The 57,671-nt window shown below is 44.0% G+C and carries 48 protein-coding genes (2 of these 48 running past the window's edge); 34 read left to right on the plus strand and 14 right to left on the minus strand.

Annotated features, from left to right (window positions below):
• From uca to AC3IT7_RS06825, 7 genes are all read left to right on the plus strand, one after another.
• Positions 1–831, plus strand: the final stretch of a protein-coding gene (uca, locus tag AC3IT7_RS06795; RefSeq protein WP_489249855.1) for an urea carboxylase. 2,790 nt of this gene lie to the left of the window's left edge; the window shows 831 of its 3,621 coding nt (coding positions 2,791–3,621); its start codon lies beyond the left edge, outside the window; its stop codon occupies positions 829–831.
• Between the two features lie 89 nt (positions 832–920).
• On the plus strand, positions 921–2,294 hold the full coding sequence (locus AC3IT7_RS06800) for a PIN-like domain-containing protein (RefSeq protein ID WP_489249856.1): 1,374 nt from the start codon (positions 921–923) through the stop codon (positions 2,292–2,294).
• 136 nt (positions 2,295–2,430) lie between these two features.
• Entirely contained in the window at positions 2,431–2,739 is a 309-nt protein-coding gene (locus AC3IT7_RS06805) for a hypothetical protein (RefSeq protein WP_489249857.1), read from the plus strand.
• Positions 2,740–3,226: 487 nt separating this feature from the next.
• Positions 3,227–3,358 (plus strand): hypothetical protein, encoded by a 132-nt coding sequence (locus AC3IT7_RS06810; protein WP_004647016.1) that lies wholly within the window; start codon positions 3,227–3,229, stop codon positions 3,356–3,358.
• Entirely contained in the window at positions 3,351–3,794 is a 444-nt protein-coding gene (locus tag AC3IT7_RS06815; RefSeq protein WP_489249858.1) for a CopG family ribbon-helix-helix protein, read from the plus strand. The genes AC3IT7_RS06810 and AC3IT7_RS06815 overlap by 8 nt, the downstream gene beginning before the upstream one ends.
• Positions 3,795–3,805: 11 nt before the next feature.
• The gene (locus AC3IT7_RS06820) at positions 3,806–4,021 is read left to right on the plus strand and encodes a hypothetical protein (RefSeq protein ID WP_489250028.1); all 216 of its coding nucleotides are present in this window, start codon (positions 3,806–3,808) and stop codon (positions 4,019–4,021) included.
• 58 nt (positions 4,022–4,079) lie between these two features.
• On the plus strand, positions 4,080–5,102 hold the full coding sequence (locus AC3IT7_RS06825) for an ABC transporter substrate-binding protein (RefSeq protein ID WP_489249859.1): 1,023 nt from the start codon (positions 4,080–4,082) through the stop codon (positions 5,100–5,102).
• 67 nt (positions 5,103–5,169) lie between these two features.
• Here AC3IT7_RS06825 and AC3IT7_RS06830 read toward each other — a convergent pair whose 3' ends face one another.
• From AC3IT7_RS06830 to AC3IT7_RS06860, 7 genes are all read right to left on the minus strand, one after another.
• The gene (locus AC3IT7_RS06830) at positions 5,170–5,499 is read right to left on the minus strand and encodes a DMT family transporter (protein ID WP_004280373.1); all 330 of its coding nucleotides are present in this window, start codon (positions 5,497–5,499) and stop codon (positions 5,170–5,172) included.
• Between the two features lie 8 nt (positions 5,500–5,507).
• Positions 5,508–6,389 carry a hypothetical protein gene (locus AC3IT7_RS06835; protein WP_489249860.1) on the minus strand — a complete coding sequence of 294 codons (882 nt, stop codon included), beginning with the start codon at positions 6,387–6,389 and terminating at the stop codon, positions 5,508–5,510.
• Positions 6,386–7,393 carry an isopenicillin N synthase family dioxygenase gene (locus AC3IT7_RS06840; protein WP_489249861.1) on the minus strand — a complete coding sequence of 336 codons (1,008 nt, stop codon included), beginning with the start codon at positions 7,391–7,393 and terminating at the stop codon, positions 6,386–6,388. Before AC3IT7_RS06840 ends, AC3IT7_RS06835 begins: the two co-directional genes overlap by 4 nt.
• 77 nt (positions 7,394–7,470) lie before the next feature.
• Positions 7,471–8,352 (minus strand): ABC transporter ATP-binding protein, encoded by an 882-nt coding sequence (locus AC3IT7_RS06845; protein WP_489249862.1) that lies wholly within the window; start codon positions 8,350–8,352, stop codon positions 7,471–7,473.
• The gene (locus AC3IT7_RS06850; RefSeq protein WP_489249863.1) at positions 8,352–9,296 is read right to left on the minus strand and encodes an ABC transporter permease; all 945 of its coding nucleotides are present in this window, start codon (positions 9,294–9,296) and stop codon (positions 8,352–8,354) included. Before AC3IT7_RS06850 ends, AC3IT7_RS06845 begins: the two co-directional genes overlap by 1 nt.
• Positions 9,297–9,545: 249 nt before the next feature.
• Positions 9,546–10,562, minus strand: coding sequence for a CmpA/NrtA family ABC transporter substrate-binding protein (locus AC3IT7_RS06855; RefSeq protein WP_489249864.1), 1,017 nt, complete (start codon positions 10,560–10,562; stop codon positions 9,546–9,548).
• A 10-nt stretch (positions 10,563–10,572) separates the two neighbouring features.
• Positions 10,573–11,151 (minus strand): ANTAR domain-containing response regulator, encoded by a 579-nt coding sequence (locus AC3IT7_RS06860; RefSeq protein ID WP_475655357.1) that lies wholly within the window; start codon positions 11,149–11,151, stop codon positions 10,573–10,575.
• Between the two features lie 501 nt (positions 11,152–11,652).
• On the opposite strand from AC3IT7_RS06860, the gene nirB reads away from it, so the two are divergent.
• The 13 genes from nirB (at position 11,653) to AC3IT7_RS06925 (ending at position 27,669) form a co-directional block, all read left to right on the plus strand.
• Positions 11,653–14,199, plus strand: a complete 2,547-nt coding sequence (gene nirB, locus AC3IT7_RS06865; RefSeq protein ID WP_489249865.1) for a nitrite reductase large subunit NirB — start codon at positions 11,653–11,655, stop codon at positions 14,197–14,199.
• Positions 14,200–14,223: 24 nt separating this feature from the next.
• Positions 14,224–15,834 carry a nitrite reductase small subunit NirD gene (gene nirD, locus AC3IT7_RS06870; protein ID WP_489249866.1) on the plus strand — a complete coding sequence of 537 codons (1,611 nt, stop codon included), beginning with the start codon at positions 14,224–14,226 and terminating at the stop codon, positions 15,832–15,834.
• Positions 15,835–16,015: 181 nt separating this feature from the next.
• The gene (locus AC3IT7_RS06875; protein WP_489249867.1) at positions 16,016–18,793 is read left to right on the plus strand and encodes a molybdopterin-dependent oxidoreductase; all 2,778 of its coding nucleotides are present in this window, start codon (positions 16,016–16,018) and stop codon (positions 18,791–18,793) included.
• Complete coding sequence (locus AC3IT7_RS06880) at positions 18,790–19,416, plus strand: NTP transferase domain-containing protein (protein ID WP_489249868.1); 627 nt, start codon at positions 18,790–18,792, stop codon at positions 19,414–19,416. The genes AC3IT7_RS06875 and AC3IT7_RS06880 overlap by 4 nt, the downstream gene beginning before the upstream one ends.
• Before the next feature lie 231 nt (positions 19,417–19,647).
• Positions 19,648–20,679 (plus strand): GTP 3',8-cyclase MoaA, encoded by a 1,032-nt coding sequence (moaA, locus tag AC3IT7_RS06885; RefSeq protein WP_489249869.1) that lies wholly within the window; start codon positions 19,648–19,650, stop codon positions 20,677–20,679.
• Between the two features lie 2 nt (positions 20,680–20,681).
• Positions 20,682–20,948 (plus strand): MoaD/ThiS family protein, encoded by a 267-nt coding sequence (locus tag AC3IT7_RS06890; protein ID WP_489249870.1) that lies wholly within the window; start codon positions 20,682–20,684, stop codon positions 20,946–20,948.
• Position 20,949: 1 nt separating this feature from the next.
• On the plus strand, positions 20,950–21,468 hold the full coding sequence (locus tag AC3IT7_RS06895; protein WP_489249871.1) for a molybdenum cofactor biosynthesis protein MoaE: 519 nt from the start codon (positions 20,950–20,952) through the stop codon (positions 21,466–21,468).
• 83 nt (positions 21,469–21,551) lie between these two features.
• A complete protein-coding gene (gene moaCB, locus AC3IT7_RS06900) occupies positions 21,552–22,475 on the plus strand; it encodes a bifunctional molybdenum cofactor biosynthesis protein MoaC/MoaB (protein WP_489249872.1) in 924 nt (307 codons plus the stop codon).
• Positions 22,472–23,713: a molybdopterin molybdotransferase MoeA gene (locus AC3IT7_RS06905; RefSeq protein ID WP_489249873.1), complete on the plus strand. Its 1,242-nt coding sequence runs from the start codon at positions 22,472–22,474 to the stop codon at positions 23,711–23,713. Before moaCB ends, AC3IT7_RS06905 begins: the two co-directional genes overlap by 4 nt.
• A 38-nt stretch (positions 23,714–23,751) precedes the next feature.
• Positions 23,752–24,531 carry a molybdate ABC transporter substrate-binding protein gene (modA, locus tag AC3IT7_RS06910; protein ID WP_489249874.1) on the plus strand — a complete coding sequence of 260 codons (780 nt, stop codon included), beginning with the start codon at positions 23,752–23,754 and terminating at the stop codon, positions 24,529–24,531.
• Between the two features lie 2 nt (positions 24,532–24,533).
• Positions 24,534–25,217 carry a molybdate ABC transporter permease subunit gene (gene modB / locus AC3IT7_RS06915; RefSeq protein ID WP_489249875.1) on the plus strand — a complete coding sequence of 228 codons (684 nt, stop codon included), beginning with the start codon at positions 24,534–24,536 and terminating at the stop codon, positions 25,215–25,217.
• Between the two features lies 1 nt (position 25,218).
• Complete coding sequence (locus AC3IT7_RS06920) at positions 25,219–25,863, plus strand: ATP-binding cassette domain-containing protein (protein ID WP_489249876.1); 645 nt, start codon at positions 25,219–25,221, stop codon at positions 25,861–25,863.
• Between the two features lie 456 nt (positions 25,864–26,319).
• Entirely contained in the window at positions 26,320–27,669 is a 1,350-nt protein-coding gene (locus tag AC3IT7_RS06925; protein ID WP_489249877.1) for an MFS transporter, read from the plus strand.
• 656 nt (positions 27,670–28,325) lie between these two features.
• Here AC3IT7_RS06925 and cynS read toward each other — a convergent pair.
• Positions 28,326–28,775: a cyanase gene (gene cynS, locus AC3IT7_RS06930; RefSeq protein WP_489249878.1), complete on the minus strand. Its 450-nt coding sequence runs from the start codon at positions 28,773–28,775 to the stop codon at positions 28,326–28,328.
• Positions 28,776–29,061: 286 nt separating this feature from the next.
• Between cynS and AC3IT7_RS06935 the strand changes: the two genes are divergently transcribed.
• From AC3IT7_RS06935 to AC3IT7_RS06945, 3 genes are all read left to right on the plus strand, one after another.
• Positions 29,062–29,871 carry a formate/nitrite transporter family protein gene (locus AC3IT7_RS06935; protein WP_180096629.1) on the plus strand — a complete coding sequence of 270 codons (810 nt, stop codon included), beginning with the start codon at positions 29,062–29,064 and terminating at the stop codon, positions 29,869–29,871.
• 66 nt (positions 29,872–29,937) lie between these two features.
• Positions 29,938–31,668: a bifunctional protein-serine/threonine kinase/phosphatase gene (locus tag AC3IT7_RS06940; protein WP_489249879.1), complete on the plus strand. Its 1,731-nt coding sequence runs from the start codon at positions 29,938–29,940 to the stop codon at positions 31,666–31,668.
• 519 nt (positions 31,669–32,187) lie between these two features.
• On the plus strand, positions 32,188–34,350 hold the full coding sequence (locus AC3IT7_RS06945; protein ID WP_489249880.1) for a TonB-dependent receptor family protein: 2,163 nt from the start codon (positions 32,188–32,190) through the stop codon (positions 34,348–34,350).
• Positions 34,351–34,432: 82 nt separating this feature from the next.
• Here AC3IT7_RS06945 and AC3IT7_RS06950 read toward each other — a convergent pair whose 3' ends face one another.
• Both AC3IT7_RS06950 and AC3IT7_RS06955 read right to left on the minus strand, forming a co-directional pair.
• Positions 34,433–35,041 carry a MarC family protein gene (locus tag AC3IT7_RS06950; protein WP_489249881.1) on the minus strand — a complete coding sequence of 203 codons (609 nt, stop codon included), beginning with the start codon at positions 35,039–35,041 and terminating at the stop codon, positions 34,433–34,435.
• 30 nt (positions 35,042–35,071) lie between these two features.
• The gene (locus tag AC3IT7_RS06955; protein WP_489249882.1) at positions 35,072–37,108 is read right to left on the minus strand and encodes a choline transporter; all 2,037 of its coding nucleotides are present in this window, start codon (positions 37,106–37,108) and stop codon (positions 35,072–35,074) included.
• A 260-nt stretch (positions 37,109–37,368) separates the two neighbouring features.
• On the opposite strand from AC3IT7_RS06955, the gene betI reads away from it, so the two are divergent.
• From betI to AC3IT7_RS06980, 5 genes are all read left to right on the plus strand, one after another.
• Positions 37,369–37,956 carry a transcriptional regulator BetI gene (gene betI, locus AC3IT7_RS06960; protein ID WP_489249883.1) on the plus strand — a complete coding sequence of 196 codons (588 nt, stop codon included), beginning with the start codon at positions 37,369–37,371 and terminating at the stop codon, positions 37,954–37,956.
• Between the two features lie 14 nt (positions 37,957–37,970).
• On the plus strand, positions 37,971–39,446 hold the full coding sequence (betB, locus tag AC3IT7_RS06965) for a betaine-aldehyde dehydrogenase (RefSeq protein WP_489249884.1): 1,476 nt from the start codon (positions 37,971–37,973) through the stop codon (positions 39,444–39,446).
• A gap of 15 nt (positions 39,447–39,461) precedes the next feature.
• A complete protein-coding gene (gene betA / locus AC3IT7_RS06970) occupies positions 39,462–41,129 on the plus strand; it encodes a choline dehydrogenase (RefSeq protein ID WP_489249885.1) in 1,668 nt (555 codons plus the stop codon).
• 148 nt (positions 41,130–41,277) lie between these two features.
• Positions 41,278–42,048 carry a TorF family putative porin gene (locus AC3IT7_RS06975; protein ID WP_489249886.1) on the plus strand — a complete coding sequence of 257 codons (771 nt, stop codon included), beginning with the start codon at positions 41,278–41,280 and terminating at the stop codon, positions 42,046–42,048.
• 365 nt (positions 42,049–42,413) lie between these two features.
• Complete coding sequence (locus AC3IT7_RS06980; protein ID WP_074382772.1) at positions 42,414–44,612, plus strand: OsmC domain/YcaO domain-containing protein; 2,199 nt, start codon at positions 42,414–42,416, stop codon at positions 44,610–44,612.
• 296 nt (positions 44,613–44,908) lie between these two features.
• On the opposite strand, the gene AC3IT7_RS06985 is transcribed toward AC3IT7_RS06980, so the two are convergent.
• On the minus strand, positions 44,909–46,621 hold the full coding sequence (locus tag AC3IT7_RS06985) for an electron transfer flavoprotein-ubiquinone oxidoreductase (protein WP_489249887.1): 1,713 nt from the start codon (positions 46,619–46,621) through the stop codon (positions 44,909–44,911).
• Positions 46,622–46,842: 221 nt separating this feature from the next.
• Positions 46,843–47,679, minus strand: a complete 837-nt coding sequence (locus tag AC3IT7_RS06990; protein WP_005170895.1) for an IclR family transcriptional regulator — start codon at positions 47,677–47,679, stop codon at positions 46,843–46,845.
• Positions 47,680–48,159: 480 nt separating this feature from the next.
• On the opposite strand from AC3IT7_RS06990, the gene AC3IT7_RS06995 reads away from it, so the two are divergent.
• The 6 genes from AC3IT7_RS06995 (at position 48,160) to AC3IT7_RS07020 (ending at position 56,259) form a co-directional block, all read left to right on the plus strand.
• Entirely contained in the window at positions 48,160–49,314 is a 1,155-nt protein-coding gene (locus AC3IT7_RS06995) for an acyl-CoA dehydrogenase family protein (protein ID WP_489249888.1), read from the plus strand.
• A 32-nt stretch (positions 49,315–49,346) separates the two neighbouring features.
• On the plus strand, positions 49,347–50,546 hold the full coding sequence (locus tag AC3IT7_RS07000; RefSeq protein WP_489249889.1) for an acyl-CoA dehydrogenase: 1,200 nt from the start codon (positions 49,347–49,349) through the stop codon (positions 50,544–50,546).
• A gap of 251 nt (positions 50,547–50,797) precedes the next feature.
• Positions 50,798–52,078, plus strand: a complete 1,281-nt coding sequence (locus AC3IT7_RS07005; protein WP_005170902.1) for an MFS transporter — start codon at positions 50,798–50,800, stop codon at positions 52,076–52,078.
• Positions 52,079–52,119: 41 nt separating this feature from the next.
• On the plus strand, positions 52,120–52,791 hold the full coding sequence (locus AC3IT7_RS07010) for a 3-oxoacid CoA-transferase subunit A (RefSeq protein ID WP_489249890.1): 672 nt from the start codon (positions 52,120–52,122) through the stop codon (positions 52,789–52,791).
• Complete coding sequence (locus tag AC3IT7_RS07015; protein ID WP_489249891.1) at positions 52,791–53,444, plus strand: 3-oxoacid CoA-transferase subunit B; 654 nt, start codon at positions 52,791–52,793, stop codon at positions 53,442–53,444. Before AC3IT7_RS07010 ends, AC3IT7_RS07015 begins: the two co-directional genes overlap by 1 nt.
• Positions 53,445–53,673: 229 nt before the next feature.
• Complete coding sequence (locus AC3IT7_RS07020; RefSeq protein ID WP_489249892.1) at positions 53,674–56,259, plus strand: EAL domain-containing protein; 2,586 nt, start codon at positions 53,674–53,676, stop codon at positions 56,257–56,259.
• A gap of 24 nt (positions 56,260–56,283) precedes the next feature.
• Here the strand turns inward: AC3IT7_RS07020 and AC3IT7_RS07025 are convergent, their stop codons facing one another.
• Together AC3IT7_RS07025 and AC3IT7_RS07030 are read right to left on the minus strand one after the other, a co-directional pair.
• On the minus strand, positions 56,284–57,483 hold the full coding sequence (locus AC3IT7_RS07025; RefSeq protein ID WP_489249893.1) for an MFS transporter: 1,200 nt from the start codon (positions 57,481–57,483) through the stop codon (positions 56,284–56,286).
• Positions 57,484–57,500: 17 nt separating this feature from the next.
• Positions 57,501–57,671 carry the end of a DcaP family trimeric outer membrane transporter gene (locus tag AC3IT7_RS07030; RefSeq protein WP_489249894.1) on the minus strand. The gene runs 1,095 nt beyond the window's last position, so 171 of the gene's 1,266 nt are visible here — the last part of the coding sequence; its start codon lies beyond the right edge, outside the window; the stop codon is at positions 57,501–57,503.

Here is a 57,671-nt window from a genome sequence, read left to right on the forward strand (position 1 = left end):
ATTAATGGCTTAAAAGACAAACAGGCCGTGAAAGATGTGGTCTATAACGCCAGTTATTTGGTGATGGGCTTGGGCGATGTGTACTTAGGTGCACCTGTGGCAACACCGCTTGATCCGCGTCAGCGCTTAGTGACCACCAAATATAACCCTGCACGGACATGGACACCTGAAAATGCCGTGGGTATTGGCGGTGCGTATATGTGTGTCTACGGGATGGAGGGTCCAGGGGGGTATCAGTTTGTGGGTCGTACTTCGCAAATGTGGTCACGTTACCGTAAAAATCCTGATTTTGAACAAGGCATGCCGTGGTTACTGCGCTTCTTTGACCAAATTAAGTTTTATGAAGTGTCTGAAGCGGAACTGATGCACATGCGTGAGGACTTTAAAGCAGGTCGTTTAAAACTGCGTATTGAAGAAGGTGTGTTGAACCTGAAAGAATACAATGACTTCTTAACTGAAAACCGAGAATCGATTTCTGCCTTTAAAGCAGTGCAACAAGCCAACTTTGATGAAGAACGCCGTCGCTGGCATGAGGCGGGACTTGCAGAATATGTCTCTGAAAGTCTTGATGCTGTGGATGATGGTGAAGGCGTGGAAATTCCAGACGGTGGTTGCGCGGTGGAATCGCATATGCCGGGTTCAATTTGGAAAATTGAATGTCAGTCTGGTGATATTGTGGAAGAAGGTGCAACGCTCGCGGTGATTGAAGCGATGAAGATTGAGATTCCAATTATTGCGCCTGAGCGTATGAAGGTTGAAGCAATTACCATTGAAAAAGGGCAAACGGTAAAAACGGGGCAGGTGTTGTTTACGTTGGCGCCAGTGGCTTGATGAATTAAAAATAAAAAAGACCGCTTAGGCGGTCTTTTTTTATTCTATTTGATATATAATTTATTGAAATAATTTCAATTATACTTGGTATGAAATCTATATTTTCTTGTTTTTATGAAGAGCATAATGATGCTGAACTAAGCCGAATTTGGAAAGATGAACAAACATTTTTTGTTTTTGATACCAATGTATTGTTAGGTTTATATAGTTTCCAACCTGAAAATAGAAATGATTTTTTTAAAGTACTAGAGTTACTAAATGGAAGAGCATGGATTCCTTATCATGTAGGTCTTGAGTACCAGCGAAACAGACTAAAAATAATAAAAAATAGAAGAAAGTTTTTCACAGAAATGAAGAAAAGATCTGATGAATTGGCACACACAATTAGTTTTGATCAAAAATTATTCACAACTTTCCAAAATGAGTTCTCAATAATAAAAAACTTTCCAACCATTAATACAAAAATTCAAGAAATACAAAATGATATTAAAGATAAAATTGATAATGTTAATTTACAATTAAGACAAAGTATTCAAGAATTAAAAGCTGAAATCTACTCTCAAGATAAAGATGGAATTTTTTTAAATTCTGAAGATATTGTTAGAAATAAAATTGATGAATTTTTTACAATTGAAAAAGTTGGAGAAAATATCTTTGATACACAAGTTAAGTTAGATCAGTTATTTAAAGAAGGTGAAGATCGCTATAAAAAAAGGATACCACCAGGTTTTGAGGATGAAAAAGAAAAAGGAGAAGAAGTCTTTTATTTTTCAGATTTAGAATATAAAAGTAAATTCGGTGATTTAATAATTTTCAAACAGATCATTAATTATGTAAAAGATAAAGCAATCAAAAATGTAATTTTTGTCTCTGAAGATACAAAATCAGATTGGCGCATTAATGAGGATTTTGAGGGTAAAAAAATTCTAGGTGCTAGAGTGGAACTTAAAAATGAAATTTATAATGAGGCAGGGATTGAATATTTCAATATTTTAAAGATAGATGAGTTCTTAACCAAGTCAAAAAATTATCTAAATGTTAATATTGAAGATAGTTCAATTCAGGATATTAAAGATTCACTTAAATTTAAAGATAAAAAAATTATATTTAAATTTGACCTCAAGAAAGAGAATGATAACAATGAATCTGTACAAATAAGTGAAGCCGATAAATTCATAGAGTATTTGAAATACAAAAAATTTAAAGAAGACTTTTTAAAGTCTGGTAATCCTTATTACGATGAATTAGTTATTAAAAATAGAGAGTTTGAGAAGAAATTTGGTGAATTTAACGAGGAAAAGTTTTTAGAGAATTTGTATTTTCTGAATGAAGATCTATCCGAATCTGAAAAAGGAAAAATAAAAAGACAGATTTTAAAGAATATGAATTCTAAAGATATTACACATAAATTCAGAAACGATCATGATGATGAATCATTCAAAAATCAAAAAGACGAGGATTAGACAAGAAATTAAGACCTAAAAACAGATCTTTAAATGGGCTATTGTTTACATATCTAGGTTATCTCCAAGATGAACAATATTATCCACTCACGCTTTGTCGCAAGCTTTTCAGACCTTAAAAAAGAACCCAATAGAAGTGGTCACTAATGGTTTTATCGAAACAATATCATTCTTAAAATTACATCAGGGGAATAATTTTCTTGTTAAAATCAAAACAGGAATTTTCAGGGATAAATGGAATATGGCAAAGAATCTACAAGAACTTTTAGGAAAGCGTAGCCTTGAAAGTCAAAAACGAATTTTAGAAAAGGCAAATGAAATTTTAAATAATCTTGTTCAAGAAGATCGTCAATTATTAAAAATTGCAGAAGAAGCTGAAACTGAAAAAACTGTAAAGATAAGTATTAATGACCTACGAGCTCGAGTTCACAAAAATCGCGCTTAAAGAGTTTAATATGTTTAGCCACACTTTGATGCACTCCTGAACCGCAATGGTGCAAAATGGCCTATTTTTTAGGCATACTTAAAAAATAAATCATTCTTGTTTTTCCTCTTTTTGCGTATGTAATTATTTTCCCACGCATTCTACTTAAATCTATTCTATTTTATATTGTGGCACGCTTAATGCTTTTATTTATATACAACATAAATAGAGGAGAGCAATACACTTGATCACTCATAATCACAAACATCGGTTAACCATTCATGTATAAAAAAAATAGCAAGGGCATGAGCAATCAAAATGGAATAAACCGCTGAAATACAAAACTTACTTTTGCTTTAGAACAAGCCCCATTTCAATATTATGGGGCTTTTTTTTGCCTTTTTATACCATTTCATTTATCACGTCTAAATAAACAAAACTGGCACGCTTTCTGCATTTTCCTAAGTAATACGAAATTCTGGTTTTGTAATATCCACAGGAGATGCACATGAACAATCCGACATCAAATAAAAAAATGCATCCATGGCTTCACTTTCTGGTCGAGCTGCTCAGCGTACGCGCAGGCTTTCACATTAAACAGTCTTCACAATACCAACCGAAGGATCAACATCGTGCCTAAACCAAAATTGGCACGGATCAGTATCACCGTTCCAGAAACCACGCTACATGCGATGGATCAAAAAATTGTCGAGCAACACTATGAAAGCCGCTCGCAGGCCATTGTCGACATGATTAACCGCCACCTGATTGATGATCTGGTGATTCGCGATGAAGTCATGGTCGGCACACTCACCTTGCTCTATGACGTCAGCCTGAAACCGCTGCGCAGTCAGTTGGTCGATCTGCAACAGCAGTATCTGGCACAAGTGATCAATTCACTGCATATCCAGCTGGATGATGAAAAAATCCTGCAAGTCATGCTGATGCAGGGCGCGAGCAGTGACCTGAAAGAAATTAGCGAACAATTTATTGCATTAAAGGGCGTGATTAAAGGGCATCTCGAACTGATGGATGCTGTCATGCCGCCTATTCCACAAAATACTGAACATACTTAAGGAGAGCAGCTGTGTACAACTTATGGACTGTACAGGACTGGCAACACGCCTACCAGAATAACAATATCCAGCTTAGTGACCTGAGTGAGTATGTTGCCGGTATGAATAATGACGATCATGCATGGATTTCGATTGCGACAGCAGCAAAATTACAGGCACAAATTAAGGCTATGCACTTGAAGATGCAACAGATCTCAGTCATCTCGGTGGCTGGCGCGAATTTATGAAATCTAAACAACTTTCAAATACCAAATTTAAATGTGAATGCATAGGGGAAGTCGTAAAATGATCAAAAAAGCACTAATGTCAGTTTCCGTACTGTCTGCAATCCTTTTTAGTGGCTGTGATAATACCGCTAAAGTACCTGAACCAAATGCCAAGGCAGAAGGGAGTATAAATATTCAGCCCATCCTGATTGGTTATAGTGACTGGCCGGGATTTGTGGCCTGGCAGGTAGCGATTGAAAAAGGCTGGCTGGAAGATGCCGGAGTTAATGCCGATTTTAAATGGTTTGACTATTCTGCTTCACTCTCTGCATTTGCAGCGAATCAGCTGGACGCCGTACTGGTCACTAATGGTGATAATCTGGTCACTGGCTCTGGCGGTACCAAGGGTGTCATGATCATGGCGACTGATTATTCAGCTGGAAATGACGTCATTATTGCCAAGAATGGTATTAATTCGATTCAGGATCTGCGCGGTAAAACAGTTGCGACGGAAAAAGGCCTTGTTGATCACTTATTGCTGTCCACTGCACTGGATGATGCCAAGATTGGCATGAATGAGGTCAAACTGGTCAATACCATGACCAATGAATTGCCACAGGTGTTTGCCACTGCCGATATTGATGCGATTGCAGTATGGCAGCCAGTGGCAAATCAGGCTCTATCTGCAGTAGCCGGTTCCAAGATTATTTTCACCTCTAAAGACAAGCCGGGATTAATCTACGATACCTTGACCGTGAATCCCGCCCATCTGGAAGCCAATAAAGAGCAATGGAAAAAGGTGATTCAGGTTTGGGATAAAACCATCAAATATATCAATGACCCGGCGACTCGAGAAGAGGCTGCACAGATCATGTCGAAACGGGTTGGTGTCGATGCGAAAACCTATATGCAGTTCATTGATGGCACGCATTTACTTGATCTGGCCGCCAACAAGAAAGTCTTTACCAAAGGTGATGGCTTCGACTCGATCTATGGCTCCAGCTACCATGTGAACAAGTTCAATGTGGCCAACGGCATTTATACGACTGAAATGAATGTGGATGGTGTGATTGTTCCAACGCTGGTACAAGAGCTGCAATAAAGCTTGATCTCAAGCATAAAAAATCCCCGGTCTGGGGATTTTTTATTGTTAGATGAATATTAAAAAATTAAAGCTGCGTACTTTTAGAAAAGACATTGATAAAGATAATACCAATGATCATAAACGCCAGGCCGATCAGCGCAGGAAGATCCAGTTGCTGTTTAAACACCAAGAGGCCAACCGTTGAAATCAGGATAATGCCGGCACCAGACCAGATTGCATAGGCAATGCCCATCGGAATAGTTTTCATGGTCAGTGACAGGAAAAACAGGGCAACGGCATAACCGGCAATGGTGGCAAGTGAAGGCCAGAGCACGCTAAAACCATTGGAAGCTTTCAATGCAGAAGTTGCAATGACTTCTGCAATAATGGCAATCGACAGATATAAAAAAGACATATTTCTCCCTATAACACCCGTTCTGCATGTTGCATCAGGTGATCCTGCTCTGACTTCAGCCAGCTTTCAGCTTGTGTAGTCGTGGGGGTCGCATATTGAAATTGGTAATCCGGCTGGTATATATCCAGCTCAAAAATCAGGTCAATGTCGCGACCATCTAAAATGACATGCTGAACCAGACGGGTTTCATTAAGAACTTCAAAGTTTTCCAGGTTAAAGGTTTTGCCTGTTTCAATGCTGCGGGTGCTGTAAGTTTTAGCTTGACCATCAGTCCCGATAGAAACTTCAAAACTTTCCACCAAGGCAAACACGGTCGGATCGACAGCTTTTAAGTCCATTTGAGCTACTGCACTTTGCACTTCAGGCAAACGCGTCAGGGCATAGGCAATATGATCACCACAAATAATCAGGCCACCATCCATTTCCAGTGTCTGACCAGATTGAACATCAAGCGCAGACTGAAGACGCAGGCCTAAAAATAAACCATGCTGTACCTGCTGGCGCCAGTCTTCGACATAGACATTACTTGGAGAAAATTCCAGAATGCAGTTGCCAATCGCATGTAACTTGGCCGGTTCCGGCCACTGCACATAATTCTGGTAATTAGCGTAGTCTTTCACTTCCCAGGACAAGAGTTGGCTGGCACTATCCCAAAGTGTATTACCAATCCAGCCTTGGCGTTCCTGAACAGCAGTTCCGGTCTGGCTTTTTAGACGAAGATCAATGGTAAAACTGCGCGACTGAAACCAGTACACAATGGTGTTTTTATCAGTCAGGCCATTATAAAAACTGATACTTTTACGCCGGAAAGCACCGTATAAAAATTCTGGAATAATCTCTGGCTGAGAAGGCACAGGCTTTAAGCTTTTAATCACTTCAAACAGATTCATGATGCTGTCTCCACATGTTCTTCAAGTCCAAAAGACGAAAGTGGTACAGCATTTTTTAAGACCAGTTCACCGCTAGCAACGCACTGTTTTAAATATTGAAAGGTCTGGGCGGTCTGATTAAACAGATGCTCACCTCCGATCAGGGCAGAATATTTGGCATTTTCAGTGTGAATAACCGGTTCAATCACGGTGTCATAATTGCAGGCGCAAAACAGCGGGAATGAATAACGTTCTTCCGAGACCTTTTTCACGCGGTGCTTGGTGGCGAGATATTTACCATTCGACAGAATTTCCATCATGTCACCGATATTCATCACCAGAGTGTTTTCAATCAGTGGAATGTCGATCCATTCACCGGCTTTATTTAAAACCTGTAAGCCGGGTGCGGTTGGTAACAGCAAGGTAAAGCATTCATAATCGGTATGTGCGCCAATGCCTTCGGCATCTTTCACTTCCGGATTATAGGGATAATGAATCAGGCGCAGCTGACTTGGTGCATCAGTAATTTTGCTTTCAAAAAAGTCCTCACGAACGCCCAAGGCCAGTGCAAAGGCAGAAAAAATCTGCTGGCTGATCTCACGCAGATGACTGTAGTATTGGCTGACAATAGACTTGAAGTCAGGATGGTCTGGCCATAAGGTAGGGCCAAGTAAAGGACAGTTTTTTTGTGTACCCTGATAATCATAATTGACATCATAGGCTTCTTTTAAATCATAACTGTTGCCGGCAAACTGTTCTTCGCCAATCGGCACATAGCCACTATGGTTTTTTGATTTGCCAATATAGTGCTGCATTTTGGTGTCCAGATCCTGAGAAAAATAGGACTGGGCCATTTCAATCAGAGCTTTGGCGTAATCAAAATTAAACTGGCTACCTTGCAGATAGAGAAATCCAACTTCTTTACAGGCATGATCCAGAGCATGAGCAACTTCAATACGATCGGCTAAATCCGGACTTTGTAATTTTGAAATATCAACCAGTGGGAGTACATATTGCGCTTGCATGACAATCACCTCTAATGTTGGTCGTCCAACACAGCGATTAAAACCTTCGGGTCGTCCCAAAGGTATTTTGAATAAGATTATTTATTGCTGCTGACCTTGGTCATACGCGGAATGACTGGCAGTTCTGCCAGTGCTGGATCCAGTTCATCTTCTTCAGCATGCACCAGATAATCGACACGTTGTCTTAACTGTTTAAATTCAGGACTAAGCATGACGTCTGGATGGCGTGGACGAGGTAGATCAACTTCGATAATTTCCTTGATTTCACCCGGATTGGTTTTCAGTGCAACAATACGGTCGGCCAGTAAAATCGCTTCATCCATATCGTGGGTCACAAAAATGATGGTGATATCAATGTTTTGCCACAGGTCCATCAGGTGACGCTGCATTTTTTGCCGCGTATGTGGATCAAGTGCCCCAAAAGGTTCATCCATCAACAGGATTTTCGGTTCATTGACCAAAGCCCGGGCAATCGCGACACGCTGTTTCATCCCGCCAGACAGCTCATGCGGATACTGGTTTTCATACTTTTCCAGACCAATGATATTGATCCATTCACGTGCCTGTGCTTCTGCCGCTGCACTACTTTGGCCTTTCATGCACGGACCAAACATGACATTTTCCTTGACAGTTTTCCAGGGAAACAGGGTATAGCCCTGAAACACCATGCCACGCTCCGGACTTGGGCCGGTGATCGGCTGGCCATCCACCAGAATCTCACCACTGCTATAAGGATCCAGGCCGGCGACTACACGGCTAAAGGTTGACTTGCCACAACCAGAAGGGCCAATCACACAGATGAATTCACGCTTATGAATTTTCAAATTGAGTGCATTTAAAACCGTACGTTCGGTTTTGCCATGACTGAATTTTTGCGTCAATTGCTTTGCTTCCAGAATCACCGGACGGCTATAAATCTTGTCAAAATATTCGCGGGTATTAAATTCAGTGTTTTGCATTAGTTAGCTCCCGGTTTCCATTTAAATAAGCGTTGTCCCAGTTTCATTAAAATCACATCGCAAAGCAGACCAATCACCCCGATAATCAGGATAGCGGCAAAGACATTGGGAAAGTTCTGATAGCGGGCTTGCTGGGTAATGAACCAGGTAATTCCGGAGGTACTGCCAATCAGTTCAGCCACAATCAGGTAAGTCCATGCCCAACCCAGCAGCACGCGTAGATTACGGTAAATTTCTGGCATGGCTGCTGGAATGACGACATGCAACAGGCTTTTGAGTTTATTGGTGCCTAGGGTAAAACCGGCTTCAATCAAGCTGCGATCGACCAGACGAGTAGTATTGGCAATCAGCAGAATCATCTGGAACAGGGTTCCAATCACAATAATCGCTATTTTAGGTGCATCATTGATTCCTAATATCGCAACGGCAAGTGCACCAAAAGCCGGAGCAGGCAAGTAACGGAAGAACTCGACAAAAGGCTCTGTTAACAGGGAGATTTTCTTGGAAAAACCACATAAAATTCCGAGTGGAATGCCAATCAGGCATGAAATAAAGAATGCAGTAAAGACCAGCTTGATACTGTGCCACAGGCTTTCATAAAACCAGGGTGCATTGGGTTGAACAGGAGGGGTGGTAAACGCGGTTACCAGTGCAATTGCTACTTGATGCGGTGCTGGCAAATAGATAGGATTGACCAGGATGCCTTGAGGTGGAGCCAGACCCTGATCTACTGCGGACTGGGCAGCAGAAAAAAACAGGTTTTTATCAATACGACTATCCACCTGTAAATAGGCAACACTACCTGAATCAGTAATCTGAACTTGTGGATGCCAAATAAATGGCAAATAGCTGACTGCACACCAAATTAAAATTGGTATTAAAAACGACCCCAAGCCAAACAGTAATTTATTTCTTTGACTGAGTTCACGTGCAACGTAACTCATAGTGTTGCCCCTCAATATTACAATTTTTATAAAACGTAATACTGATTAAGCAAAATGGATGCCATTTCATCCCAAATTATAAAATGACTTTTAAAAGGATTTATTTTTATAGAAAAATGAGTAGACAATTCTTAACAATATTCAATAAGCCGGATCAGAATGCAGAGATTTTAAGTTTTAATCATTTTCTGGAAAATAGATTCAATAAAAAAGACCTGAAAAATCAGGCCTCTTTTTTAGTAGTATTATTTAACCAATAATATCTGCATGCTGGTTTTGCAAGCTATAGATGCATTGCGCTGCAATCTGTTTTTTCTCTGCTTCAGAGAGGTCGATTGCCTCCCATTTTTCCATCTGTTCGAGTAACCAGATAAAATCAGAGAATTGCGGTTCAGTAGTTTCACCCACAACATTAGAAATAATGTTCCGAATTTTATGATAGTCATAGACATGTCGCTGGGCGGAGCATTCAAACTGGATAATCTGATAATCGACCAGCATATTCCATACTTCTGTCAGATCGCTGCGCTGTTTTAAATCACGTTGTGCTTTTTGTATGGCAGTCACCAGCGCTTTTACAGTATGTGGATGTAATTCAGCCCATTCACGGGTCATGGCCAGAACCTTGTCGGCAACTTTGGGAATGACATTCTGGCTTGCAGCGACAATAAAACTATAGCCTTCGAGCTTGGCCTGAATATTCCAGGGCTCTCCCACACAAAAGCCATCAAACACCTGTTCCGAGATCCCTTTGACCATCGAAGGCGGTGGAGAAGTCATAAGTTGAATATGATGGGCAATATCGAAGTCTGTCAGGGCTAGCCATTCTTTTATACAATAATGATGAATGGAATGCTTATAGACATAGGCCAGATTCACTTTTTGCTGTTGCTGTAAGGCTCGTACCAGTTTTCGAGAACTGCTTTTTTCATCGTCTTCTGCATCAATTCCCAATTCATAACATAAATCCTGGCGCAGGCTGATAAAGGCCTGATTGATACTCAATACCAGAGGGGTCTGCAAAGGGACTTGAAGCTGATCTGTACCCAAGGCGGCAGCGGGCAACATGGCGGACAGACAATGTGCAGCATCCAGAAAGCCATAGGCCAGACGGTCACGCAAACTTGACCAGGAGGCTTCCCGGATTAAATGGATGGTTAATCCTTGCTCGGCAAAATAACCCTGTTTTTCGGCCCAGAGAATGGCGACACAATCAAGCAAAGGAATATAGCCAATATTGAGTTCGGTTTTTTCTAATGTGGACATATGCTTTTCCTTATTGGCCCAGTAACAGCTTCTGTGCATCCAGTAAGCGTCTGGCCATTTCACCAATGGTAATCCGGTGACTCATGGCATTTTTACGTAATAAGGCAAAGGCCTGTTCTTCAGATAATGCATGCAACTGGATCAGCAGCGCTTTGGCCTTATCAATATCTTTACGGTCAATCAGTTTGTCCTGGGTTTCTTTTAAATCATTCAGCAGCTTTTTATGCTTACGAAACTGTTCAATTGATATTTCCAGAATACTTTCCAATTTAGTGGGATCAATACCATCGACGATATAAGCCGTGATTCCGGCTTCAATGGCACTTTTAATGGTGTCTTTATTTGAATTCTGGGTAAACAGTACCGTGGGAAGTTCATATTGACTGACACAGCTTTCAATCACATCCCGATGTGGATGATCCATATTCAGCAAAATTACATCGGCATGAATGCCTTTGACATGCACCATATTCAGGTCATTCAGGATTAAACAGGCCACCACCTGGAAATCATGTAACAGCAGCGATTCCTGGATGAATTGAGCGCGCTCCAGATCATCATCAATAAGAGCAATTCGTAATTTAGACATGGAATATTTTCAAGTAAGGCCTAAGGAATATTCAAACATGATTAAAGCAAAAAACATGCCATGCTCTTGGTGCATAACTCCGGCGCTCTATGATCAATTTAGTGCACAACTTTAGGCAGAACCGCCTGGCACTGATCAAAATGAAGCATCTCGCTTCATTATCTACCTGAAATAAGGCGTTTCTGTAGTTAAAAGTTGGCACGCTTTCTGCATTTATCAAAGCGTCAAAGATGACTTCAATACTAACAACGGCCAACGATGTCCGTTCTGATCGTAGTTGCACTTTAAAAGGGTGCAACTGATATTTCGTTCAGCACAGGATAAATGACATGGTCAGTTGTTCAGCAATACAAACCGTACGGGCATTTCAACCCTTGATCCAGCATTTCAAACAGTTGGGGCGCGGTATTTACTACACATTCAATCAGCAGACATATCAATGCCTAGACGTGATATGTGGCTTTTTATCATCTTTAAAAAAACAATAGTTGGAGTGCAGATATGAAAATTCTCATGATTGGGCATGGCATGGTGGGGCATAAATTCATCGAATCTGTACTGGAACAGGCCGGTGATGATGTTGAGTTAACTATTTTGGCAGAAGAGCCACATTTGGCTTATGACCGGGTACATTTGACCGAATACTTTAGCGGCAAGACTGTCAAAGACCTGAGTTTATGTCGCAGTGATTTTGCCGATGCCTATGGCATTGATTTACGTCTGAAGACCCGGGCAGTTGAGCTTGATCAGCTGAATAAAACGGTAACAACGAACCACGGTGAGGTGCTGAGTTTTGACAAGTTGATTCTTGCCACCGGTTCTTATGCTTTTGTCCCGCCAATTCCGGGCAATAACCGTCACAACTGTTTTGTCTATCGTACCATCGAGGATCTGGACGCAATTCGTGCTGCCAGCCTGAATGCAAAAACTGGCGTGGTGATTGGCGGTGGCTTGCTCGGACTGGAAGCAGCCAAGGCCTTGCGAGATCTGAATCTGGAAACGCATGTAGTAGAGTTTGCTCCGCGTCTGATGGCGGTGCAGATTGATGATCTGGGTGGCCGGGTACTGCGTTCCAAAATCGAAGATCTGAGCGTGCAAGTACATACCCAGAAAGCCACATCAAGTATTGAAGATGGTGAAACTGCGCAGCATGTAATGAAGTTTGGAGATGGCTCAGTCCTTGAAACCGACATCATCCTGTTCTCGGCCGGGATTCGTCCGCGTGATGAACTGGCGCGCCAGAGCGGTCTGCTGATTGGTGAGCGTGGCGGCATCATCATCAATGATTATTGCCAGACTTCCAATCCGGACATTTACGCGATTGGTGAATGTGCACTCTGGGACAATAAAATTTATGGTCTGGTGGCTCCGGGCTATGACATGGCGCGGATTGCAGCGAAACATGTACTGGGCCAAGAAAGTCATGCATTCGCTGGTGCAGACATGAGCACCAAACTCAAACTGATGGGGGTGGATGTTGCTTCTATTGGTGATGCACATGCCATGAGTCCCGGTGCTTTAAGCTATTTCTATGCCGATGAAGCTGCACAGATTTATAAAAAAATCGTGGTATCTGCTGATAAAACCCAACTGCTGGGCGCGGTACTGGTCGGTTGTGCCAAAGAGTATAGCGATCTGTTGCAAATGATGCTGAATGGTCTGTCTGTACCAGAACAGCCAGAAAGCCTGATTATGCCAGGCTTTGATCAGGCTACTTCTAAATCAGGTGGTAGTGGCGTTGATTTGTTGCCTGACAGCGCGACCATCTGTTCCTGTAATAACGTGTCTAAAGCCGATATCTGTTCAGCCATTGAAGGTGGTGCGACTTCATTGGGTGCACTGAAAAAATGCACCCAGGCTGCAACGGCGTGCGGTGGCTGTGCGCCACTGGTCACGCAGGTTCTCAAATCTGAATTACAGCGTCAGGGTGTCACGGTGAACAATCACCTGTGCGAGCACTTTGCCTATTCGCGTCAGGAACTGTATCACCTGGTGCGTGTGCATGAAATCAGGACCTTCTCTGACCTGATCCAGCAGCATGGTCATGGCATGGGCTGTGATATCTGTAAACCGACTGTGGCTAACATTCTGGCATCTTGCTGGAATGACTTTGTCCTGAAACCAAGTCATGCCGGCTTGCAGGACAGCAACGATTACTACTTGGGTAATATCCAGAAAGATGGTTCCTATTCAATTGTGCCACGTGTTGCGGGCGGCGAGATTACCCCGGATGGCCTGATTACCATTGGTCAGATCGCTAAAGATTATGGTCTATATACCAAAATCACCGGCGGCCAACGGATTGATATGTTTGGTGCACAGGTACATCAACTGCCTGAAATCTGGGAAAAGCTGATCAATGCCGGTTTCGAGTCGGGTCATGCCTACGGTAAATCCTTACGTACCGTGAAATCTTGTGTCGGCAGTACCTGGTGCCGTTTTGGCGTCGATGACTCTGTCGGCCTGGCGATTTTCCTGGAAAACCGTTACAAGGGCCTGCGTTCACCGCATAAAACCAAAATGGCCGTATCCGGTTGTACCCGTGAATGCGCCGAAGCACAGAGTAAAGATGTCGGTGTGATTGCCACGGAAAAAGGCTGGAATCTGTATGTCTGCGGAAATGGCGGCATGAAACCACGCCATGCCGAACTGCTGGCTTCAGATCTGGATACCGCGACTTTAATCAAATACATCGACCGTTTCTTTATGTTCTATGTTCAGACCGCAGATCGTCTGCAACGTACCAGTGTCTGGCGTGACAACATGGAAGGCGGTCTGGACTATCTGAAAGACGTGATTGTGCACGACTCATTGGGTATTGCTGCTGAACTGGAACGCCGTATGCAACACGTGGTCGGCACTTATCAGGATGAATGGCGTACCGCGATTGAAGATCCTGAAGTACGTAAACGCTTTAAAACCTTTATTAATGCCAAAGCGGCCGAGCAAAGTGATCCACATATCCAGTTTGCTTCGGTACGTGGCCAGATTCGTCCGAAAACTGAAGCTGAACGTGATTTCAATCGTATTCCTGTGGTTGAAGCCTAAATACCACAGTCAAGGAGAATAAAAATGACAATTTTAAAAGACATGAATGAATTGAACTGGTATGAGGTCTGCAAACTGGATGATATTACTCCGAATACCGGCGTTGCAGTCCTGATTGAAGATCAGCAGATTGCAATATTCCGCGTGGGTCATGAACAGCGCGTATATGCGCTGAGTAATCAGGATCCATTTAGTCTGGCCAATGTCATGGCACGTGGCATTCTGGGCGATCTGCAAGGTGAGCGTGTAGTCGCATCCCCCATTTACAAGCAGCATTTCAGTCTGGTGACCGGCCGTTGTCTGGAAGAACAGGATCAGAAATTACTGGTATTTCCAGCACGTATTGAAAATGGCAAGGTTCTGGTGAGTCCCACTCCGCAAAAGACCTATATTTCCAGTAATGGTCAAAACACAGAGCGTTTAAAACTGGTACTGGTCGGCAATGGGTTGGCGGGTATGCGCTGTCTGGAAGACTTGCTGGATATGGCGCCAGATCGTTATGACATTACCGTGATTGGGGAAGAGCCATGGGGCAATTACAACCGGATCATGTTGTCACCAGTACTGTCGGGTGAAAAAAGCTTTGCCGAGATCATGCTGCATTCAGCCGACTGGTATCGTGAGAAAGGCATTCGTTTTATTGCCGGAGATGCTGCGGTTTCTATCGACCGTTCGCGCAAGCAGGTGCATACCGAAACAGGCCAAGTGGTCGCTTATGACCGGCTGATTTTGGCCACCGGTTCCAAACCCTTTGTACCGCCTATTCCGGGTGCTGAACTCGAAGGCGTGATTAGCTTCCGGGATATTCAGGATGTTAACCGCATGCTGGATTACTGTAAAACCAAGCAAAACGCCGTCGTGATTGGAGGTGGTCTGCTCGGACTGGAAGCAGCTTATGGCCTGAAGCAGCAGGACATGAATGTAACGGTACTACATTTGATGGATCGCATTATGGATCGTCAATTAGACAGCAAAGCCAGCCAGATGCTGAAAAAATCAATTGAAGCCAAAGGTATCCGGATTATCACCGAAGCCAATACCGAAGCTTTGCTTGGTGTAGATGGCCATGTCACGCAGCTACGTTTAAAAGACGGAACAATTCTGGATGCAGATCTGGTGGTATTTGCCGTCGGGATTCGTCCGAATAAAACTCTCGCTGAACAGGCTGGCTTGCGCTGCAATCGTGGGGTGCTGGTGAATGACACCATGCAGACCTATGACCCGAGTATTTATGCGGTGGGTGAATGTATTGAGCATCGTGGTCAGACCTTTGGACTGGTCGAACCATTATGGGGACAGGCCTTTATCTGTGCGACACATCTGGCGGAACATGGCCGACTGACCTTTAAGGCACCAACGGTTCCGACCCAGCTTAAGGTCAGTGGTTGTGATGTGTTCTCGGCAGGCAATTTTGAACCGGCCGATGACTTCGAAGATATCGTGCTGAATGATGAAAAACGTCAGATCTATAAACGCATCATTATCCAGCAGGACAAGGTCATTGGTGCGGTGTTGTTTGGCGATACGGAAGATGGCGCTTGGTATGCGGAACTGATTGCAGATCAGACACCAATTAGTAATATTCGCAGCAAACTGCTTTTTGGTCGGGATTTTGCATTAAAAAAGGCAGGCTAATCGGATAAATCTTCCCCAATCCCTTTTTGAAAAAAGAGGGCAACCTCGCTGCTTGGCTAAAGGAGGGGTGGGGAGGATTAAATTTTTTGAGAAGTAAAAAAATAAATCAAATGGGTAAAAAACGAGATAGCAAAGATTTGGCGATATCAGTGAATTTAGATCATGAAGGAGCACAGCAGCAATGAATAGTATTCTGGTTATGGAACTGCATGGCTCCACAGAATTAAAAACGACCAGTACAGCAACCACCTGTCCATATTGTGGTGTCGGTTGTGGTGTCATCGCGCAGGTCAAGCCAACCCCGAGCGGAGAAAAAGTGATGGTTTCCGGTGATGTTCAGCATCCTGCTAATTTAGGCAAACTGTGCATTAAGGGCAGCAATCTGGCGGATACGCTGGGTCTGCAAACCCGATTATTGCAGCCGATGTTGGGACGCAAAGAACAGCGGAAAACAAGCAGTTGGGATACTGCCATTTCAAGTATTGCCCATAAATTTCAGCAATGTATCGATCAGTATGGACGTGACAGTATTGCCTTTTATGTGTCCGGCCAGCTTTTGACTGAAGACTATTATGTGGTCAATAAGTTCGTCAAAGGCTATCTGGGCACTGCCAATATTGATACCAATTCCAGACTGTGTATGTCTTCCGCGGTGGCGGCACATAAACGCGCTTTCGGTGAAGATCTGGTGCCGGCCAGCTATACCGACTTTGAACAGACGGACATGGTGGTTCTGGTCGGTTCCAATACGGCCTGGTGCCATCCGGTACTTTATCAGCGCATCATGCAAGCCAAGGAAGAACGTGATTTGTTTGTGGTGGTGATAGACCCGCGCTTTACTGCAACCTGTGAAACAGCAGATTTACATCTACCGATTTTGCCGGGGCAGGATGTGGCCTTATTTAACGGCCTGCTGCAATATCTATATCAACACGGTCATAGCGATCTGGATTTTGTCTCACAGCACACTCAAGGTCTGGAACAGGCACTTGCCAGCAGCGAGTCCGAAGCATTTATTGAAACTGTAGCGAACCGCACTGGTATTTCATTAGAAAAACTCAGTTTATTTTTTCAGAAATTTGCCCAGACTGAAAAAATTATGACCCTGTTTTCCATGGGCGTAAATCAGTCCTCGCAAGGCGTAGACAAGGCCAACAGTATTATTAACTGTCATTTACTGACAGGGAAAATAGGCAAACCCGGTGCTGCGCCTTTTTCCATGACCGGACAGCCAAATGCCATGGGCGGACGGGAAGTCGGTGGGCTGGCCAATATGCTGGCCAGTCATCTGGATCTGGATAATCCGCAGCATCAGCAACTGGTGCAGGATTTCTGGCAAAGCCCGGTCATCGCGCGGCAGCCCGGACTGAAAGCGGTAGATTTATTTCAGGCGGTGGAAAGCGGGAAAATCAAGGCCATCTGGATTATGGCCACCAATCCGATCGTGAGTTTACCCGATGCAGATCAGGTCAAACGTGCGCTGGAGAAGTGTGAATTTGTGGTGGTCTCAGATATTTGTCGGGATACCGACACCACAGAATATGCCGATGTGCTGTTGCCGGCACTGGGTTGGGGTGAAAAAGACGGCACGGTCACCAATTCGGAACGCCGTATTTCCCGGCAGAAAGCATTTCTAGCAGCTCCGGATGCAGTCAAAGCAGACTGGTGGGCCATTTCTCAAGTAGCGCAAGCCTTGGGTTTTCAGGGTTTTGATTTTCAGAATAGTCATGAGATTTTTCTGGAACATGCCCGTCTATCTGCCTATCAGAATGGAGAACTTTCGCAACGTGAAAGTATGCCACATTTCCGCTATTTCAATCTGCAAGGCTTAACTCAGCTCAGTTTTGAGGAATATCAGAATCTGGCACCGACCCAGTGGCCGGTCTGGGATCATTCGCAGGATCAGGAACTTAGCCAGTTATTTGGTCAGGGCCAGTTTACTCATCTGAATGGCAAAGCCAGATTGGTGCCAACCGTTGCTGCCGATCCTGTACATGCAGTTTCTGCTGAATATCCGTTAATACTAAATACCGGACGGATTCGCGATCAGTGGCATACCATGAGCCGTACCGGATTATCGGCCAATTTATCCCAGCATCGTGCTGAACCTTATGGCGAGATCCATCCACAAGATGCGCTGAAATATGGTCTGAAAGATGCCGAACTGGTCGAGGTGAAATCGGCCTGGGGCAGTTGTGTACTACGGGTGCAATTTTCACAGAATATCCGACGTGGCCAGATTTTTGCACCGATTCACTGGAATGACCAGTTTGCGTCCGATGCGCGGATTGGCAAGGTGGTCAATCCGGTAGTTGACCCGATTTCCGGTGAGCCTGAATTTAAGCATACTCCGGTGATGATCCAGCCATTTTATACCCAGTGGCAGGGCGTGCTCTATGTACGGGAAGGCTTTGAGCCGCAGATTCAGACCATGATTAAAAATACGGTGTGGTGGACCAGAATTCAAAGCACTCAGGCGATCCGTTATGAACTGGCCGACCGGCGCCGTTTTTCTGACATCACCGGACAGATCAAGAGTCTCTTAGACTTTAATGATGCAAGCTTTGAATGGCTGAATCTGGAAGATCAGACAGCGCATATCAGCCATAGCGTGGTACTTCAGGAGGGGCAGTTAATTGCCAGTTTCTATATTGCACCTGCAGCTTTGTTGCCAGATCGTGACTGGGTTGCCAGCCTGTTTAAACGGGAACGTCTCAGCGCCTTGCATCGTAAGGCATTACTGGCAGGTCAGGCCATGTCCATCAGCAACAGTGAAGGGCCACTGGTGTGTAGCTGCTTTAAGGTCGGTAAAAACCGCATTATTGAAACCATTAAAACTAAAAATATCACGTATGAAAAACAGGTCACCGCCTGTTTAAAAGCCGGAGGGAATTGCGGTTCATGTTTACCAGAAATTAGAGGCCTGATTAAAGCCTGTCAAACGGAGTACATAGAATGACAAGAAAAACTGTTAACACCGTTTCATACCCAGAAACCGAGGTGGTGATTCTCGCTGGTGGCCAAGCCCAGCGTATGAATGGCATCAATAAATTACTGCAAAAATTCGATGATGAAATCCAGCTGATTAAAATTCATCAGCAGGTGAAATCACGTGCCGCCAAAGTCTGGGTCAATAGCCATCGCGATCATGGCATTTATAAAATGATGTTGCCTTCAATTGATTTTTATCAGGATGATGAAACCGGCTTTCAAGGACCCTTGATGGGGATGAAAAGTGCATGGACGTATGTGCAATCCGACTATGTGCTCTTCATACCGTGTGATGTAACTTTTATTCCGCAGAAAGTCATCTCACGTTTGCATCAGGCCATGCAGCGCCATCCTTTATGTGAAGTGGCCGTGGTTGAGATCAATGAACGCGCACTATTTCCCTTTTGTCTAATGAAACGCAGCAGTCTGCCGACACTGATTCAGCATCTTGAACAAGATCAGCGCAGTTTAAAGCACTGTTTTGCTGATTTGCATATGCAACTGGCACGTTTTAAAAATCGTGCCCTGTTTTTTCACAGTATTAATTCCTTTGATGAGTTACAGCAGCATCAACAGCTCAATTTTCTCTAACATTGAGCAGCTAAAAACCGAATCAATCACATTCTTATTCACCAAAATATTGCTTGTTGCATCGATTGAGAGAAATTTTGGACTAAAAAAGAACAAATATCGTCCATTAGCGTTAATTAAACATAAATTTGTGCACAGTTGGAACATTTATTGCTCATTCATAGGCAACAAATAGGGCAGTGAATTAAAACTGTTAAATAACCGTGCAGAATCTCATCATGGACCGCAGCAATGAACAGCATGACAGCTTTGGCACCTCGCAGCATCTTTCAGGATCAGTTTGGACGGCAGAAACGTAAATTACGGATTTCTGTGACTGATCGCTGTAATTTTAAGTGCAGCTACTGTATGCCTGAACATCCGGAATGGATGAAAAAAAAAGACCTGCTCAGTTTCGAAGCACTGTATGCATTCTGCGAGTTGCTGGTGCGCCATGGCATTGAACAGATCCGGGTGACCGGTGGTGAACCTCTGATGCGTCAGGGCATTGTGCATTTTATTGCCCGTTTACAAACCCTGAAAGGCTTTGGTCTGAAACGTATTTCTATGACCAGCAATGGCCATTATTTAAAACAGCATGCTCAGGCCTTAAAACAGGCCGGACTGGATGACCTGAATATCAGTCTGGACAGTCTTGATCCGGAACAGTTTCAGCAATTAACCCAAAAACAATTACCACCAGTTCTAGAAGGCATTGCTGCTGCGCAACAGGCAGGTCTATCAGTCAAGATCAATTGTGTGCTGCTCAAGGGTATTAATGACAACCAGATTATTCCTTTAGTGAAATGGGCACAGCAGCAAAGGGTAGAACTGCGCTTTATTGAGTTTATGCCGCTGGATGGCGACCAAAAATGGAATCCGGCCGATGTGGTGAGTGAACAGGATATTTTAAACCAGCTCAAAACTGAATTTGAGGTCGAAGTGTTGCAAGACCAGGGTGCTAATCCGGCTCGTGGCTATCTGGTCAATGGTCAGTCACTGGGGATTATTTCCACCATTAGCCATTCATTTTGTGGCGATTGCGACCGTCTGCGCTTAAACGCACAGGGTAAGTTTTATAACTGTTTATTCGCCAGACAGAGCCTGAATCTGAAAGCAGATATAGAACAATTGGTACGGAATGGATCTACTATACAGACATTTCAGCACAAGCTCCGTACTTATATTTGGCAAAAAGAAGCCGGTTTCCATGCTATCCAGCAACAGCAAGCACAAATACAAAAACCGATTCGAAAAATCAGTATGCACAGTATTGGAGGATAAACATGTCATTCACAGATCAAAACCCGATCCAGATAAAAATTGAAGCCTTTGGTGCGATTGAACGGCAGCTTCCAGCCGATTTGAGGTTGCAATGTGCAGCAGATATTCAGGTTTCTGAAGTCCTGAACCAATTGCTGTCACTCTATCCAGATGTGCATTCAACACTAGAGCGCTGTGCCTGTGCAATCGGTGAGGACATTATTTCCAGACACAAAGTATTAACTCAGGACAGTACGCTGGTGCTGTTATCGCCGGTAGCAGGAGGCTGAGATGCAACTCAAGTCACTAAGACAATTTGCCCGGATCCAGCAGACTGCTTTTCGGCTGGAAGATTTTGATGGCATAACGCATTTTCCAGAATGTGGCGGCATTGGTATTTTCATCGGTACAGTCCGTAACCACCATCAAGGCAAAGCGGTTCGCGCCCTGAAATATACCGCTTATGCGCCTGTGGCTGAAAAAATGATCCGCGAAATTGAACAGCAGATTCAGGCCAAATATCAGGTGTCTTATGTGCGTGTGGTACATCGTGTTGGGGCACTGGAGATAGGAGACACAGCGATTATTGCCCTGGCGTATGCAGCCCATCGTCGTGAAGCATTCGCTGCCTGTGAGGAAGCCGTTGAACGGGTAAAACATGAAGTCCCGGTCTGGAAAGAAGAGTTTTATATGGACGGCAGCAGCCAGTATGTTGAAGGCTGTTGTATCCGAAAAGATCACGAGCATATTCGTTCTCCAGCTACGCAGCATTCAGGGACTCAGCACTGTCAGCATCATGCAGCACATTAGCATCCGTTGAAGTCCGCTTTTTAGAAAATTTATTGCATGAATCATTGATCAGAAAATTTATATAAATAATCCAGGAACAGCACATGAAAAATGTAGGGATGAAAGCAGAAAGTTATCGTACCGCAATTGCGACAGGCATCTTGCATGCACCACCACATTGCATCGAGCTGTTACGTCAGGGCAATACCGAAAAAGGTGATGCGCTGAAAACTGCCCGTATTGCCGGCATTTTAGGTGCTAAACGTACCGATGAACTGATTCCACTGTGCCATCCATTACCGATTTATCGTGCCGATGTGGAATATGAACTGTTTGATGCGCATGTCGAGATTATTGCCACCGTTGAAACCATCGGGCCGACTGGTGTGGAAATGGAAGCCTTGACCGCAGTCAGTCTGGCTGGTCTGACCTTGTACGACATGCTTAAACCACATTGCGAACCAGAAGATTTGTCACTGGATCAATGCAGGTTACAGCAGAAAAAAGGCGGTAAATCGCATTTTACCCGGGTACTGAAAGAGAGCTTGTCTGCGTCAGTCATTGTGCTGTCCGATACCGTTGCAGCGGGTAAAAAACCCGATACGGCCGGACAAAATGTGCTGGAAATTCTGGAAGAAGCCAATTTTAGTTCGATCAGTTATCAGGTGATTCCTGATGATCCGGAACAGTTATTGGCACTGATTGCACAGCATAAAAATCATTATCCACTGATTTTAACTGTAGGTGGCACCGGTTTGGGCCCCAAAGACTTAACGGTGGAAACCCTGCAACCGTTATTGCAGCGGGAAATTCCCGGTCTGATGGAAGCTTCAAGAAGTTTTGGTCAGAAACGTACTCCTTATGCAGCTTTGAGCCGTGGTGTTGCGGGCTATATTGATCAAAGTTTAGTGATGACCTTGCCCGGAAGCCGTCAGGGTGCGAAAGAATCGCTGATCGCGGTACTTCCTGCTTTGGTACATTTATTTGATGTACAAAAAAATATTTCGCATACAGGAGGTTATCAGTGAATCAGGTCATCGTACATTCTGCCTGCGGTGCTGAACCTGGGCTGATTTCAGTCGATCAGGCTTTGCAGATGATTCTGGAACAGACGCAAACCTTGGCAACCGAAATGCTGCCACTGGATCAGGCCTTGAACCGTTACTTGGCAGCCGCGATTGATTCAGCCATCGTATTGCCACTATTTTCACAAAGTGCGGTGGATGGTTATGCATTGTGTAGTGCAAATGCTGTGACGGCACACAGTACTTTTGAACTGGTTGGAGAAGTTCGCGCCGGGCAAAGTGATACCACTCAATTACAACCCGGTCAGGCGATGCGTATTTTTACCGGTGCCAGAATTCCGGCAGGCACCACAACGGTTGCCCGTCAGGAAATTGTCGAGACGCATGCCGGCCATATTGTCCTGACAATGGACTTAAATCTGCATGCCGATATTCGCGATGCGGGTGAAGAAATTGCCCAAGGGCAGTGTCTGGCAGATGCAGGTCAGCAATTGAATATTGGTGCGATCTCATTTTTGAGCATGGCCGGAGTACAACAGGTGCTGGTCTATCGCTATCCTAAAGTGGCCGTGGTCATTACCGGTGATGAAGTGGCATCCAGTATTGAGGACTTTAAGACCGGAAAAATCTTTGATGCCAATGCACCGCTGATTCAGGCCTGGTTTCAAGCACAAGGACAACAGATTGATATTCTGCATGTATCAGATAATGAGTCTGAACTGCATTCACTATTGAATAGGCTAAAAAATAAATATGATGTGATTCTGAGCACTGGCGGGGTTTCCGTGGGGGATTATGATTTTATTCGTCCGGTTGCCTTGGCTCAGGGTTTTGAGCAAGTGTTCTGGAAAGTGAAACAGAAACCCGGAAAGCCGATGCTATTTGCCAAGTATCCACGGCCTGATCAATCTTGCTGTTATCTCTTGGGACTACCGGGCAATCCGGCGGCGGTTTATGTCGGTATGCAGGTCTATACCCGTACTTTATTAAATACTTTGCAAGGACAAAAGCAGGCACCGGCATGGATCAGTGCGGTCATGAGCCATGACTTGAAAGCTGGTGCCCGCGAGCGTTTCCTGAGAATGAGGGCTGAATTTGATCAAGGCAGCTTAAAGCTGCAAAGTCTGGGAAAACAGCAATCCCATATGTTGAGTAATTTGCTGCAGGCCAATTGTCTGGTGCGTATTCCGGCAGGACAGACGATTCAGGCCGGACAGGTCGTGCAGGGACTCTTTATTTAATTATCAAGCTCATAATTTCAGGGCAATGGTCACAACTGATGTTGCTATTTAAATGTTTATGCACGTTATCATTCACCGCAATGTTGCTGGTATCGACACTGTTGCATGCCGAAACCGTGAAAATATATGCCGCTGCCAGTCTGACCAATGCCATCACGGATATTTCCAGGATCTATCAGAAACAGCACGCGGATCTCCGGATAGTTCCGGTTTTTGGCGCATCTTCGATACTGGCAAAACAAATTGCAGCGGGCGCCAGCAGTGATCTGTTTTTCTCGGCCGATTCGGACTGGATGCAGGATCTGGTCAATAAACAAAAAATTCAGGCCAGTCAGGTGCAGCCTGTATTGTTCAATGAGCTGGTGTTGATCAGTCCTGTTTCCCAGAAAATCAATTTTAAAATGTCGTCGCAATTTAAATTTGCCGATGCTTTTTCGGGTTATGTATGTGCAGGGCAAATGGAGTCAGTACCTGCCGGGAAATATGCCAAACAAAGTCTAACCCGGCTAGGCTGGTTGAATTCGCTGCACGGCAGAATCGTCGGTACAGATAATGTCCGTGCAACTTTGGCTTTGGTCGAACGTGGGGAATGTCAGGTCGGTATTGTCTATAAAACTGATGCCTTGATCAGTAAAAAAGTAAGAATTTCAGGCGTATTTCCAGCCAGTACGCATCATCCGATTATGTATCCACTTGCATTAACCCGTCAGGGACAGAAAAATAAAGCCGCCATCCAGTTTTCTGAATTCATCCAGTCCAGCCTACAGGCCAGACAGATTTTCCAGAAATATGGCTTTAAGCTCAAAGCGGTTCTCTGATTATGCTGACACCAGAAGAACTGAGTGCCTTGGCGCTTTCAGCCAAAGTGGCAGGCTTTGCCACAGCAGTGAGTCTGCCGTTTGCCATCGCCGTGGCATGGTGGTTGGCACGTTATGAGTTCAGGGCTAAGTTCCTCGTTGAGGCGATTCTACAGATGCCCATGGTTCTGCCACCGGTAGTGCTGGGTTATCTTTTGCTGATCGTGTTTGGTCATCAGGGCATGCTGGGGCAATATTTGCAGGCTTGGGGAATCCAGCTGGTCTTTAACTGGAAGGGTGCGGTACTGGCTGCCATGATTGTGGCATTTCCCTTAATGGTTCAACCGATTCGTTTGTCCTTTCAAATGCTGAACCGACAGTTAGAACAGGTGGCAGGATCGCTGGGGGCAGCGCCGTGGCGTGTATTCTGGAGTATTAGTCTGCCTCTGGCATTACCCGGAATTTTAATTGGCAGTATTTTATGTTTTAGTCGCAGTCTGGGAGAGTTTGGCGCCACCATTACCTTTGTCGGGAATATTCCCGGGGAAACCCGTACCATTCCGATTGCCATTTATAGCCTGTTACAACAGCCTGATGGAGAACACATGGCCATGCGTCTGGTCATTTTATCTCTCATTCTGGCTTTTTCTGCCTTGATTGCAAATTACTGGATCATGCAGAAATATCAACGTAAATTGGAGGCTTGAAATGCTGAACTGTGACTTTCAGTTTAATTATGCAAATTTCCAGCTACAGGCCAGTTTAGACATGCAATCGCAGTTGATCGGGATTGTCGGGGCATCGGGCAGTGGCAAAAGCACCTTTTTAAAAAATATCGCAGGATTATTAAAACCTTCACAGGGCTTTATTCATTTTCAGCAAAAAGTACTATTTGACCATCAGCAGAAGCGCAATATTCCTGTTCATCAAAGAAAGATTGCCCTGATTTTTCAGCAAGCCTTGTTATTTCCACATATGAATGTCATGCAAAATCTGAAATATGCAGAACATCTGGTCATAAAAAATAAAGGCCAGCAGAAATTTATTTTTGAAGACATTGTCGAGCTACTAGAACTTAAACCATTACTTCAGCATCGCGCACATCAACTTTCTGGGGGGCAGGCACAACGTGTCTCGATAGGGCGGGCACTGTTATCTTCACCTGATTTATTACTTTTGGATGAACCTCTGAATGGACTTGATCAGAAACTCAAGCAGCAGATTTTACCTTTTATGAAAGCTGTGATTCATCAGACCCATTTGCCGATGATTTACGTCACACATCATCTAGATGAAGTGGAATATTTACAGGCAGAGGTGCTGCAATGTGAAAAAGGTAAGCTGTCTCGGTGAAATCAATATGTTCTAAATCATAAATGCAATTTTAAAACGACAAATGCTTCCCAAATATTTTTCTCCATTTTAACACTCGCTAGCATCCTCCATATTCAGATCATACTCAAAATAGCCTAAGCAAAATAAATTTTTATTTCCAAACCCGAACCAATTCAAACCAGTCACGAATCGAAAAAAGTCATCCTCTAGTAAGTTTTTCAAAAAAACTCAAAAATATTGCTGATATTCCTTAAGCAATAGTACGTATATTAAAAAGTAGAAAAATATTTATTATATAAAACATATATTTAGTTTATTTGAGACATAAACTGGCACATCCTGTGCATAATTATTACAAAGTCAAAGAAGACTCTATATTTGTATGACGGCCAAAGACGTCCGTTCTGATCGTTACTGAAATGCTTCTTGCATCACAGTGACTTAAATATGTTCAGTTCTGATAAGGAAATGGCTATGTCTTCAAATACAAGTCGTAACAAAGCAACAAAAATAAGTCTATTTAACTTCAGTACTTCAGCGATGCGGGCCTTCCATATGAGTTGGCTCGCTTTTTTTGTCTGTTTTTTTGCATGGTTTGCCTGTGCGCCATTAATGCCAGTTATTGCAGGCGAATTTAGTCTGACCAAAGAGCAGATTGCCAATATTAATATTGCCGCAGTTGCCATTACAATTCTGGTGCGTCTAATCGTGGGGCCGTTATGTGATAAATATGGGCCACGTAAAACCTATACTGCCTTGCTGATTATTGGCAGTATTCCAGTCTTTGGTGTGGCTTCTGCCAACAGCTATGAATCCTTTTTATTCTTCCGCTTATTGATTGGTGCAATTGGTGCCAGCTTTGTCATCACGCAATACCATACCAGTATTATGTTTGCACCAAATGTGGTCGGAACAGCAAATGCTACCACGGCAGGCTGGGGTAATGCCGGTGGTGGCGCCACTCAAGCACTGATGCCATTAATGCTGGCGGCCTTGGTGATGTTTGGTGTCGAGCAGTCGATGGGCTGGAGAATCGCGCTTCTGGTTCCGGGTATTCTGATGATTATTGTCGGTGTGCTGTACTGGAAATTCACCCAGGACTGTCCACAAGGCAATTTTAAAGAACTTCGTGCCCAAGGCATCTCGGTTGGTAGTGATAAGAAAGGCGGAGTTGCTATTTTGATGCACGCAGCGCGTAACTACCGTGTGTGGATCTTGTTCGGTGCTTACGCCGCCTGCTTCGGGATTGAAATTTTCATCCATAATATTATTGCCTTGTACTTTGTCGATAACTTCCAGTTTGGTCTAAAAGAAGCGGGGATGGCCGCCGGTATTTTTGGTTTGCTGGCGTTGTTTGCCCGTGCCTTGGGTGGCATTGTGTCTGATAAAGTCGCTATTCAAAAAGGTCTGGATGGCCGAACCAAAGTCCTGTTTGCCTTGATCATGCTGGAAGGTTTATTTCTGATTTTATTCTCGCAAATGAACAGCGCAACCTTGGCTATTCTGGCGATGACCGTATTTGCCTTGTTTACTCATATGGCCTGTGGCGCGACCTATGCATTGGTGCCATTTATTGATCGTGATGCCTTGGGTGGTGTGGCCGGTATTATTGGTGCCGGTGGTAATGTCGGGGCAGTCGCCGCAGGCTTTTTGCTCAAAGGCATGCTGGATATTCAAACCACCTTGATGGTGCTGGGTAGCTTGGTCGTGATTGCTGCAAGTTGTGTATTGATGATTCGTTTCTCTGTCGAGCATAAGGAAAAAGAACAGCTTTTATATGAACAGGCAGTAAATGAACGTCAATTGGCTGAAGCACAGCAATAATGCAATTTTGAAAATAACAGGTATTAACAAGAAGGATCAACAGATCCTTCTTGTTGCATTCAATGGTTTAAATCGAAATTAATAGAGTTCTTTCATAAATCATTTTTTAATCATTAAAAAGAAATTCTCTCTCCTTGTAGGAGATGAGCAGCACTGCTGCGCAAGGGAGAGGTTGTTTCTAAGAATTACCCTCATCCTCTTGCGAAGCTATGCTTCTCATCCCAAAGGGAGAAGGAACTTCCAAACTTCATTAAATATGAATGTAACGATCATTTTTCGATTTATGAAAGATATCTAATAAGATGAGAGTTCTTACTTACATTATTTTAAATTATGATAAAAAGATTCTTTACAACCCAGACGAAGGTTTTTTATTCCCCATTTAAGGATGAAGCTAATAATATTTTTTGACTTATGAAAAAACCAATAATCCTGATTAAATATTCTGAAAAGTTTTTTTAATATATTTTTTTTATAGATAAATATAAAAGAGGTTAATTTAAAAAATTAATAATAGCTCTTAAAACTATTTTTTGATTTTAATTGATTTGAAATAATTAGCGAAGACGAATCATTTTAATCCAAAGTGTAAATAAGCGATAGGGTTATAAAAATAAAAAGCCATCGACAGGATGGCTTTTATGGATCAGAAAAAATTAATACGTTTTATAGGGTAAGAATTTACCCGATAATACGACATTCACCCGATCCCCATTCGGGTTATTCTCACGTTGAATATCCATATTGAAATCAATGGCACTCATAATTCCATCGCCAAATTCTTCATGAATGAGTTCTTTAATGGTCATGCCATAGACACTGACAACCTCATACCAGCGATAAATCAATGGATCTGTCGGTACGCTGGTCGGCAAAGAACCTTTATAAGGAACGATTTGCAGCCATGCAACAGCTTCATCAGTCAATTCAAATATTTCACCAATTTTTTCTGCCTGTTCTTTATTAAAAGCCATCTGACCTAAACATGCAGCAGTTGTCCATTCTTTAGAGAGCCCTATAGTTTCAGCAACATCTGACCATTTTATAGACTTTAAAACTTTGGCTGAAATAATCATGTCTGTCACTTGTTGACGATGGCTAATCATAATATTCTCCAATCCCTATATTCTAAAAATTATCTCTATAGCTAATGCATGGATCATGCCAATATAATCTTGATTTTTTAAATTTTATAATAATTTTTGACCTCATTTAAATAATATTAAATAGATGGCATGCTATTTGCTTTTTTATTAGATAAATATGGCAACGGCGCCATGACACGATTGATCTGTTTGAATGAAAAAGGCAAAGATGCCTAAGGTTGAAATAGACCTTAGGCATCTTTTTATTTCATAACAGTTAAAAGTTTTATATAAAGGGGATATAAATATGGCTTATCTTGCTCCTGCAGAATTTGCAAAAAAAGTAGTCGATGCTGGTGAAGCAAAACTGCATATGGCAACACGGGATGTTTTAATTCGTGCATTTATGGCGGGCGCGATTCTGGCACTGGCAGCAGTATTTGCGGTGACGATTGCCGTACAAACAGGGGTGCCTCTGATCGGTGCGCTGTTGTTTCCAGTCGGTTTTTGCATGTTGTATCTACTGGGTTATGACCTGCTGACCGGGGTGTTTGTCTTGACGCCTTTGGCCTGGTTAGACAAACGTCCGGGGGTAACATGGGCGCGTATTTTAAAAAACTGGGGGCTGGTTTTTTTAGGTAACTTTGCCGGATGTTTAACTGTCGCAGTATTGATGGCCGCGGTCTATACCATGGGTTTCGCTGCTGAGCCGAATGCAGTCGGAGTTAAAATTGCCCATATTGGTGAAGACCGGACTTTGGGCTATGCCGAATATGGCTTTGCTGGCTGGATGACGATCTTTATTCGCGGCATGCTATGTAACTGGATGGTCTCACTCGGTGTCATTGGTGCCATGATGTCGACCACAGTCAGCGGAAAATTCATCGCAATGTGGATGCCAATCATGCTGTTCTTTGCCATGGGCTTTGAGCATTCCGTCGTGAATATGTTCCTGTTCCCATTTGCCATGATGATGGGTGGTGACTTCTCGATTAGCGACTATTTTTTGTGGAATGAACTACCGGTAGCACTGGGCAATCTGGTGGGTGGTTTAGCTTTGACAGGTCTGGCGCTGTATACCACGCATGTACGCACTGGCGACAAAAAAGAATTCTAAGCGCAAATAATGAGTGCATAGCATAAAAATAAAGGGATCAATTTGATCCCTTTTTGAGTATCGAAAATGAATAAAAAACTAAAGATCAGTATCGGGCAATATTCTTCTGCTGGAATCAAGGCACAAAATCAGGATTTTCATGGCATTTATATTCCGGATGGTTATGCACTGAGCAGCAAAGGTATTGCCTGTGCAATTGCAGATGGAATCAGCAGTAGCAATGTCAGCCATATTGCGGCAGAAACTGCGGTGAGCAGTTTTTTATCTGATTATTATTCAACTTCGGATGCCTGGAGCACCCAAACTTCGGCTGCGCGTGTGATTCGCGCCACCAACTCCTGGCTCTATGCCCAGACCCAGCAGAGCCAAGGGCGTTTTGATAAAGACCGGGGTTATGTCTGCACCTTCAGCGCGCTGATTTTGAAACAAAATAGGGCACATCTTTTTCATGTGGGCGATAGCCGGATTTATCGCATTCAGGCGCAGAGTATTGAACAACTGACCATTGATCATCGGGTTTGCCTGTCTTCAACCGAACATTATTTAAGTCGTGCTTTAGGTGTAGATCACCGGATAGAGGTTGATTATCAACAGCTTGAGTTATATGAAGATGATATCTTTCTGCTGATGACCGATGGCGCCTATGAATTTATTGATATACAGCTGCTTGCAGATATGCTTTTGCAAAAACAAAGCCTGAATGCTATTGCCAAATCTGTGGTTGAACTGGCCTTAAAACGTGGCAGTGATGACAATCTCACTATTCAAATCATCCGGATTGATGCATTAGCTGAAGCAGAAAACTTCCAAATACAGAATGATATTTTATTTCCACAGCTGCTCAATCATGGCGATCTGTTCGAAGGCTATCGGGTTGATAAAATTTTGCACCAAAATCATCGTAGTAGTCTTTATTTAGCACACGACGAGGTGACGCAAAATCAACTGGTCATTAAAACCTTATCTGTCGATTTGCAAGATGATCTAAAAGCGGTAGAACAATTTCAACTGGAAGACTGGGTATCAAAACGTTTAAAGCATGAAAATTTAATGCAATGCTATCCTCATCGCGGCCGCAAGCAGTTTTTGTTTCAGAGTTATGAATACTTGCAGGGGCAAAGTCTAAGCCACTGGCTACATTGTCAGAAAAATAATCTAAGCTTGGAGCAGTTGCTGCCGATCATTGAGCAGGTAGCCAAAGCACTAAATGCCATGCATCGACTTGAAATGCTACATCAGGATGTACGACCAGAAAATGTCATGCTGCTTGAACCGATCGATGCTTTGAAAGTTAAACTGATTGATTATGGATCGACGGCGGTCAGGGGGCTGGCCGAATTAAATCCTAAACATGCAGATGTGCCATTAGGAACGCTGGCATTTATGGCACCTGAATATTTTACAGGGCATTCACCTTCGGTAAAATCAGACCAGTTTTCGCTGGCGGTAATGAGCTATTATTTATTGACCCGGCAATTGCCTTATGGGACAGAGCTGGCGCGCTGCAAGACCGAAAAAAAATTAAAACAGGTACGCTATCATCCGCTATCTGAATATCGTCCAGACTTACCCGATGCTTTGGACATGATTTTAAAAAAAGCATTGTCAATTCGTCCAGAGCAACGTTATGAGGCACTTTCAGCCTTTATCTATGAACTGAAACAACCCGACCTTGAATTAAAACAATCTGCTTCGCGTCCTGTTATTGAGCGTCATCCGCTTGCATTCTGGCAATGTTGCACCGCGACTCTGTTTGTTTTAGTGCTCTTGCTGGTTTCCCTGTATTTTATCAAATGAAGATCAGCTCCATAGGCGAATTTTAATCTGTCAAACCAGTACTATCGGAAATGCTGTTGTAAATTTTGCTGCGAAAAATTAAAAAAATAGCAAAGGCCATGATATAGAAATTTAGCTCTATAAGGCTTTATAAAGAGCTTATGAATGACATGGGATCAATCATCCGCTCAATTTTAACCGGCTTTATAGATAAAGAAACTGGTTTAGCTCCAGGTAAATTTATCTGTATATTATATTTTGCCAACTGGAAATACATCTGTGCAGAATTAAATAACTTATTATTTATAATCAAATAGTTAATTTTTAAGTTCCTGGAACTTGTGTAGATGTAGTAAAGATTTTGCAAGTTCAATCATAGAAAAAATATAAAATTAAATCAAAAAACATACGCTGATCAGTCAGTTTTTTGGCAGAAAATAATGCTTTGATTCAGGATTGTTCATTTATGCTACGCCATGATTTTTAAAACCAGAATCCCGCAGGATTACGATCACGGATACAGGATTGTATAAACCCGATATGAATACGATAACGATTCCACTAAATAAAAAACCGCTTAGCTTGATGATTCTTTCAGTTCTTTCAAGCGCTGTGTATGCCGAAACATCTATAAGCCAGAAGACTGTACAGCAGCTCAACACCATCGTGGTCAGCGCTGAACAGGCAGATCCACAGCAGCAATATCAGGCCGAGCTTGCTCAGACTTCAGGTGGCACCAATTTTATTTCAGCCCAGCAACTTGAGCATCAGCATATTGCAAATAATGCCGATGTGTTTCGTTTGCAACCCGGTATCTATGCTCAATCCCCGGGCAATGAAGGAGCCAAGGTTTCCATCCGTGGTTCCGGTATTAACCGGACTTCAGGTGCCCATGCCTCTGGTACTTTTGTATTGATTGATGACATTCCATTTACCGGGCCGGGCGGCACAGCTTATGAATTACTAGAACCTTGGTGGATTGATCATGTTGGCGTCTACCGTGGTGCAAACGGTTTTAAACAGGGAGCGCTGGCTTTAGGCGGAGCGATTAACTATAAAAGCAGAACCGGTGCCGAGCAGAATGGTTCTGAGCTGAAGTATGAAGCAGGCAGCCATGGTTATCAGAAATACCAGTTCAGTACCGGCCGAAAACTGGATCAGATGGATTATTATCTGGCAGTGACCGGTTCACAGTTTGACGGAATTCAGGATCATGCCGAAGGTGATGGCAAAGGTCTGGCTTTTAATCTTAGCTACCAGATTAGCCCGGACATTGAAACCCGTTTTTATGCCCGTTACCGCGAAAGCAAACATCTGACACCTGGGCGTATTACCCAGGAACAGCTGAAAAATGATCCTGAAGCAGCCAATAGTTTTAATTTGGCCGTAGATGCCAAACGGATTCAGCCCGGCAGTACCTGGCTCGCCAATACCACCACCTGGAATTTGCAGGATGATGCAAAACTGACAGGAAGTCTGGCTTATCATCATTATCCGCTAGACTTGCGTGAAAGCAGTTATCGCACCAATGTCGATTATGAAGATATTACTGCACGTATTCAGTATGAAAAACCCTACCAATTATTTGGACTCGAGCATCAGGGACGTATTGCCTTGCGCAGTACCACACATCGGCCCAACAGTGGCGTGACGGAAACCATCCGTACTGACAGGGTTATTGATGAAATCGAGTATCCGGCAGATACGGTCACACGCCGATATACCTATCGTGGTTCAGACAACGTATTGCAGTTTGATCAGCAAACGGCGCTCAATGACCGGCTTTCCCTCGATCTGGGTCTTGCAGCAGTTTATGCCCATCGTGAAAGTGAAGTGACTTATCCAGTTGCCAGTCCTAGAATTAATCAATATGAGTGGCATTTTGCCCCACGTCTCGGGATGACTTATCAGCCAAACGAGTCTTTGCAGTGGTTTGCCAATTTAAGCCGTAGCATTGAACCGGCTCATCCTTGGGCGATGGCATGGTCATCACCTTATTATTTTGATGAAGGGGTTGCCTCAGGTCGGGTACGTGCTCCGATTCATTTAAAAACCCAGACTGCAAATAGTTTTGAAGTGGGTGGACGTGGCCAATCAGGCTTTGGCGACTGGGCGCTAAGCTATTATTATTCTAAAGTTAAAAATGAACTTTTAACTTCTGAAATGATTAAGGATTATGGAAATAATACTGCCCCTTCAAAAGAAAGAATTGGTGTAGAAGCAAATGCCACGCCAACCATTCATCAAGGCGTCGAACTCAGTTTAGATACACCTCTACGCGAATTTCAACACGGTGAGTTGCGTTTGCAACAGGCCTATACGCTGAGTGATTTTCAATATAAAAATGATCCGCTATTTGGCGAAAACCAGTTGCCCGGGATTCCAAAACATTTGTATCAGGCACAGCTCAGTTATGCCATGCATAATGGTTTTTATATTGGCCTGAATACCGAGTATGCCTCTAAAATGGCGCATGATTATGCCAATAGCCGCTTTAGTGATGATTACCAGATCTGGGGCATTGATCTGGGTTATGCACCTGAACACCAGTCCTGGAAAACCTGGATCAACTTCAAAAATATCACCGATGAAAAATATGCTGCGGTCGTGATTCCAGGCTATAACGATCAAGGTGATGATGTAGCCCGATCTTCGCCGGGAGAAGGATTCTCGACTTATGCTGGCGTATCTTTCAAGTTTTAAAGGTGAGGCTCTGATAGCAAAAAAAGAGCGGGGATTAGCCCGCTCTTTTTTTGGTCAATTTAATATTAGAAGTGCTTCTTGATTATCCCTGGATAATTCCATTGACGCCCGTGACGATCATGTCGATCGCAATGGTACCGATCAGCAGCGCAGCAACACGGCCAACAATATCCACATATAAATCTATGTAGCTGGAATATTTATGCTGCAAATGATCATGCAGGTATTTCATTAGAATCAGCAGGCTACAGGTCAAAAATAGGGTAAGAAAAATCACCAGCATGGTTTGCCATAAACTGAGCTGAATGCCGGTAATCACCGCCGCTGAAATGGTGCCCGGGCCAATCATAAATGGCATGGCAATGGTGCCTGCCAGATGATGAGGTGCCCCACGCATCACGCCAATGGTATCGGCGCCTTCAAAGACATAGCGATAACCAATCACCAGAAAGATGATACCGCCAAAAATCTGGAAAGATTCAAAACGTACATGCAACACTTCCTGAAAGAATGCTTCACCGGTCTTGGCAAAAATGATAAAGACGATAAAACTGATCAGGCTGCCCTGAATCAATGCCATGTTAAATACTTTGGCCTCGGAATTACGGATAATTCCGAGCATATAAATACTCATCAAAAATGGATTGAGCAAAGAAAAAAACAGGGCAAAGGCATGTAAGCTTTCTGACATCATCAATTCCTTCTAAGACCTTGGACAGTATTAGTTTTCACGGTCTGGAAACAGGGGACGTGTACCCGGACTGATACGGTTAATATGCAGATACATCATATGACGTTCATATTTATCCAGAATGTCATTAATGACCTGTTCCTTGCTATAACCGACCAGATCATTGCCTTGTGAACCTTCAAACAGATAACTTTCCAGACGGTAGTAATAACGTTTGGCACGTTTTCCGCGTGAGCTGAAGTTTGGCGTGTCATAGCGCACCGGCCAGATTTCATAGACAAAGTTTTCTTCTTCATCGAGCTGAATAATCAGATCCAGATGATAGAGTTCCGGCTCATCATCTACCGGTTTCTCCTGTACATCTACATGCACGCCCTTATTCATTAATTCAGTTGCTACCGCTTGAATAGCAGGTTTGCAGACATCTTCCAGCATGCTGCGGGTTTGGGACAGGCTCGGATGTAACATCACCCGGCTAAGCCGTTTTTTCCAGTTGAAAATATCCACGTTTCCGACCACAGGAGCGGCATTCATGCTGGTACTGGCCTGACGGAAATCTTCCAGGCGCAGGGATTTATACAGGCCCGCCATGACAAAGAAAATCACAAAGCTAAACGGCAGACCCATAATAATAGTCGTGTTCTGCAAGGCCGTAACCCCATTGGCCATCAGCATCGCCAGGGTCAGCAGGCCTATGGCAATGGCCCAGAAAATACTCAGCCAGCGTGGTGAATCATGCTCGATATTGGTAAATTTAGTGGTGAAATTCCCCAGTACCAAAGCACCAGAATCTGCAGAAGTGACATAGAACAATAAGCCGGTAATGGTCGCGATTCCTGCAATAAAGGTAAAGCCAGGATATTGTGCCAGCAGGTCATAGAAACCATGTGCCGGATTTTCCAGGACAGTGGTCGCCAGCTGTGTATTCCCATCAAACATGACGCTATGTAATGCACTATTACCAAAAATAGATAACCAGGTCAGGGTAAATAATAGGGGAATAATCAAGGTGCCAGCGACAAACTCACGGATGGTTCGCCCACGAGAGATCCGTGCCAGAAATAACCCGACAAAAGGAGACCAGGCAATCCACCAGGCCCAGAAGAACAAGGTCCAGCTGTTCATCCATTCTTTAGGTTGCTCAAATGGAAAACTGGTTAAGGACAACTTTGGAAACTGACTGATATAGTCACCAAAGTTCTGAATCAGGGCGGCCAGCAAGAATTCGGTATTGCCCATCATTAAAATAAACAGTAACAGGCCAATCGAGACATAAATATTAATTTCTGAAAGGACGCGGATGCCTTTATTGACCCCAGATGCGACAGAAATAATGGTAATAATCACCGCGACCGCGATTAATCCGGTCTGTACCCACAGGTTTTCCGGTAAATCAAACAGCACATGCAGGCCATAATTGAGCTGGACCACACCAATACCACAGGTGGTCGCAATACCGAAAATCGTGCCAAGTACTGCCGCAGTATCGACCGTATGCCCAATCGGGCCATGAATCTTTTTACCAAAAATCGGATAGAGTGCCGAACGGATGGTCAGCGGCAGGTTATACCGATAACTGAAATAGCCCAGTGCCACCCCAATCAGTGCGTACATGCTCCAGCCGGTTAAACCGTAATGGAACAGGGTCCAGACCATGGACTGGCGAGCCGCCTCGAAAGTCTGGCCGTCACCGACGGGCGGATTCATATAATGCGAGAGAGGTTCCGCCACCGAGAAGAACATCAGGTCAATCCCGATTCCGGCAGAAAACAGCATGGCTGACCAGCTTAATAAACTAAATTCAGGCTTGGAATGTTTAGGCCCTAATTTGATTTCCCCATAACGTGAACAGGCAATAAAAATAATAAACACCAGATATAAAGTGGCAGCCAGCAGGTAATACCAGCTAAATGTACGACTGACCCAGTTCAGAATATTGGTGATGACCAGATTGGCCTGTTCATTAAATAAAATCGTGACGAGAGAAAAAAGCAGAATAAGTGTTGCTGAAACATAAAACACCACTTTATTCAGACTATCCTGCACTTGTTCAGTTTTCTTTTGCATAAATCTGTGACCGTAGTTTTATTGTCATGTGATTTACAGCGCAGTTCGATTTGACACAGGGTTCGACACTAAAAGAGTCAAAGCCGAATCAATTACAAACATTTGCAAATCCAAAACAAACTGCGCTGTACATCTGAGGTTGCTAGGCACTATAATTTTTATTAATTGATCGTTCAATTAAAAAAACGTTTTTTAATGTTACCTCATTCTGCTGTTGCAGCATGAGTCCGATTTCTAGATTTGTCATTCAGGTTAGTCTTATGCCAAAAGTTGGTATGCAACCGATCCGCCGTCAACAGCTTATTGACGCGACCCTGGCTGCTGTAAATGAATTAGGTTTTGCAGAAACCTCAATCAGCCAGATTGCACAACGTGCCGGTGTTTCGACCGGCATCATAAGCCATTATTTTGGCGGGAAAAATGGCCTCATTGAAGCAACAATGCGTTATTTATTGCAGCAGTTAGGTAAAACCGTGGCAGAAATGCAGACCCAGGTGGATGCCACACCTGAGCAACGTTTGCTTGCCATTGTACGGGGCAATTTTGCTGCACCTCAAACCAATAAGGCCGCCATGAAAGTCTGGCTGGCATTTTGGGCGAGCAGCTTGCACCAACCGGACTTGCATCGGTTGCAACAGGTTAACCATTACCGCTTACATTCCAATCTCAAGCACGAATTTATGAAAGTGCTGTCCAAATCAGAAGCAGAAAAAGCGGCACAAGGGCTAGCTGCACTGATTGATGGTTTCTGGCTACGTGGAGCACTGATCAGTGGCGAGATTGATCCAGAAATGCCGATCGAAATGTGTAGCCAGTTTATCCAGCAGCAATTGAAATCACACAAATAGGCGAGGGAATTACAGTGACTACCTATCATTTACAGCGTCCTTATATTCACGGCCAATATGTCGATGCAACATCGCATCGCAGCTTTGAAAGCATCAACCCTGCAACTGGTGAGATCCTGGCGGAAATCCAGATCTGCAGCAAAGAAGACATCGATCGTGCCGTCGAATCTGCACAAAAAGGGCAGAAGGTCTGGGCTGCAATGACGGCGATCGAGCGCTCCCGGATTTTAAATAAAGCAGTTGCTATTTTACGCGAACGTAATGATGAACTGGCGCGTATTGAAAGTCTCGACAGCGGTAAAGCCTGGAGTGAAACCTCTACGGTAGATATTGCGACTGGTGCAGATGTCCTCGAATATTATGCCGGCATCTTGCCAGCTCTCGAAGGACAACAAATTCCGCTTCGAGAGACTTCATTTATTTATACCCGTCGTGAGCCTTTGGGTGTTGTGGCCGGCATCGGGGCCTGGAATTATCCAATCCAGATTGCCTTGTGGAAATCTGCACCAGCACTGGCGGCAGGCAATGCCATGATTTTTAAGGCCAGTGAAACCACGCCTTTGACCGCACTGAAACTGGCTGAAATCTATACCGAAGCCGGTGTGCCGCACGGGGTATTTAATGTCGTGACTGGCAGTGGCGACATTGGCGCTTATTTAACTGCACATCGGGATATTGCCAAAGTCTCGTTTACCGGTGGTGTTGCCACGGGTAAAAAAGTCATGGCGCAAGCCGCAGATTCCAGTCTGAAAGAAGTCACCATGGAACTCGGTGGAAAATCTCCCCTGATTATCTGTGAAGATGCCGACCTTGATCTTGCTGCGGATATTGCCATGATGGCCAATTTTTACAGCTCAGGTCAGGTCTGTACCAACGGCACCCGGGTATTCATTCCCTATACCTTAAAAGCAGCTTTTGAAGAAAAAATCTTGCAGCGCATTCCTCATATCCGTATAGGTGATCCGCTTGATCCGGAAACCAATTTTGGGCCGGTTTCCAGCTTTGCGCATATGGAAAAAGTACTGAAATTCATTGAGCAAGGCAAAATCGAAGGGGCACGTTTACTGTGTGGCGGTGGTCGTGCCACACAAGCCGATTTAGCCCAAGGTGCCTATGTTTTGCCGACAGTATTTAGTGACTGCCGGGATGACATGACTATGGTTCAGCATGAAATTTTTGGGCCAGTCATGAGTATTTTAAGCTATGACACTGAAGAAGAAGTCATTCGCCGTGCCAATGCAACCGAATATGGGCTGGCTGCAGGTGTGGTCACGCCTGATCTTGCCCGCGCGCATCGTATCATTCACCAGATTGAAGCCGGAATTTGCTGGATTAATACCTGGGGCGAATCTCCAGCGGAAATGCCGGTCGGTGGTTATAAGCACTCGGGCGTAGGACGTGAAAACGGAATTGTGACCTTACAGCAATATACCCAGACCAAATCGGTGCAGGTGGAATTGAGCCCATTCCAGTCCGTGTTTAACGCATAAGGAGGTCTCCGCTTGATGAATTATGATTATATTATTATCGGGGCAGGCTCGGCTGGAAATGTGCTGGCTGCTCGATTGACTGAGGATCCGGATACCAAAGTCTTGCTATTAGAGGCAGGCGGGCCGGATTATCGTCTGGATTTTAGAACCCAGATGCCGGCAGCCTTGGCTTATCCTTTACAGGGACGCCGTTATAACTGGGCCTATTTGACCGATCCTGAACCACATATGAATAATCGCCGCATGGAATGCGGACGTGGTAAAGGCCTCGGTGGCTCATCGCTGATTAATGGCATGTGTTATATCCGCGGCAATGCCATGGATCTGGAACAGTGGGCCAGTTTGAAAGGTCTGGAACACTGGAGCTATGCAGAATGTCTGCCCTATTATAAAAAGGCGGAAACACGCGATATTGGCGGCAATGACTATCATGGCGATGCCGGGCCAGTTTCAGTCGCAACACCAAAAAATGATAATAATGAGCTGTTTCATGCCATGATCGAAGCTGGGGTACAGGCCGGTTATCCACGAACAGACGATTTAAATGGCTATCAGCAGGAAGGCTTTGGTCCGATGGATCGTACCGTGACTCCGCAAGGGCGCCGTTCCAGTACCGCGCGCGGTTATCTGGATATGGCCAAAGGGCGCGATAATCTCACTATTATTACCCATGCCATGACCAACAGAATCCTGTTCAGCCAGAAGCAGGCAATTGGGGTTGAATATTTTGAAGGGCAAAATACCTTGCAGCCGATTCAGGTCTTTGCCGATAAAGAGGTGCTGCTGTGTGGCGGGGCAATTGCCTCACCGCAAATTTTGCAGCGCTCCGGTGTCGGTCCTGCTGCATTATTAAACAGTCTGGATATTCCGCTGGTTCAGGACTTGCCGGGTGTGGGCGAAAACTTGCAGGATCATCTGGAAATGTATCTGCAATACCAGTGTAAAAAACCGGTCAGTCTGTATCCTGCCTTAAAATGGTATAACCAGCCAATGATTGGTGCTGAGTGGTTATTTTTGGGCACAGGTATTGGTGCCAGTAACCAGTTTGAAGCCGGTGGCTTTATCCGTTCTTCCGACGAGTTCGAATGGCCGAATATCCAGTATCATTTCCTGCCGATTGCAATCAACTATAATGGCAGCAATGCCATTCATGAGCATGGCTTTCAGGCGCATGTCGGTTCGATGCGTTCACCATCCCGCGGACGCATCCAGCTCAAATCCAAAGATCCATTTGAGCATCCGAGTATTTTGTTTAATTACATGAGCACCGAGCAGGATTGGCGTGAATTCCGTGATGCCATCCGGATCACCCGGGAAATCATGCACCAGCCAGCACTTGATCCTTATCGGGGTGAAGAAATCAGTCCGGGTAAAGCTGTGCAGACGGATGCCCAGATTGACGAGTTTGTGCGTAATCATGCTGAAACCGCATATCACCCATCTTGCAGTTGTAAAATGGGCGAGGATGATATGGCGGTGGTGGACGGTTATGGCCGGGTCCATGAAATGCAGGGGCTCAGAGTCATTGATGCTTCAATCATGCCCTTAATTATTACCGGAAATTTAAACGCCACCACCATCATGATGGCCGAGAAACTGGCCGATCATATTCGGGGAAAGCCGGCTTTAGTTGCATCAACTGCGCCTTTCTATCAGGCAGCTTCAGTCTCAAACCAAGCTTAAAACCTCTATTTTTTCGACAGAAATAGCCCGAAACTCGTATCGATTATGCGTTAAAATAAGATGCATATTTTGATATTAATCAATCTTTAAGTAGGGCTAAATACAGTGTTTAGCCCTTTTGTTTTACTAAAAAAGAATTTTATATTTCATGAGAATTTTAAACCAAACCTTGCTCTTCGGCTGTGCCACATTTTCCAGTATTTGTAGTTTTGCCAATGATGTTGAAAACAATCAGATACAAGTCAGTGGCAACCTGAGCGTGGTGTCTAAATATGTATCCCGCGGTCTAAGCAATGTTCCGGAAAATGATGATATTGCACTACAAGCCGGGTTGAATTTGGCCTATGGTAACTTTTATGTGGGCTATTGGGGGTCTACATTGGGGTATTCTTATGCTGAGGTGCAAGGACGAAAAGGACATGGCAGCGATAAATTCGAGCATGATTTTCTGGTCGGCTATACGCACAGCTCGGAGCATTATGACTGGAATTTCTGGAATGCCACCTACTATTATCCGGGGGGCGAAAACACCACCAGTAACGAACTGGGTTTAAATGTCAGCCGCACGCTGGATGAAAAAACCAGTATTGCAGCGAGTGTATCGACTTATCTTTATGATGTGGTCTATGCCAATCAGGGCGATACCTTTTATACGCTGAATCTGAACCATCAATTGAATGATCGTGTAAATGCCAGTCTGACTGCTGCAGGTGGCTATTTTAATGACGAAGGTAAATATGAAGGTGGTGAACTGGGCGATACCCAAAAACAGCATGCTTTCCGTTATGCATCTGCCGGCCTCAGTTATACCATCTTGCCTCAATTAAGTGTGTCAGGCGAATATCTGCTGGGAGGCTACGATCGCTATGGTGAAAAGCAACGCAATCTGGCTTTATTCGGTTTGAGTTATGATTTTTAATTAGTTCAGTTGTATGGCCTTGGCTGAGATGTTTTATCCGAAATTTGACCGGATCAAAAATCTCAGCTAAAGCTTACCAAAGCAATAGAAGAAGCAATGCAGCAAAACAAGTTATAAAACCTGAATATATCCTGTTTTTGTTTGCGTCATTTACGAGAAATATGCCGGAAAAACTCACAAACGTTATCAATTTTATCAAATGACTCTATAATAGCGCCCATCCTTAAAGGGTTCGCCGTAGCAGCATGGTTACGTCATTACCCTGATTCATTTTTAAGTCAAGTTCTCCTGCGTGATTCGGCTTGTACATTCAGATTCAGCATCTTATCTGTCCATGCGGCACATAAGAACATTTAGGTGTCCACATGGAAATCAAGGTCAATTATCTCGACAATCTCCGCCAAGAAGCCAAATTTGATGACTTCACGGTAATTGCCGATCAACCGATTCGCTACAAAGGCGATGGTTCCGCTCCCGGCCCATTCGATTATTTTCTGGCCTCATCGGCGCTTTGTGCAGCTTACTTTGTCAAAGTATATTGTGCAGCACGTGATATTCCGACCGAAAATATTCGCCTGTCACAAAACAATATTGTCGATCCTGAAAACCGTTATAAACAGATTTTTAAAATTCAGGTTGAGCTGCCGGCTGATATTTCAGAAAAAGACCGTCAAGGCATTTTGCGTTCGATTGATCGCTGTACCGTCAAAAAAGTCATTCAGACTGGCCCTGAATTTGTAATTGAAGAAGTCGAAAGCATTGATGCCGATGCGCAAGCCTTGTTAATGCCAAGTCTGGCCTCGGCAAACAGCACCTTCATTCCGGGCAAAGATCTGCCTTTGGAAGAAACCATTGCCAATATGTCTGCCATTCTGGCCGGTCTGGGCATGAAGATTGAAATCGCATCATGGCGCAACATCGTACCAAATGTATGGTCATTGCATATTCGTGATGCACAGTCGCCAATGTGCTTTACCAATGGTAAAGGCTCAACCAAGGAAAGTGCGCTGGCTTCGGCACTGGGCGAGTTCATCGAGCGTCTGAACTGTAACTTCTTTTATAACGACCAGTTCTGGGGTGAAGACATTGCCAATGCAGAATTTGTACATTATCCAGATGAAAAATGGTTTAAGCCGGGTCCAAATGGCGAACTTCCACAGGAAGTCTTAGACGAATACACGCTTGAAATTTATGATCCTGAAGATGAGCTTTTAGGTACTCATCTTTATGACACCAACTCGGGCAATACCGAACGCGGTATCTGCTCACTGCCATTTGTACGGCACTCCGATGGTGAAACTGTTTATTTCCCATCAAATCTGATTGAAAACCTTTACCTGAGTAACGGCATGAGTGCAGGGAATACCTTGCCTGAAGCTCAGGTGCAATGCCTGTCAGAAATCTTTGAACGTGCAGTCAAGCGTGAAATTATTGAAGGTGAACTGGCTTTACCGGATGTGCCTGAACAGGTGCTGGCGAAATATCCAAAAATCGTGGAAGGCATTAAAGGTTTAGAGGAACAGGGCTTCCCGGTGCTGGTCAAGGATGCTTCATTAGGCGGTCAATTCCCGGTAATGTGTGTGACCTTGATGAATCCACGTACTGGCGGTGTGTTTGCCTCTTTTGGTGCGCATCCAAACTTTGAAGTGGCACTTGAGCGCAGTCTGACTGAATTGTTGCAAGGTCGTAGTTTCGAAGGTCTGAATGACCTGCCAAAACCAACCTTTAGTTCAAATGCCGTGACTGAACCAAACAACTATGTCGAACACTTTATCGATTCGAGTGGCGTGGTGTCTTGGCGTTTCTTTAGTGCCAAAGCAGATCATGAATTTGTGGAATGGGATTTCACCAATAATGGCCAAAACTCCAATGCAGATGAAGCTGCAGCTTTATTCGGCATTCTGGAAGAGCTCGGTCATGAAGTCTATATGGCGGTTTATCAGCATCTCGGCGCAACAGCTTGTCGGATTCTGGTGCCAGGCTATTCTGAAATCTATCTGGTCGAAGATCTGATCTGGGACAATACCAACAAGGCTCTGGCATTCCGCGAAGATATCTTGAACCTGCATCGTCTGGATGAAGAACAGCTTGAAGCACTGGTAGAGCGTCTGGAAGAATGCGAACTGGATGATTATACCGAGATTAAAACCCTGATTGGCGTTGAATTCGATGAAAATACTGAATGGGGACAGCTCACTATTCTTGAGCTGAAACTCCTGATTTATATCGCTTTACAGCAATTTGAAGAAGCCAAGGATCTGGTTGAGCAGTTCTTGCAGTTCAATACCAACACCGTTGAACGTGGCCTGTTCTACCAGTGCATGAATGTCGTGCTTGAAGTACTGCTCGATGATGATATGGAGCTGGAAGATTATGCACATAACTTCCGCCGTATGTTTGGAGATGAACGTATGGATGCGGTTATGGCTTCAGTTGAAGGCACGCTTCGTTTCCATGGCCTGACTGAAACCAGCATGAAGCTTGAAGGTCTGGATCGTCATTTACGCCTGATTGATAGCTATAAAAAACTGCATGCTGCACGTGCCAAGTTTGTCGCAAAATAAATCAATTCCCTGAATGACTCAAATTTTAGTCGTTCAGGTCTGATTTTAAAATGGCTGATCCGGCTTCGGGTCAGCCATTTTTTCAGCACGAAATAAACCAGATTATTTTCCTATCTCATTTCAATAGATAGTTTGATAGAGGCTTATTTTGATTTACTTTAAAATTTATTAATCCCAGCTCTCGAGAGAACTGGGATTACCTAAAAAATTAAAGTGAAGACTTAGTACGAACTGCTTCAAGATTGGGTAAGTGAATCAGAGAAATAGATATATTTTTTTAATTCACAAGAATTACCTTACATGTTAGGATAATTAGGACCACCGCCACCTTCCGGTGTTACCCAGGTGATGTTCTGAGACGGATCTTTAATATCACAGGTCTTGCAGTGCACACAGTTGGCTGCATTGATCTGGAAACGCTTGGAACCGTCATTATTTTCCATGATTTCATACACACCCGCCGGGCAGTAACGCTGTGCCGGTTCATCCCAGTTTGGCAGGTTCACATTCACCGGAATCGAAGCATCAGTCAGCTTTAAATGCGCTGGCTGGTTTTCTTCATGTACGGTATTGGATACAAATACTGAAGACAGACGGTCAAAGGTTAGCTTGCCATCCGGTTTAGGATAGTTCGGCTTAAAGCTTTCTGCTGCCTGGGTTTTCAGTGCCGCATGGTCTTGGACCAGATCATGCAGGGTAAACGGTACTTTAAATACGTTCTGATCAATGAAGTTAAATGCACCACCGATCCATTGGCCGAATTTATGCATTGCCGGGCCAAAGTTGCGTGAGTTATATAACTCTTCTTTCAGCCAGCTTGCATCAAACTTGTCTTTATAGGCGGTCAGTTCTTTGACAAAGAAATCTTCGCCTTCAACTACACGCGCAACCGCCAGATCACCGCCTTTTTCCACACCAGCCGCAATCGCTTCAAATACCGCTTCGCCGCAGAGCATGCCGGACTTCATTGCCGTATGTGAACCTTTGATTTTGGCAAAGTTCAGGAAACCAGCATCATCACCAATCAGAGAGCCACCCGGGAAAGTGAATTTCGGTAGCGAGTTAAAACCGCCCTTGGTTACGGCACGCGCGCCATAAGAAATACGCTTGCCGCCTTCCAGATACTGCTTGATGAGTGGATGGGTTTTCCAGCGCTGCATTTCCATAAATGGATACATATGCGGGTTGGTATAGGACAGATCTACGATCATGCCCAAAGTCACCTGATTATTTTCAGCATGGTATAACCACCAGCCGCCACTCGAGCCAGTTTCATTGAGTGGCCAGCCAGCACCATGCATCACCAGACCCGGTTTGTGCTTGGCCGGATCAATTTCCCATAGCTCTTTGATCCCGATGCCGTAATGCTGTGGATCTGCATCTTTGGCCAGGTTGAACTGTTCAATCAGACGTTTACCTAAGTGTCCACGGCAGCCTTCAGCAAACAGGGTGTATTTGGCATGCAGTTCATAACCCGGGGTAAAGTTATGCGTTGGTTCGCCATCTTTACCAATGCCCATGTCACCGGTCTGGATGCCTTTCACGGTACCGTCAGCATGATACAAAATGTCCGATGCAGCAAAGCCCGGGAAGATCGAGACTTCCAGTTCTTCCGCTTTCTGGCCTAACCAGCGCACCACATTGCCCAGCGAGATGACATAGTTGCCATCGTTATGCATGGTTTTTGGCACCATCCAGTGTGGGGCTTCTTGTGATTTTTCATCTGAAAGCAGGAAGAAGGTTTTATCTTCGGTTACCGGCACATTGAGCGGTGCGCCTTGCTCTTTCCAGTCCGGGAATAATTCATTGATGGCACGTGGTTCAAGTACCGCACCTGACAGGATATGTGCACCGACTTCGGAGCCTTTTTCTACGACACAAACGGACAAATCATTTAAGTTGTTTTCAATTGCAAGTTGACGGATCTTGATCGCAGCAGATAGACCTGCAGGGCCTGCGCCGACGATGACGACGTCAAACTCCATCGATTCTCTTGTTATATCTTCCATAATATAAAATCCAGTTTCGCTATACGATATTTATAACATTATCCAGATGGCTTATGAAGTCTAATTTTTGTTTTTTACAGGGATAGATTTTGAGAGTCTTGGATTGCTCTAGAATGAATCGAATTGAAAAGATCTGGTTCAACATTAGAAAACTGTTTAATTATTATTGGCTGCAACAAATAAAAAGAGCGACCTAAGTCGCCCGAATGAGGGGTTTTTACTTACATATTATTCAGGTTCATGGCAATACTATTCACCATGTGAATCAGACGCGGGCCAATTTCATTTTCCAGTTTTTCTTGATTTAGCAAGTAACTTGGTGCACCACAGTTAAAGGTTAAAATACCATGTTTGGGATGAATCAAAGGAACGGCCACAGAGTTCACATCTTTGGCCCAGTCTCCTAGAGATAAACAATAACCATAATCCTGATAATCGCGAATGGCGCGTTCTAGATTTCGTTTAATTGTTGTCCATTGATCTTCATTTCTTTTTTTAATGGCATCAAATAAATATTCACGTTCTTTCACGTCCATAGCCGCCAGACATGCACGCCCCATGGCACTCGAATGAATTGGTAAAGTTGAACCCACTGAACGGCGCATGGTTAAAGTCGTATCTGTATGTACGACTTCCAGATAAATCATATTGAGACGGTCACGTGTTGCCATTGCCACTGGCGCCTGTGCATAACGTGACATTTCTTCCATAAATGGATAGGCCTGAGTTCGCGCAGAAATATTGCTTAAGGCAGAATAGCCCAGAGCCAGTACACCGACATCGAGTAAATATTTAGTCGTATTCGGAAGTTGTTTTAGATAGCCTAAAGATACCAGCGTACTGGTAATACGCGCCACGGTTGGCTTTGGTAAATTGGTCATTTGTGCAATTTCTTGATTGCCCAATAACTGATTGGTCGCAGAAAAGCATCTTAGAATCTCAAGGCCACGCGCAATAGACGCAATAAATTGAGGATTGTTTTCGCGATGAATATGCGAGATCGGATCTAAGCGAATTTCATCAAAATTAGGTATTTCACCTGTTTTATTTTTAGTCATGGTCTACAGAAATAGAGAAGTAAATTAATGAATATAATAGCAACTTAGTTTCACGATACAAAATAAAACATTTAAATTGTAGATGAATTATATGAATAACGACTAAATATTATTCTATCTCATGTCTAAATGCTGCTATACAGAGTAAATAACTGCAAAAAATAGTGAAGCTATTTTTAAAATAAAGCCTTTAAATAAACAATAAACTTTACCACTTTTTAAGCTTTCATCTCTAGTCAGCTCCTTATAGAAAGCAGCGTTAGTAAAGCGAAATTTAAAAAGCAATAATTTCGTATTGTGAAATATTATTCTATATTAAATCCATTTTAAAGCCAGATAAATTTCGTTTTTTTATAAAAAATAAATTTTTTGACGAATTTGCTTGCTGAATTTTTATTTTTATGGTTATTTATTTCGTAATACGAAACTAAAAATAAAACGGTAAAGGAATTTACCCAGACCATATACATGGAGATTCATATGATTCGCGATCCGGAAATGCTCGATCAACTTCTGTCTACGATTCGAGATTTTGTAAAAAATGAACTGGTTCCTCTCGAACATGAAGTAGAAGAGAACAATGCCATTCCTGAACATATTGTGGAACAGATGAAAGAACTGGGTTTGTTTGGTCTGACGATTCCAGAAGAATACGGCGGTTTAGGCATTACCATGGAAGAGGAAATTCTGGTTGCGATGGAATTGGGCCGGACATCGGCTGCATTCCGTTCTCTAATCGGGACCAACAACGGTATTGGTTCAAGTGGTATCGTGATTGATGGTACAGAAGAGCAAAAACAGAAATATTTACCGCGTTATGCAACCGGTGAAATCATTGGTTCTTTCTGTTTGACTGAGCCTGATTCCGGTTCAGATGCTGCATCTTTAAAAACCAATGCGGTAAAAGATGGTGATTATTATATTTTAAATGGCACCAAACGTTTTATTACCAATGCGCCACGTGCAACGACATTTACAGTCATGGCACGCACCAATCCAGAAATCAAAGGCGCCAGTGGCATTTCAGCTTTTTTGGTAGAAGCGGGCACACCGGGCTTGAGCCTAGGCAAAATTGATAAAAAAATGGGACAACATGGTTCTTATACCTGCGATGTTATTTTCGATAATTGCCGGGTACATAAAGACCAGCTGATTGGTGGTGTTGAAGGCGTTGGTTTCAAGACGGCCATGCGCGTTCTGGACAAAGGCCGTTTACATATTGCCGGCTATAGCGTGGGTATGGCAGAGCGTATGCTGGAAGATGCCTTAAACTATGCGGTAGAACGCAAGCAGTTTGGTCAGGCTATTGCAAATTTTCAGCTGATTCAGGGCATGTTGGCTGACTCTAAAGCTGAAATTTATGCAGCCAAATGTATGGTACTGGATGCAGCCCGACTGCGTGATGCCGGTCAGAATGTGACGACGGAAGCCTCTTGCGCCAAAATGTTTGCCACTGAAATGTGTGGTCGTGTCGCTGACCGCTGTTTACAGATTCATGGTGGAGCAGGCTATATCAGTGAATATTCAATTGAACGTTTTTACCGTGATGTGCGTTTGTTCCGTTTATATGAAGGAACGACACAAATCCAGCAAATTATTATTGCACGTGAAATGATTAAACAGGCCACAGCCTAAACATATAATTTTTAAAATAGGGAAATATAAAAATGACGACTAAAACTAGATTTGATTGGCAAGACCCGTTCCTGATTGAACAGCAGCTCAGTTCAGAGGAACGTATGATCCGTGATGCGGCAGCAGCATATTGTCAGGACAAGCTGATGCCACGCGTATTAGAACAGTTCCGCCATGAAAAAACCGATCCGGCCATTTTTCGTGAGATGGGTGAGCTTGGTTTACTGGGCCCCACCATTCCAGAACAGTACGGTGGTGCCGGTTTAAATTATGTCAGCTATGGTCTGATTGCACGCGAAGTTGAGCGTGTTGATTCGGGCTATCGTTCAATGGCCAGCGTACAAAGCTCCTTGGTAATGGTGCCGATTAACGAATTTGGTTCTGAAGAGCAAAAGCAGAAATACTTACCAAAATTAGCGACTGGTGAATATATTGGTTGCTTCGGCCTGACTGAACCGGATCATGGTTCTGATCCGGGCAGCATGATTACCCGTGCCAAAAAAGTGGATGGCGGTTACCGTCTTAACGGCGCAAAAATGTGGATTACCAACAGTCCGATCGCGGATGTATTTGTGGTCTGGGCCAAAGAAGTTTCTGCCGAAGGTAATATCGGTGACATTCGCGGATTTATTCTGGAAAAAGGCTGGGAAGGGCTGTCTGCACCTGCGATCCATGGCAAAGTCGGTTTACGTGCCTCGATCACCGGTGAAATTGTGATGGATAACGTCTTTGTACCGGAAGAAAATGCATTTCCAGAAGTGCGTGGCTTGAAAGGTCCATTTACCTGCCTGAACAGTGCCCGTTACGGGATTGCCTGGGGTGCTATGGGCGCAGCAGAATTTTGCTGGCATACCGCACATCAATACACTATGGACCGTAAACAGTTTGGCCGTCCATTGGCAGCAAACCAGCTGATTCAGAAAAAACTGGCCGATATGCAAACTGAAATTGCCCTTGGTTTACAGGTTGCCTTACGTTTTGGTCGCATGAAAGATGAAGGTATTGCATCAGTTGAAGGAACTTCGCTGATCAAGCGTAATAACTGCGGTAAGGCCCTGGATATTGCACGTCTGGCACGTGACATGATGGGCGGTAACGGGATTTCTGATGAATTTGGTGTAGCCCGTCATCTGGTTAATCTGGAAGTCGTGAATACCTATGAAGGTACTCATGATGTACATGCCCTGATTTTAGGACGTGCACAAACCGGCATCGCTGCATTTTGTAACTAAGTCTAGCTATCACATCTAGCCAGCACATGCTGGCTAGAGCGCCGACTATTTGCTGCCGTTTGTTTGTAAATACCAGGTTTTCAATAAGCTACCCAATTAAAAATCAAGTGGAAACATGTACATAAATTAAATGCCCGATAGGCAGATGATAGGATTATCACCCTGTTTCACTATATCTTTCATATAAATAATTACGTGAAAGATAAAAGTTACAAAAGCACCGGAATGCTCAAAAATATTTTAAGGACGCCATGAATACGATCAGTGCGCAACACCCTCATTTGGAAAATGATAACCAACCCAAGAAAAAAGTCTGGATTCTGGCCTTTGTGTTCTCATTTTTGGCATTACTGGTCGATGGAGCAGATATTGCATTATTGGCCTACAGTCTGACCAGTCTGAAACAGGAATTTTCATTAAGCAGTATGCAGGCCGGGGCGCTGGGCAGCTGGACATTGGCAGGTATGGCCATTGGTGGATTTTTTGGTGGCTGGGCCTGTGACCGGTTCGGGCGGGTTCGAGTCATCGTGATCGCGATTGCACTGTTTTCTTCATTGACTTTCTGGCTAGGATTTGCCGAAAGCTATGATCAGTTTAAGTGGCTGCGCTTTACTTCTGCAATTGGTCTAGGCGCCTTGTATATTGCCTGTAATACCCTGATGGCGGAATATGTGCCGACCAAGTATCGCTCAACAGTATTGGCCACACTGATGACCGGCTGGACCTTGGGCTCAGTCGTCGCCACTGTTTTGGCGGGCTGGTTATTGCCCGAATTTGGCTGGCGATATCTGTATTATATTGCAATTATTCCTATTGTACTTTCGGTCGCAATGTACTTTTTAGTGCCTGAACCCAAAGCCTGGTTAGATGCACGTCAAGCGCGCCTCGATGCCAAAGCCAGCGGAATTGTTCAGGAAAAACCTAAAAACACCTTTAAAATGGTTTTTGAAGATGCACTGAGCCGTCGCATGTTCATTCTCTGGTCATTCAGTACCGCATTTTTACAGTTTGGATATTATGGCGTCAGTAACTGGTTGCCTGCCTATCTAGAGTCGGATCTGGGCATCAAGTTTAAAGAAATGACCATGTATATGATTGGTACTTTCCTGATCATGATGTGTACCAAAGTCATTGCCGGTTTTATCGCCGACCGTATTGGCCGTCGTGCAGTGTTCGCATTTGGCACCATGGGCACCGCAATTTTTATTCCGGTGATTGTGTTTGGCAATACCCCGGACAATATCCTCTGGCTGATGCTGTTTTTCGGTTTTCTTTATGGCATTCCCTATGGCATTAATGCGACCTACATGACGGAAAGTTTCTCGACCAAAGTACGTGGAACTGCGGTTGGCGGTGCATATAACGTGGGCCGTTTAGGTGCTGTTTTTGCCCCACTGACGATTGGTTATTTTGCTCAGGGTGGATCTATTGGAACCGGTTTATTGATCATGGGAATTGCCTATTTTCTTTGTGGCTTGATTCCGGCTTTCTTTATTAAAGACCGCTTATTTGATCCGCAAAAAGCCGATTAATCTACCAATCAAAATATATAGAAAAGATGCTAGGAAGCAATATGATGAATAAAATCACGCAGGATATCGAAACAGTTCTCAAACAGATTCCTGATGGTGCACACATTATGACCAGTGGTTTCGGTCTGGCAGGCCAACCGGTAGAACTGATCGAAGCACTGATCGATCTGGGCCCGAAAGATTTAACCATTATCAATAATAATGCTGCATCTGGAGATCGTGGACTTACCAATTTACTGTTGTCTGGACTGGTCAAAAAAATGATCTGTTCCTTTCCACGCGCCAATAACTCTACTGTATTTGAAGACCTGTACAAGGCCGGAAAAATTGAACTGGAACTGGTTCCGCAGGGCAATCTGGCCTGCCGTATTCAGGCAGCAGGTGCCGGCTTAGGAGCAGTTTTCACGCCGACTGGCTTCGGCACCAAAATTGCAGAAGGCAAAGAAACGCGCCACATTAATGGCAAGGATTATGTGCTGGAATATCCGATTCATGCCGATTATGCCTTGATCTATGCCAATCAGGCAGACCGCTGGGGCAACTTGACCTACCGCAAGGCAGCGCGTAATTTTGGTCCGATCATGGCCAAAGCAGCAACAACCACTATCGCTCAGGTACATCAGATTGTGGAGCTGGGAGATCTTGATTCAGAGATTATCGTAACGCCGGGCATTTTTGTACAGCATGTGGTTCAGGTCGGAGATATCAAATAATGACTATTCAAAAACGTACTCGTGAACAGATTGTGGCAAAAGTCGCGCAAGATATTCCAAGCGGTTCTTTTGTCAATCTGGGTATTGGTTTACCGACCCGTGTGGCAGGTCATTTAAAACCTGAGCAGAATGTGATCCTGCACTCTGAAAATGGTGTTTTGGGTTTTGCGGCCTTGAATGATCCTGAACAGGCGGATGATGACCTGATTAATGCCGGCAAGGAACTGGTGAGCATGCTGGAAGGCGGCAGTTTTATGAATTCTGCAGATTCCTTCGATATCATGCGCGGTGGTCATCTGGATATTTGTGTCATGGGGGCCTTTCAAGTGGCGATTAATGGTGATCTGGCCAACTGGCATACCGGTAATGCCGCTGCTGTACCTGCCGTAGGCGGCGCCATGGATCTGGCCGTCGGTGCGCGTTGTGTTTATGTCTGTATGGAACATGTCACCAAAAATGGTGAAGCCAAAATTGTTGAAGAGCTGACTTATCCGATTACCGGCAAGCATTGTGTAAACCGTATTTATACCGATTTGTGTGTGATTGAGCTCAAAGACCAGCAGGCCCGGGTCATTGAAATGGTTGAGGGGCTAAGCTTTGAGGAGCTGCAACAGCAGACCGGATGTAAATTGCTGGATCATCGGCAGCAGTAGACAGGGCAGAGCTCCACCTTGTATAAATTACAGTATGCCTGTAACTTGTAAATCGTAGCTTAGGCTGCGATTTACGCATGTTTAAATGCTGATTATTATATACAGATTTTGAATATCTGGAATAAGGCCGATCTTTACGCAATTTGAAGATATAAATACAAATTTTTGCTAATGATTGTTTTAAAAATAAGTCTAGAATATTAGCAAGCTAAGGAAGGTGATATTCTGCATGGATAGTAACTGTGATGAACAAGATATTTTTCATATTTTCAACCTGATTGGCCGCCATACCGAGCTTAAACCTATTCTCGACATCATCAGTCAGTGGCTTGAATCGCGTATTCCAGATGCGTTTGTCACCATCATGCTCTATAAAGAAGACACGCAAACCTTAAGCTTTATCAGTGGTAAACAGCACTTCTCAAAAGAATATTGCAGCGCAATCCAGGATTTAAAAATCGGGCCAGATCAAGGTACTTGCGGTACGGCTGCCTTTTTGCGTCAGCTCGTCATTAGTCCAAACTTGATGAAAGATCCCAACTGGAGGTCTTACCGTGCTTTGATCAATGCAGAAAAACTGTCGAGCTGCTGGTCAACACCGATCATTAGTGCATCGGATGTTTTATACGGCACTTTTGCAACTTACTATCGAACGCCCAAAATACCGACAGAGTCTCATATCCGGCTGTTACAGCAAGCTGCGAATTTGGTTGCACTCGCGATCGAGCTTGATCATGAACGGCAGAAAGGACAGGCAATTAATGAAAAGTACTGTTCTTTCTATACCTATCATCCAGATATCATTTTTGAACTGGATTTACAGGGCTATGTGCTTAATACCAACATTGCCTGCCAGGAAATTACAGGTTTTTCCGAGGAGCAAATTCAAAACCAGCATTATTGTGCATTTATACCTACCGAATTCCAGGAACTTGCCAATGTTTCATTTTTAGAAACGCTGCAAGGTAAAGCACAACATTATGAACTGCCGATTTATAACGTTCACGGAGATATTATCTGGCTGGATTTAACCAATTTGCCGATTATCCAGAACCAGAAAGTTACCGGTGTGATTGGTATTGCACGAGACATTACTTTACGCCGTAAAAATAAGGAAGCTCTACGACTATTAAAGCGTGGGGTCGAGGCAAGTCCGAATGGCATTTTCATCACCGATGTTTCGGAAAAAATGTCGATGGTATATGTCAACCCGGCTTTTCTGAAACTCACCGGTTATACCGAGCAGGAAGTTCTGGGACGAAGTTGCTTTTTCCTATATGGAGCGGATACGGCAGCAGATCAGATTTTGTTACTCCAGCAAGCAGTAAAACAACAAAAAGAAGCTCAAGTGACCATCAAAAATTATTGTAAGGATGGCAGCTGGTTCTGGAACCGTTTAACGCTTGGCCCGATTTTTGATCAAAACGGAAACTGCACCCATTTTCTGGGGATTCAGGAAGACATTACCCAGCAGCGTATTCATGAAGAATATATCAAACATCAGCACACCCATGACCATTTAACCGGCTTGCCGAATCAGCATGCTTTCAAGCAGATTCTAGAGCAGGTTTTTGCACAGCGGCACGATAGCGCCCAGCCTTTAATCCTGCTGTATATAGATCTGGATGACTTTAAAAATATTAATGATAGTCTGGGACATCTGGTCGGTGACCAGATTCTGAAAAGTGTGGGTGAGCGCTTGCAGGGTTTCGCTCAGGAAAACAATGTGCTATGCCGCTTTGCCGAAGACGAATTTATTTTACTCATGTCAGGTGAGTATGCGCAAAGTGAGGTCGAGGCTATTGCTGAAAAAATGCTGGAGCTGCTGTCCCAGCTTTTTATCGTGGATGAATACAAGATCCACTTAAGTGCCAGTATTGGTATTGTTGCAGATGACAGTTCGATTCAGCATTCTTCTGAGCTGATTTATCAGTCTGTTCTGGCGATGCAGGAAGCCAAAAGACAAGGCCGGAATATCTGGCAATGGTATGAAAAAACCAATATGAAACCTGCACCAGAAATAGACTATGCAAATCTGCGTATGGAACTGATGCAAGCGATCAACCAGAAACAGTTTAATCTTTTCTATCAACCAATTATTAATCCTGCAAATGGTCAGGTGACTGGCGTAGAGGCTCTGATTCGCTGGCAGCACCCGCAGCAGGGTTATATTTCTCCTGCGGTTTTCATTCCGCTTGCAGAACGAACAGGGCAAATTATTGGTGTAGGCCAGTGGGTTCTGGAAAAAGCCTGCGTAGATATTGCTGCATGGAACAAGCAGCACAATCGTCAGATCACCGTGTCGGTCAATATTTCTCCGCTCCAATTCCGTAGAGCAGGTTTCCTGCAAATACTTAAACATGTCCTTGCAAGCAGTCAATTGCCTCCGGAACTGCTCAAAATTGAGATTACCGAAGGGGTGATTATTAATGGCGCAGATCGCACTATTGAAATTTTGAAAACGGTACGTGCTTTAGGTGTTCAAGTCGCGATTGATGATTTTGGGACCGGCTATTCAAGCCTGAGCTATTTACGGCGTCTGCCGATCAACCAGATCAAGCTAGATCGCAGTTTTATCGAGGAACTGACACTGGATGATCAGAATGCTGCAATTGTTCAATCCATCATTCATCTGGCCCATCAGCTTGATTTAGATGTTGTGGCTGAAGGTGTGGAAACCTTGAATCAGGCCCAATTACTTTATCAACAAGGCTGTGATTTACTACAAGGCTTTTTTTATGCTAAACCTGCGCCTTTAACTGAATTAAAGCCTCTTTACCTATCCATGGAATCTAATCATCCGCAAAGAGATTAAAAATTCAAGGTGAACGTATGGTGATTAAGGTCTAGGCTGGATATTCACCAAATTGTGTTTTTGATTCAGGTCATAATAATTAATTACAAACATCAGTACGGCAAAGAGAAAGCCGAGTGCTACACAGGCCGGCCAACCATACATTTTCCATAAACTTAAAGACAGAAATGCACCAAGCCCGGCACCAGAAAAATAACAGGTCATGTAGATGGCATTAATACGCGAGCGGGCTTGGACTGAAAGCCGATAGACCAGATTCTGGTTGAGTACATGTAAAGATGAAATGCCAAAATAGGCAATCATCAGACCCAGAATATATAACCATAAACTGCGCTGTGCAAAAGCCAGAGGAATCCAGGCCAAAATCAGTCCAGCTGTAGCGAGCTGTGCCAGCCATTTCTCCCGATGGCGGCCAATCATTTTCCCCGTCCATTGTGAAGACCAGATCCCGATTACCCCCACGACGCCCATCAGACCAATCTGGAAGTCATTAAAATGGTAGGGTGCTTCTGCCAGAATAAAAGTCATGGTGGTAAAAATGATGCTTAGCATTCCAAAACCCAGACCGCCGATAAGACTCCGCCGCATCAACATCGGTTCGGTCTTGGCAAAGGTAAATAAGGAATAATAGATCTGTAAAATGCTCATCTGTAACTGGCTTTTCGCTTTGGGTAACTGATACCACATCGCAATACTTAAAAGTAAAATGGCGCAACCACTTAATAAGTACACGGCATGCCAGGACCATAAGGTAGAAATCAGTCCTGATACAGTTCGGGCAAACAGGATACCGACCAGAACACCACTCATCAGCAGACCCACTACTTCGGCACTTTTTTCACGCTGCGATAAATTGGCGGCAAAAGGAATCAGAATCTGGGTGCTGATAGAACAAAATGAGGCAAGCAGGGTAAAGCCATACAGCATCTGCAAATTACTGCTGGCAGACAGCCCGATCAGTGCCAGGCCGGTACAGCACATCAGGCTACAGATATATAAACGCTTTTCAAATAAATCACCCAGAGGCACAAACAAAAACAGACCGGCTGCATAGCCAATCTGAGTCAGGACCACTGTCCAGCCAGACTGCGCCACACTTATATTTAAGTCCTGGGCAATCGAATAAATTAAGGGCTGGTTAAAGTAATTACAACCTGCGCAGAGCGCGCAGGTCATGGCCATCATAAACATGAAACGGCGTGAGGGTTGCCCTTGGGCTGACATCCTTGTCTCCTCAGACTTTAGAAGCGATAGGTCGCTGATAAATTTACCCGTGAAATATCAGCTTCTTTGGCATCGAAAGTTTCGCGTTTACCATGATGATATTCCGCGCCCAGATTGATATTCGGAACCGGGGAATAAATCACATTGGCCACATAGTCGGTTAAGCGTTTATTACTTTCCGGATTCGC

It is taken from the genome of Acinetobacter sp. KH_038, assembly GCF_057839405.1.

What these genes read in the sequence shown, in the direction of transcription:
- AC3IT7_RS06800 (WP_489249856.1), top strand. Translation starts at nt 921, where the DNA reads ATGAAATCTATATTTTCTTGTTTTTATGAAGAGCATAATGATGCTGAA.
- AC3IT7_RS06810 (WP_004647016.1), top strand. Translation starts at nt 3,227, where the DNA reads ATGAACAATCCGACATCAAATAAAAAAATGCATCCATGGCTTCACTTT.
- AC3IT7_RS06825 (WP_489249859.1), top strand. Translation starts at nt 4,080, where the DNA reads ATGATCAAAAAAGCACTAATGTCAGTTTCCGTACTGTCTGCAATCCTT.
- AC3IT7_RS06830 (WP_004280373.1), bottom strand. Translation starts at nt 5,499, where the DNA reads ATGTCTTTTTTATATCTGTCGATTGCCATTATTGCAGAAGTCATTGCA.
- AC3IT7_RS06835 (WP_489249860.1), bottom strand. Translation starts at nt 6,389, where the DNA reads ATGAATCTGTTTGAAGTGATTAAAAGCTTAAAGCCTGTGCCTTCTCAG.
- AC3IT7_RS06840 (WP_489249861.1), bottom strand. Translation starts at nt 7,393, where the DNA reads ATGCAAGCGCAATATGTACTCCCACTGGTTGATATTTCAAAATTACAA.
- AC3IT7_RS06845 (WP_489249862.1), bottom strand. Translation starts at nt 8,352, where the DNA reads ATGCAAAACACTGAATTTAATACCCGCGAATATTTTGACAAGATTTAT.
- AC3IT7_RS06850 (WP_489249863.1), bottom strand. Translation starts at nt 9,296, where the DNA reads ATGAGTTACGTTGCACGTGAACTCAGTCAAAGAAATAAATTACTGTTT.
- AC3IT7_RS06855 (WP_489249864.1), bottom strand. Translation starts at nt 10,562, where the DNA reads ATGTCCACATTAGAAAAAACCGAACTCAATATTGGCTATATTCCTTTG.
- AC3IT7_RS06860 (WP_475655357.1), bottom strand. Translation starts at nt 11,151, where the DNA reads ATGTCTAAATTACGAATTGCTCTTATTGATGATGATCTGGAGCGCGCT.
- nirB (WP_489249865.1), top strand. Translation starts at nt 11,653, where the DNA reads ATGAAAATTCTCATGATTGGGCATGGCATGGTGGGGCATAAATTCATC.
- nirD (WP_489249866.1), top strand. Translation starts at nt 14,224, where the DNA reads ATGACAATTTTAAAAGACATGAATGAATTGAACTGGTATGAGGTCTGC.
- AC3IT7_RS06875 (WP_489249867.1), top strand. Translation starts at nt 16,016, where the DNA reads ATGAATAGTATTCTGGTTATGGAACTGCATGGCTCCACAGAATTAAAA.
- AC3IT7_RS06880 (WP_489249868.1), top strand. Translation starts at nt 18,790, where the DNA reads ATGACAAGAAAAACTGTTAACACCGTTTCATACCCAGAAACCGAGGTG.
- moaA (WP_489249869.1), top strand. Translation starts at nt 19,648, where the DNA reads ATGAACAGCATGACAGCTTTGGCACCTCGCAGCATCTTTCAGGATCAG.
- AC3IT7_RS06890 (WP_489249870.1), top strand. Translation starts at nt 20,682, where the DNA reads ATGTCATTCACAGATCAAAACCCGATCCAGATAAAAATTGAAGCCTTT.
- AC3IT7_RS06895 (WP_489249871.1), top strand. Translation starts at nt 20,950, where the DNA reads ATGCAACTCAAGTCACTAAGACAATTTGCCCGGATCCAGCAGACTGCT.
- moaCB (WP_489249872.1), top strand. Translation starts at nt 21,552, where the DNA reads ATGAAAAATGTAGGGATGAAAGCAGAAAGTTATCGTACCGCAATTGCG.
- modA (WP_489249874.1), top strand. Translation starts at nt 23,752, where the DNA reads ATGTTGCTATTTAAATGTTTATGCACGTTATCATTCACCGCAATGTTG.
- modB (WP_489249875.1), top strand. Translation starts at nt 24,534, where the DNA reads ATGCTGACACCAGAAGAACTGAGTGCCTTGGCGCTTTCAGCCAAAGTG.
- AC3IT7_RS06920 (WP_489249876.1), top strand. Translation starts at nt 25,219, where the DNA reads ATGCTGAACTGTGACTTTCAGTTTAATTATGCAAATTTCCAGCTACAG.
- AC3IT7_RS06925 (WP_489249877.1), top strand. Translation starts at nt 26,320, where the DNA reads ATGTCTTCAAATACAAGTCGTAACAAAGCAACAAAAATAAGTCTATTT.
- cynS (WP_489249878.1), bottom strand. Translation starts at nt 28,775, where the DNA reads ATGATTAGCCATCGTCAACAAGTGACAGACATGATTATTTCAGCCAAA.
- AC3IT7_RS06935 (WP_180096629.1), top strand. Translation starts at nt 29,062, where the DNA reads ATGGCTTATCTTGCTCCTGCAGAATTTGCAAAAAAAGTAGTCGATGCT.
- AC3IT7_RS06940 (WP_489249879.1), top strand. Translation starts at nt 29,938, where the DNA reads ATGAATAAAAAACTAAAGATCAGTATCGGGCAATATTCTTCTGCTGGA.
- AC3IT7_RS06945 (WP_489249880.1), top strand. Translation starts at nt 32,188, where the DNA reads ATGAATACGATAACGATTCCACTAAATAAAAAACCGCTTAGCTTGATG.
- AC3IT7_RS06950 (WP_489249881.1), bottom strand. Translation starts at nt 35,041, where the DNA reads ATGTCAGAAAGCTTACATGCCTTTGCCCTGTTTTTTTCTTTGCTCAAT.
- AC3IT7_RS06955 (WP_489249882.1), bottom strand. Translation starts at nt 37,108, where the DNA reads ATGCAAAAGAAAACTGAACAAGTGCAGGATAGTCTGAATAAAGTGGTG.
- betI (WP_489249883.1), top strand. Translation starts at nt 37,369, where the DNA reads ATGCCAAAAGTTGGTATGCAACCGATCCGCCGTCAACAGCTTATTGAC.
- betA (WP_489249885.1), top strand. Translation starts at nt 39,462, where the DNA reads ATGAATTATGATTATATTATTATCGGGGCAGGCTCGGCTGGAAATGTG.
- AC3IT7_RS06975 (WP_489249886.1), top strand. Translation starts at nt 41,278, where the DNA reads ATGAGAATTTTAAACCAAACCTTGCTCTTCGGCTGTGCCACATTTTCC.
- AC3IT7_RS06980 (WP_074382772.1), top strand. Translation starts at nt 42,414, where the DNA reads ATGGAAATCAAGGTCAATTATCTCGACAATCTCCGCCAAGAAGCCAAA.
- AC3IT7_RS06985 (WP_489249887.1), bottom strand. Translation starts at nt 46,621, where the DNA reads ATGGAAGATATAACAAGAGAATCGATGGAGTTTGACGTCGTCATCGTC.
- AC3IT7_RS06990 (WP_005170895.1), bottom strand. Translation starts at nt 47,679, where the DNA reads ATGACTAAAAATAAAACAGGTGAAATACCTAATTTTGATGAAATTCGC.
- AC3IT7_RS06995 (WP_489249888.1), top strand. Translation starts at nt 48,160, where the DNA reads ATGATTCGCGATCCGGAAATGCTCGATCAACTTCTGTCTACGATTCGA.
- AC3IT7_RS07000 (WP_489249889.1), top strand. Translation starts at nt 49,347, where the DNA reads ATGACGACTAAAACTAGATTTGATTGGCAAGACCCGTTCCTGATTGAA.
- AC3IT7_RS07005 (WP_005170902.1), top strand. Translation starts at nt 50,798, where the DNA reads ATGAATACGATCAGTGCGCAACACCCTCATTTGGAAAATGATAACCAA.
- AC3IT7_RS07010 (WP_489249890.1), top strand. Translation starts at nt 52,120, where the DNA reads ATGATGAATAAAATCACGCAGGATATCGAAACAGTTCTCAAACAGATT.
- AC3IT7_RS07015 (WP_489249891.1), top strand. Translation starts at nt 52,791, where the DNA reads ATGACTATTCAAAAACGTACTCGTGAACAGATTGTGGCAAAAGTCGCG.
- AC3IT7_RS07020 (WP_489249892.1), top strand. Translation starts at nt 53,674, where the DNA reads ATGGATAGTAACTGTGATGAACAAGATATTTTTCATATTTTCAACCTG.
- AC3IT7_RS07025 (WP_489249893.1), bottom strand. Translation starts at nt 57,483, where the DNA reads ATGTCAGCCCAAGGGCAACCCTCACGCCGTTTCATGTTTATGATGGCC.